Raw genomic sequence first — 57,671 nt, 5'->3', positions numbered from 1 at the left:
AGGTCCGGCAGATCCGGCAGGTCCGAGCCGGACAGCGGGCCGAGGAGCACCACGCCGTCCACAGGACCGTCCTGCTCGGTCAGCAGGTGATCGGCCGGCAGGACCACAGGCTGCGCCCCATGCCGCTCCAGCCGGGCCGCCAGCGCCGTGGCGACGTCGCCGGCGCCGAGCAGCGCGAAGCGGCGGCCGGCGAGGCGGGAAGGCGGCGCCGGGGCGGGAACGCCGTCGAGCGGCACGGTCCCGAGCCGGAACCGCTGCGGGACCCCGCCGGGTGCCGGCGCCGGTACCGGCAGTTGGGGGTCCGCCGCCGGCGGGGCCCCGGCGGCGATCTTCCTGATCAGCCATGCCGCGGTGGCTTCCGCGGTACGGGCCTTGCCGAGCTCTTCCAGTTCCTCGTCGCTGAGGGCCGCCGCGCCGTTGCCGGTTCCCAGGCCCGCGCGCTGGGCGAACTCGCCCGCGATCTCGGCCCGTTTGATGGAGTCGATACCGAGATCGGCGTCCAGATCCAGGCCCGGCGCGATCATGTCGAGCGGGTAGCCGGTGCGCCTGCTGATGACCTCCGACACCAGCTTCAGCGCGTCCGCCTCGGTCAGGGCCGCGGGCGGCGCGGCGGGGGCCGGCGCGGCGGGGGCGGGCGCCACGGCCGCCGGCTGCGGAGGCACGGGAGCCTGAGCCGGATGCAGGGGAGCCAGGGCCGAACGCAGGGGAGCCTGGGCCTGGAGCGTCAGGGGTTCCTGCGGCCGGGCTCCGAAGTACCCCAGCAGCACATCGCGCTGGGCGGCGATCATGTCCCTGCTCGTGCGCAGGAATTCGGAGACCAGCTCGTCCTTGTCCCCTCGTGGATCGCCCTCGTGGTGCGGGGCCGTCACCGCCGGAGCGGCGATGCGCCGGGCCGGTGCCGGCCCGCCGGCCACGGGTTCACCGTCCCGGGTGCGGACCAGGTGGCCGTCGACCGTCCAGCCCGGCCGCTCCTGCGGCAAGGGGTCGGCGTCGACGGCGTCACGGCCGCGGAACATCCAGCCGGTGCGCACCGGCAGCCCGGCGACCGCGAGCGCGGCCAGGGCATCGAGGAATCCGGGCAGCTCGCGCCCGTCCTCCCCGGGCCTTCCCACGCAGGCGACGGCCCGGTGCGGCCGGCCGCCGAGGATCGACCCGACCCGGCCGGTGAGCACCGTGCCCGGCCCGGCCTCGACGAAGATCCTGGCCCCCGCCGCGTACATGGCCTCGATCTGCTCCGTGAAGCGCACCGGCGCACCGATCTGTGCGGCCAGTTCCGCCCGCAGGACGTCCGCCGAAGTGCCGTGCTCGGCGGCCGTCCGGTTGGACCACACGGGGAACTCCGGCGCGCCCAGGGGGCGGCGCTCCAGAGCCTCGGCGAACCGGGCTTCGGCCGCCGACACGAGCGGGCTGTGGAAGGCGCAGGCCACCGGGATACGGGTGGCGGAGCAGCCTGCGGCGCGTGCGGCCTCCACCGCCGCGTCGACCGCGTCCAAGGGCCCGGAGACGACGGTCTGGGCCGGGCCGTTGCGGTTGGCCACGACGACCCGGCCGGACAGGCCCGCTTCGGCGAGAGCGCGTTCGACCTCGGCGGGTCCGGTGGCGACCGCCGCCATGCCGCCCGGCCCGTCCGCGTGCGCTGCGGCGGCCGTGTGGATCGCGTTCGCCCGCTCGGCGCTCAGGTGCAGCAGGGTACGGGCGTCCATGACGCCCGCCGCGCAGAGCGCCACGAGCTCCCCGTAGCTGTGCCCGGCCGCCATGTCGGGCCGGATGCCGGCGGCTTCGAGGAGGGCGTGCGCGGCGAGGCCGACGATGCCCAGCGCCGGCTGGGCGGCCCGGGTGTCGGTGAGGCGGGCCCGGCGCTCTGCTCGCCGCGCGTCGTCGAAGGCGGCCGGGGGGTGGAGGGCGGCGGCGTGTTCCCGGCCGAGGCCGAGGTGGCGCTGGAGCTCGGGGAAGGCGATGAAGAGGTCCGCGAACATGCCGGGGCGCTGACTGCCCTGGCCGGGGAAGAGGAAGGCGACCTTGCCGGGGTCCGTCCCACTCCCCGTCCCCGTCCCCCTCCCCGGTTCTGTCCCCGGTTCCGTCCCCCTCCCCGGTTCCGCGACGTGGACGCCAGGTACGGGGCCGTCCCCGGCTGCCGGGCCGCCGCCGGTCTCCAGAATCCGGCGCAGTTTGCCCGCGAGGTCGCCGAGATCGGCTGCGACCAGGGCGACCTGGACCGGTTCCCGGCCGGCTTCGGCCGTGCGGGAGGCCGTCAGGGCCAGGTCGCGGAGGCGCCGGGGCCGTCCGGCGACGTCGTTGGCCTCGGCCAGTTCCAGCATCTTCCCGGCGACGCGGAGGGCGGCGGGCAGGTCGGTGCCGCGGAAGAGGAAGAGCTCGGCGGGCCAGGCGTCCAGGCCGTGCCGTGGGGGCATGCCCGCTTCGTGGGCGGCGAGCACCGCATGGAAGTTGGTGCCGCCGAAGCCGAAGGCGCTGAGCCCCGCGATCCGCTCGGCGGCCGGGACCGCCCACGGCCTGCCCCGGGTATGGAAGACGAAGGGGCTGTCCCCCTCCCGCCAGGACCGGCCGGGCCGCTCCAGCTGCGCGGTCGGCGGTGTGACGCCCGTGTACAGCGCCAGGGCGGTCTTGACGAGACCGGCCAGCCCCGCGGCGCATTTCGTGTGCCCGATCTGTGCTTTGACGGACCCGAGGGCACAGCTCCCCGGCCGTGCCCCGGCCGCGGTGAACACCTCGTCGAGGGCGGCCATCTCGGTACGGTCGCCGAGGACGGTGCCCGTACCGTGGGCCTCGACCAGCCCGACGTCGGCGGGTGAGACGCCGGCATTCCGGTAGGCCCGCTCCAGGGCGGCGCGCTGGCCCTGCGGAGACGGCGCGGTGAGGCTCCGTGCCCTGCCGTCGCTGGAACTGCCCACCCCCTTGACCACGGCGTAGACGCGGTCGCCGTCCCGTTCGGCGTCGGCCAGCCGCTTGAGCACCACGCAGGCCACGCCCTCGCCGAGGACGGTCCCGTCGGCCGCGGCGTCGAACGGGCGGCACCGTCCTGTCGGCGAGAGCGCCTGCACGGAAGAGAAGAGGGCGTAGTCGGCGATGCTGTTGTGCAGGTCCGCACCGCCGCACAGGACGAGGTCGCTGCTGCCGGTGACCAGTTCCTTGCAGGCGGAGTCGAGAGCGGCGAGGGACGAGGCGCACGCCGCGTCCACGGTGTAGTTCGCCCCGCCCAGGTCGAAGCGGTGGGCGATGCGTCCGGAGACGACGTTGGCCAGGATGCCGGGGAAGGAGTCCTCGGTGGGCGTGGGCAGCTGTTCCGCCAGGCCGGGCGGGACGGTGCCGAAGTATGAGGGCAGGACCGCGCGCAGGGTGTAGGCGTGCGACAGCTCGCCACCGGACTCGGCGCCGAAGACCACGGAGGTCCGGGAGCGGTCGAAGGGCCTGCCACTGCCGTCCCGGCCGCCGTCGCCGTACCCGGCGTCGTCCAGGGCCCGGCGCGCGGCCTCCAGCGCGAGCAGCTGCACTGGCTCGGTGCTGCCCAGGGAAGCGGGCGGAATGCCGTAGCGCAGCGGGTCGAAGGGGATGCGCGGCAGGAATCCGCCCCACTTGGAGACGGTGGCCGCGCCGTGGTGGAGGGCGGGGTCCCAGCGGTCGGCCGGCACCTCGGTGACGGCGTCGGCGCCGCCGAGCACGTTGGCCCAGAACGCGGCCATGTCGGGGGCGCCCGGGAACATGCAGGCCATGCCGACGACGGCGATGTCCAGAGGCCGGGCGACGGCCGCTACCTCGGACGTCTCCCCGGGCGGGCCCTCCTGCGGTACGCGGCGCAGCTCCTCGGCCCGCCGCTCCAGATGGTCCGCGGCCCCTTCGGTCACGGCGCGATGCAGCGCTCCGACGGTGGTGACGCGGGAGCGCAGCGCCGCGACGTCCCCGGCCATGAACAGGCCCTCGTGGAACTGCCGGTCCTCGCCCACGGGCACCAGTTCCCCGCCGGGACTGCGTTCGACACCCCTGCTGGCGAGCCGCAGCCGGCCCACATTGTGCCGTTCAAGGCTTTCCCAGCGCTGCCGTGCCGGCACCCCTTGCGCCTGGAGCTGCTCTTTGAGCGCGCCGAAGTCCTCCGTGACGGGGGTCGTGAGGCACCGGGTGGCATGGCCGGGGGCCGTCTCCAGCAGGGTCGTGCGGTGCGCCGCCAGCATCTGCCGCTGGAAGAGGGGCTGTACGGCACCGCAGGCGACGGCCTCTTCCGTGAACAGGTAGGCCGTCCCCATCAGCAGCCCCACCGCGACGCCGCGCCGGATCAGCGGGGCGGCCAGGGCGGCGACCATCGCGGCGGACCGCTCGTCGTGGATGCCGCCGGCGAAGAACACCTCTATGCGGTCCTCCCGGCTACCGGCACCGGCTGCTTCCTGAGCGTCCCGGCCCCCGTCCCCGGCCAGGAACTCCGCGAGCACCGCGGTCTGCGCCTCCCATAGCGGGAAGCTGTTCCGCGGCCCCACGTGACCGCCGCACTCCGCACCCTCGAAGACGAACCTGCGGGCCCCGGCCCGCAGGAACCGCCGCAGGAGGCCGGGCGAGGGGACGTGCAGGAACGTGGCGATCCCGGCCTCTTCGAGAGCGGCGGCCTGGGCGGGCCGCCCGCCCGCGATGACGGCATGGCTCGGCCGTACCTCACGGATGACGTCGAGTTGAGCGCCCCGGATCTCTTCCGGGGCGAAGCCGAGCACGCCCACGCCCCATGGCCGCCCGGCCAGGACCGCCGCGGTGTCGCGCAACACGGCGCGCGCCCGGTCCGGGGGTGCCAGGGCGAGCGCGATGAAGGGGAGCCCGCCCTCCGCGGCCACGGCAGCGGCGAACGCGGGCTGGTCGCTCACCCTGGTCATCGGGCCCTGCGCGACGGGCAGCCGGACGCCCAGTGCCCGGGCCGATGCCGAACCGGGGCGCAGCCCGGAGGCGGCTGTTCCGTCGTGGAGGCCGTCCTCGAGCGCCTCCGTCAGGCCTCGGACGGTCCGGTCCGCGGTCTGCCAGCGGTCGGCGAAGACGGAGGCCAGGAAGCCGTCCTGACCCACCGGCAGGCGCTCGGCGCCCGGGTCGCGGCGCAGCAGCTCCCGGTGACCGTCGACGACGACGGTCTCCGAACCGTCCATGGCGCGGATCGCGGCCGCCGCCCGCCCGTCGAGGCCGGATTCGGCCAGCAGGGCGAGCTGGCTGTCCAGGACGACTCCGGCCGCCCCTCCGGCGACGGCCGCCGCGGCGGTCCGCGGTCCGATACCGCCGCAGGCCCACACGGGAACGGTCACTTCCGGCTCGCCGAGCACCTGCTGCAGGAGCACGAACGTGCCGACCGGACCGACCCGGCCGCCGCTCTCACCGCCTCGCGCGATGAGACCGTGCGCCCCGGCCTGTACGGCGGCCAGGGCTTCCTCGACGGAGGTGACCTCGACCAGCACCCGGTAGGCACCAGTCGTCTCGCGGACCGGCCAGTCCGCCCCCACGCCGAGCACCACCGTGTGCGGCGCGGCCCCGCCCCCGGCCGGCCCCGGGGCGAGATCGGCGGGCGCGAACCGGCACCCGGCGCCGACCCGTACGCCGTACCGCCGGCCCACGGTCCAGCGGCGAACCTGTTCCAGCTCCTCCCCGGCCCGCCGACCCCCCGTACCGAGGTCGAGCACGCCGAGGCCGCCGGCCCGGGTGAACGCCGCGACGAGCCTGGCGTCGGGCACGCCGAAGGGACTGATCCCGATGAGCACGTCACGGAAGGACGCATCGGACACGGAGACACTCCTCTGCAAGGGGAGACCCGGCACTCCATGACAGCCCCTCTGGGATGTCTGCGACAGAGCGCACGCAGGGGTGCGCACGCGCACAAGAGGGGGCACACGCGAGTGAGCCTTGGCGCCGCTGGTGCTGGAGTCGGTGCGGGCGGGTACCATCGCTCGCCGCCGGCGTCCTCGCGGTACTTGGGCCGCGTATCCCATCCGAAGGCGAAGGCGAAGGCGAAGGCGAATCGGCCGGGCTTCGGGGCCGGACCCGTGCCGTCCCGCCGGTCACCGGGAGCCGAGGCGCGCCGCTAGGCCTGGCCGAGCGGCGCCGTCGACGAGGCCGGCCACGCCGAGGAAGCGTAAGGGCGAACCAGCCGTTCCGGCCCTGCCGATCCTGCCCGGGACGCGTCCCTCACAGGTCGAGGTCGGCGAAGAGGGCGGCGTGGTCGGAGGCCTGGGTGCTCTTGTCCTTCACGCCTTCGAACGGTGTGACTCCTGGGAGTGCGGGGAAGATGCCGCGTCGCTCCAGGCCCACCGAGTGCACCGTGTCCCAGAGTTCCGGCGAGAACATCAGGTAGTCGAATTTATCGGTGAGGCGGCCGTCGTGCACGTGGGTACCGATGCCTCCCCGGTAACTCGGGTGGGTCATCGCGTCCCGCAACCCGGTGGCCAGGAGGAGCGAGAGCGGCGGGCTCTCGAAGCCGTCGTTGAGGTCCCCGGCGACCACCACACGTGCGGAGCGTTCGAGCGCCGCCCGGTAGAGCGCGGCGACCCGTTCGGCCTGACGCAAGCGCTGGTCGAATCCGCCCCCGATCTTGCTCTTGAAGTGATTCCCCAGCAGCCACAGCGGCTCCCCGCGGCCGAGATCGACCTCGAACTCCGGGCAGTCCCGGCTGAAGACCACCCTGGAGTCCTTGGTGTCGGAGAAGTGCGAGCGGAGGGAGACGACGGGACGCCGGCTGAGGATCCCGACGTCGATGCCGCGGCTGTCGTTGCCGTCGATCAGCAGGTTGTACCGATAGGGGCGTGCGCCCAACTCTCCCTGCAAAACCTGCGTGTTGAAGCGGTCCAGGGTGATCCTGTCCTCGATCTCGACCACCAGCAGCACGTCGGCGTCCACCGCGGCGATCACCTTGGCGACGCTCTTGGTGGCCGCCCAGGTGAGGTCGTCACGGGCGAGCTCGGCCCAGCCCACCCAGTCCAGCCGCCCTTTCGCCTTCACCTGGAGCTTCCCGCTCTCCGTCTTGAGCAGCTTCGCTCCGCCGCGCGGCTCGTTCAGCACGATGGTCTTGGTGGTCTTCTTGTCCTCGGAGCCGGCGCCGTGGGCCTGGAGAATGGCGACTATGTCGGCCTTGTCAAGGTCTGTGTACTCAACGTGATCGAGGATCCCGACGAGCTTCCTGAAGGCGTCGAGAACATCCTTGCGCTTCGTGTCGTTCTCGATGCCGAAGGCGGCAGGCCGCCGGAACAGGTTCTCGGCGTTGAAGGTGGCGATGCGGACGCTCATAGCGCCTCCTTCCACACTCACTCCCGATTCTCCGGCGGCACGCCTTGGCTGTCGAGCGGAGAGAGAGCCGCTCCCCGCAGCGCGGCACACGGGACCGCCCGTACATCGGGCCTGACGCCCTCGTGGTGACGCGGTCGGGCCGGCCGGTCCTTCCCCTACACGAGGGAAGTCCCGGCCGGGCACCCGTAACCCGCCGACCGCTGGGCAGTGGTGGGCTGACGGGTGGCGGACGGTGACACGGCGGGGGAGTGGTTGCGCATGCACGGCAAGTACAAGGCGGTCCTTCCTCCGGCGAACGGCTCCGTACCGTCACTGGGCTATGCCCTGTTCGCCACCCGCTGGCTCCAGGCCCCCTTGTACTTCGGGCTCGTGGCCGCTCAGGCCCTCTACGTCTGGGAGTTCTTCGGCGAGCTGCGCAGCCTGATGCACGGTGTGGTCACCGGGGCGTCGGACGAGAACGTGGTGATGCTCGGCGTCCTGAAACTGGTCGACGTCGTCATGATCGCCAACCTGCTGATCATGGTGATCGTCGGTGGTTACGAGACGTTCGTCTCCCGCATCGGGCTCCAGGGCCACAAGGACCAGCCGGAATGGCTCTCGCACGTCAACTCCAACGTGCTCAAGGTCAAACTCGCCATGGCCATCGTGGGCATCTCCTCCATCCACCTGCTGCAGATGTTCGTCAACATCCACCACACCCCACGCCAGGAACTGCAGTGGGGCACGATCATTCACATGGCCTTCATCGTCTCCGCCTGTCTCCTGGCCTACATGGCGGGTCCCATGGAAGCCAAGGCGGTCCTGCTGGAACAGCAAAGCCGCATTCCCGCACAGGAACACCACGACCCGACCGACAGCTCCGCGCACGCTGCTTCCGGTGATCGCCCGGAGTAGCGCCGGTCACCGCACGCATTACCGGCCCGTCGGGCCGGTCCGGTCGGCCGGCTGGTAGGGGCTGTGCATGGTGAGGAAGCGGATGTCGAGGTCGGTCTCCAGGTAGTCCATGCGCCGCTCCCAGAAGGCTTGCATGTGGGGGAGGGCGAGGTGGGCGTCGAGGTCGGCCTGGGAGCGCCAGGCCTCGTAGAAGACGAAGACGCCGGGCTCGTCGCGATCTTCGTGGAAGTGGTACTCCAGGCAGCCGGACTCCTGCCGGGTCGGCTCGACGAACGAGAGCAGTAGCCGCTTCAGCTCCTCGGCGCGTTCGGGCTTGGGGCGAGCGGTGCCGACGAGTGTGAATGGCTGAGACATGCGGGGTTCCCCCTTTGATAGGTACGACCAAGCTCGTACCTGCTGGACGCTACAGAACTTGTAGGTACGATGCAATCCATACCTGAAGGGAGGTGTCCCACATGCCCGACGACGAAGGACACCCGAGCGTCGAGGAGATCGAGCTCGGCCCGGTACTCTCCGCGCTGGCGGATCCCCTGCGCCGCCGAGTGGTGCGTGAGCTGGCGGCCGAACCCGACGGCGCGGCACGGACCTGCAGTTCGTTCGGCCTGCCGGTCTCCAAAGCGACCGTCACGCACCACTTCCGTGCACTGCGCGAGGCCGGGCTGATCCGGCAGGTCGACCGCGGCAACAGCCGGATGGCCAGCCTGCGCCGGGCCGACATCGAGCAGCGGTTTCCCGGACTGCTGGGCATCGTGGCGGCCGAGCCGCAGGAGTGAGCCCAGGAACGGGCGAGTCCTCTTCGCGCCGGCGCCCTGACGCGGGCGCCCTGGCCCGACGAGTGGTGACTCCCGGGTGCAGATCGGCACGGACCGAGAGGCCTGCCACCCGGCGCACCGGGGCTTCTTGGCATCATCTCGGTGTGACCCCAGTTCTTCCCCGCACTGTCCGAGCCGTCGACACGGACCAACTCCTCGATCTGCATCAGGAGGCCGCCACCCTCAGCTTCAGCCAGCGGCTCCCGGTCGCCTGGCTCCGGGCGCACCTCGCCGCAGAGGCGACCCACTACCTGTTCCCCACACTCGTGCAGCATCTCCGCCACCGCCCCGAAGTGCCCGTGCAATGGAGGTGCCAGCTGCTGCTGAGCGTCAGAACCGGCGAACAGATCTGGGGCCTGCTCGACGTCCTTCCCGACACCTTCGACAAACTTCCGGAGACCTTGGACGCCGCCTCCAAGAAGGCCATCGTCAGCCTCATAGGGCGAGCCGAGACCCAGCTGAAGTGGGCAGAGCGGATGACCGAGGCAGCGGCCCCGTGCGCCGGGGCCCGTCAGGACCCGTCAGTACCGTAGTGCGCGGCGGACTTCGGCGGTGACGGTGCCCGACAGGTTCCGGTTGCTGCGGGCGGTGGCGTGGGCGGTGCCGCCCGCGGCGGTCTCGGGGACGTCGAGGACGATCACATCGGCCAGGTTGCCTGACGGGTCGTCGAAGTTGATCAGGATGGTGTAGCGCCTGGCCTTCGAGTCGTGGTTGGTGATGTTCACCGGGACCTCCGTCCGGCCGTCGGAACCGGTTGCGACGGCGCCGAGCGTGACGTCTGCCTGGGCGTTGAGTCCGCCTTTGACGTTCGACAGGGCGGCCTCGGCGGCTGCCGCGGCGGAGGCGGCCACGGAGGCGGCAGCGGATGCCGCCCCACTACTGACGGCGGAGGCGGCAGCGGACGCTTTCGACCGGGCCGCGGACGCCGCCGACGATGCAGCGGAGCCGACGGGCTTGTCCGAGGAGCAGGCGGTCAGTGCGGTCCCGCCGAGCATGACGGCCAGCGCGGCAGAGGCACATCGGTTGACGTGACGTTTCATGGGATCGGTTCTCCTGGCTCGGCGGTGCTACCTGTCCAGGGTCGGCCGGTCCGGTGCGCTGTGTCGGCAGGGCACGCGCGGCACCCGGGTGACGCCGCCGATTCGGCCTGCCTTTCTTCCGCCCACCCCTACTGCAGCGTGTACGCGGCGAGGTCGTCATTGCCGGTTGCGGCGATCCGGCGCAGGCACTCGCCCCGGTCGGCCGACGAGCGGCCCCGCACCCGGCCCTCTGCTTGCTTTCCGATGCTTGTTTTCCGAGCCGCCCGGAGCCTCTAACAGGTGATCTGTGAGTGCTGTGCGGCCGGGTGTCGTGCCTTCGGGGGTTGCGGGGCGTTGTTGGTGTGTGCCGGGGGGACGGCGGCTCGCGTGACGGCGGGGGCGTGCGGTGACGTACGACGCGGGCCGTGCTGCTGTCCACCGGTGTGATCTGTGGTGACTGTCGGGGATCAGGAGCTGTCGTCTCTATGTGGATCGTGCAAGCAGGAGTAGTGGTGCTCTGCCTTACCATCCCTGCCCGGCTCTACTTCGAGCGGCCGACGGACCGGCTACGGCCTGACGCTGCTGCCGTGCTCGCCGGTTTCGGTACAGCTGTTGTGGTGAGCGTGGTCGGCTTGGGCGTGGGAGCAAGCTGGAACCTTGTTTCTCACGCCATGGTCATCTGGGGTTTTGACGTTGCGTACGCAGCCCACTTGATGCGGTGCCTCCGGGCGAATCGTGCAACGTCGGCAAGTGAAAGGGGGCGTTGGGTAAGGCCGGTCCGGTGATCGGCCATGCGGAGAGTCACCGGTGCCGCGCCTGCGGCAGCCCGGCAGCCCGGCAGCCGGGTCCGGCCGGTGGGCAGCCGCAGGCTTGACCTCCGCACCCGGACCCGGACCCGGACCCGGACCGCTCACCACCTGGTGGGATTCCACCGACCGTCGAACATGGGCTGTTCCCCGGCGGGATCGGCCATTGTGATGGTCACAGACCGGGACACCACGCTGAAACGATCTTGCGCTCCCGCTTCAGACCTTGTGAAGGTGCAGGTCGGCAACCGGGTCGGTAAGAGCGATGGCAGATCGCTTCCTCTGACCGGCTGCCCGGGCCCCCGCGACGGCGGCGGCCCGCCCCGCCCTTGAGGAGCAACCTTGTTCGACCTCATCGTCATCATCCGGGTCACCGAGGCCCCTGATATCGCCATAGTTGCCGACGCTTTGAGTCGCATGCGCGCGTTGTGTCTGGCAGAGGACGGTTGCGTCAGCTGGGAGGCCTACCAGTCACACGAGGAACCAAGCAGATTCGTCCTGGTCGAGCACTGGGCCAGCCGCGCCCACTGGGAGGCTCACGATGCCGGTGACGCCATCCAGAAGATCTACATCCCTGAGATCATGCCGCGCATCGAGCGCGAAGTGTATCCAAGCGCTCGCGTTCGCAGCGGGCATGAAGAGGCGACTGCCTGAGCCGGCCTGGACGGATTGTTGAACGCGCAGGGAGCCTCTCCGGCCGGGCCGGCGGCGGCTCCCGAGGCGCCGGTTCGTAGCTTCCAAAATGTCAGTTCATGAAAAGCACCCGGGTGTTCGGCACGAGCTTCCGGTTGACGCTGGTGCTCTGCACGAAAATGGTGAAGTCGTCGTTGTGGTCCGGCTTGATGCGGACTTCCATGTCCGGCAGGCCGAGCAGGGCCCGGGCCTCCGGTCCGGTGTACACCCGGTCCGTCTTCTTCTCCAGCACCGCGATCTGCTTCTTCGCCTGGACCTTTTCCGTCTTGCTCAGCTGATAGAACGCGCAACCGGTACGGTACGTGTGCCCGCTTTCGGTGATCCATTCCCGGATGGCCGCTTCGCGAGTCACCGGGATCAGCTGGTATTCCGACGGGTTCACCGGGGTGAGACCGGCAGCCTTGATGGTCTCCTTATTGACCGCCTCCGCACCCGTGGAGAACACCGCCCGCGTTCCCCGGATGCCCTGGGTGCGGCCGATCATGAATTTCTCGGTGGCCTGCTGGATGACCTGCCCGGCTTCTTCCAGGCCCTGGGTGCTCGTGGCGTCCCAGATGGCGATGTTGTCCTTCGGGAAGCCGTACTGCATGGCCTCGCGCTTGCCCATCTGGTCCGGCACGAGAACGGCCAGCGTCCAGTTGTCATCCTGTGTCGCGATCATCTCGGCCACGGCCTGTACCAGTTCACGCGGATCCTTGGCAGGAGCGCCCGGGCAGCGGTGGCTTGCGTTCTCCTGCCCGTCGGTCAGGATGAACGTCAGGAAGCTGTGGTCGCCGTACAGCTGAGCTGTCTGCGCCAGTTCCTGCTGCGACTTGAGCGCAGCTGCCAGAAGAGCCGTCATTCCATTGACCTGGTACAGCTGCTTCAGGGACGGCATCCGCAGCACGTCCTTGTCGTAAATAACGCACTCCACCGTGTTTGCGAAGACATACACGGTGACGCGGGTTTCCTGGTCCAGTTCCTTCGACCGGCGGGCCAGATAGGCGATCTGCTGGTCGGCGACCTCGACGACCTTGCGGCTCAGGCGCGACATGGACGAACTGGCATCCAGCACGAGAGCAACGTGGTTGATGTAGTTCTGGTTTCCGGACATGGCGGCTCCCCCTTTTGTTGTCTTCCGACTCGGTACTCCGATCCTCGCACCCACCACTGACAATCGACCTCGGCTCCGGGTGGGACGCAGACGGAGGGGGAGGGGGAGGGGGAGGGGGCTGGTCGACGACGGGTTCCCGTCGTGCGGCGTGGTGGCCGGTTCTGATGTGTGGGGATGAGGGGGCGTGCAACCCCTTTGGGGCGTGGAGTGTCTGTGTGGGCACGGAGACGGCCGTCCCGCGCACGTCCATCAACCGGCACCATGCGACTTGCGACTTCTACGGAGGACACAGTGAAACGTGCTGTACGTGCCCGCGTTGCGGGAGCTGCGCTGCTCGTCACCGCCACGACCGCCACCGCGCTGGTGGCGGGCGGCGGGACGTCCGTTGCCGCTCCGGCCCGTGCTGCCGCCGCGTACAACCAGGAGTGCGGTACCGGCTACGCGCAGGTCAACCAGATCCCGATCCCCGGCCGCGGGACGGTCTTCCTGGCCTACAACAAGGCCACCGGGAAGAACTGCGTGATCACCAAGCGGAACAGCTCGGCAGGCTCGCGGCTGTGGGTGGGTTCCTGGCTCCAGCGCAACCAGGAACTGAAGTCGAAGCAGGAGCAGTACGGCTTCTTCACCTCGTACTCGGGTCCGGTCCACCTGGACGCCAAGGGCAAGTGTGTGGACTGGGGCGGCGAGATCGACGGCTATGTCGTGGCCCGCTACAAGACGAACTGCGGCACCCTGGCCTAGGCAGGTAGGCAGGTAGGCAGGTAGGCAGGTAGGCAGGTAGGCAGGTAGGCAGCAGGTCCGCTGATCCGCGGGCCGAGACGGTGAGCGAGCGGTGGGCGGGGTGGGACGTACAGCCCTGGCCGTCGCTCCGCTCATCGCCGCCTGTGGCCGTAACACTTCCGGGGCCCGCCTCCCGGCTCGGCGTTTCAGGGCCACCCCCAGTGACCATCCACGGAGCAGCGTTCCGGGCAGCGTTGCTGCCGGTTGCTGCCGCTGCGCACCGTCAGGGGGCCCGGGTGTGGTGGTCCAGCAGGCGGGTGAGCAGCTGCACGAACTGGTCGCGTTCGGCCGGGTCCAGCGGCGCCAGCAGTTCGTCGTGGAGGTCGTCCAGGACCTTGTCGAGGCGGTGCAGCCGTCGGCGGCCTCGGGCGGAGATCGTGATGATGTTGCGGCGCCGGTCGTCGGGATCCGGGGCCCGCTCGACGAGGTCGCGTTCGGCCAGTTCGTTGAGCACGCCGACCATGTCGCTGCGGTAGATGCCGGTGCGCTCGCTGAGGGTCGCTTGGCTGCCCGGCCCGTAGTCCTGCAGCGAGGCGAGCACGGCGTAGTGCCATTTGCGGGCGTCCGCCTGGGCAGCCAGTCCCTCGGCGATCAGTTTGTCCGACCGAGTGGACAGCTGTGACAGCAGCCGGCTCGCCCGTCGGCGCAGCCTGTCGGGCGTCTTGAGCGCCTCGGGCGCGCTGTCGTCGGGTGTGTCCTCGGTTTCGGCTCCGGTCATGGCGCCCACCCTACCCGTTGCGTTAGTCGGGCTAACGATGTACGTTCGCTCACGCCGATAACGTTAGTGCAACTAACGCTATTTGAGTGCACTTCCTAGCCAGTTGAGTGAACTTCAGAGAAGGAAGAACTTGCCCACCAAGACGCTGCAGATTCCCACCCCGGACGGCCGGGCCGATGCGTTCGCCGCCCTCCCCGACCACGGCGAGCAGCACCGGCACCCGGGTGTGCTGATGTACGCGGATGCCTTCGGTATACGGCCCGTGCTGGAGGAGATGGCCCGCGAACTGGCCGGGCACGGCTACTACGTGCTCGTCCCCAACTTCTTCTACCGGCACGGCCCGGCGCCCCTGATCGAACTTCCCGAGCACATCGGAGAAGAGATCCGGTCCGAGGCCGTCGCCCAGCTGATGCCCTTGATCAAGGCGCACACCGCGGAACGCATCCGGCGCGACGCCGACGCCTACCTCCGCTTCCTCACCAGCCGGCCCGAGGTCAGCGCCGGACCGGTCGCGGTGACCGGTTACTGCATAGGCGGCCTCCTGGCCATGCACACCGCCGCGGCCCACCCCGGCCAGGTGGCCGCCGTCGCCGGATTCCACGGCCCCGTGGGCGCCGACGGGCCCGACAGTCTGCGCCGCCTCCTCTCTACGCTCACCGCCCAGGTCCACCTCGGCCACGCCGAAACCGACATGACGCCCGAGGCCCTCGGCGAGCTCAACCAGGCCCTCGACGCCGCGGGTGTCGTCTACACGTCCGAGATCTACCCCGGCACGGTCCACGGCTTCACCATGTCCGACACCGACGCCTTCGACCCCGCCGCACTGCAGCACCACTGGGACCGCCTGCTCACCCTCCTCGGCCACACCCTTGGGTAACAGCCGAGGCTCCGGGCTCGGACACCACACTTGAACCAGATGGCTCTGGAGTCCCCTCTGCGCCACGTGCTCGCTGAACCTGCCGGGTGGGTGAGGCGGGCTCCTGGCCGGGACGGCGCTGCCCCTCCCGGGAGGTTACGGCGGCCGCGAGGTTACGACCTCCGGGAACCACCGGGCCGCGCTCGCCGCGCCGCGCCGCTCACCGTGTGCCGGGCATTTCACCGGACCGGATGGGATAAAGGGGGCATGGCGAATGCGATCGAGGACGCCGACGTCGAGATCAAGCTCATCATCCCGGGCGAGGCGGCCGAGGCCACGTGCCGGCTGCTCGGGCTTGAGGACGACGAGGGAAAGCGCCTGACCGTCTACTTCTGGGACAAGCCGAGCGAGAACGGCGACGACATCCGTCTCCCCCTGTCGGAGGCCGGCGCCATCATCCGGCTGCGCAAGGCCGTGAAGGGAGACGAAGACGACCTCACGGCCAAGCTCCGGCCCTGCGACGTGGATGCACTGCCTGAGGGCTGGCGTGCGAACCGGGACGGCAAGGATTGGGAATTCAAGATCGAACAGGACTGGACGGGCGACACCCGCGTCTGGGCGGCCTCGCTGAAGGTGGACGGCGCCTTCGAGCGGCCCGTCGCCCATGCCCACGGCGGCGGATCGTCGCAAGGGCCGCGGCTGACCGGGGACCAGCGCGTACTGCTGGCGAGCGCCGGCGCCGGCGACGACGAGCTGGAGGGACTCGTGGCGCTCGGGCCGATCGAGGCCGTGAAGTGGAAGCCCGCACGGCGTGACCTGGTCCATCCGCTCACCGCGGAGCTCTGGAACGCCGGAAACGGCCTGCGCTTCCTGGAGCTGTCTCTCCGGGCACGTCCCGCCGACGCCCCTGCCGCGCAGAACCTGCTGGAACACGCCCTGCTGGAACGGGGCGTGCAGCCGCCCTCGCAGCAGGTGTCCAAGACCCGCACCGTCCTGACCGCCCTCGCCCGCGCGCACCTCGGGCGGTAGTGGCGTATCAGGCACGCACGCGGATCAGACACAGGCGCGGATCAGACACATGCGGATGAGGCGCGCACGTGGTCAGGCACGCACCTTCAGCAAAGCCCCGTCGCAGTGCAGGATCTCCAGACGCCGTCCGGGACGGCTCGTTCCGGGGAAGGTGACGGTGAGTGACCGGCCGTCCGTCGCCGCCTCCCATCGGCCCGCCACGCTGCCGGGAACGTCGCGGCTGCCGATGGGGTGGTCGGTGAACGTTCCGTCGGGGGAGATCTCCATGCCCCTGCGGCCGCGAGCGGGCGGGAAGGGGTAGCCGGCCGGCCGGTAGACCGTTACGCCCTCGCGGTCGTCCTCGTAGGAGTGGACCCAGTGCTGGAACAGTTCGGCAGGCAGTTCGCTCACGCCCCGGCCTTCCTCGTGCATGCACCTTTTGCGGCAATTTGCAACTCAAGATAGCCTAGTAGTGAGTTGTTCACTTCGCGTGAGTCGTTCACCTCGCAGGATGACGACCGCTACTACCGCACACGGTAAAAGCCCACCTGGCCACAGCCGCTTTCGCGCGGCCGAAACCGGAGGTGCAGCGTGTCCGAGAACGACGCTACCAACCTCAGCATTCCACAACGACGGGACTGCGGCACGATGCCGGTGCACCACCGGCTGATGGCCGAGGACCCGGCGTACGCCACCGCGCGTGTCGAGATCGAGAACCAGGCCTTCGCCTATGAGACGGGCGCCGCGTCCACCGCACGCGTCGGCCCGACCCGGATACCGGTCGTGGTGCACGTGCTGTTCAACACCGCAGCGCAGAACATCAGCGATGCCCAGATCACCAGCCAGATCGACGTTCTGAACCAGGATTTCCGAGCTCAGAACCCTGACGTCGCCAAGGTGCCACCGGTCTGGAAGCCGCTCGTGGCCGACGCCCGCATCCAGTTCCACCTGGCCACCGAGGACCCGGAAGGACAGCCCACCGACGGCATCACCCGCACACAGACGCAGACCACACGGTTCAACATACGAACCGATGACGCGAAATCGGCGTCGACCGGCGGCCACGACGCGTGGCCCGCCGACAAGTACCTCAACATCTGGGTCTGCCCGCGCATCTTCAACCCGGCCGACGGCGATGAGATACTCGGCTACGCCCAGTTCCCCGGCGGTGCCCCCGAGACGGACGGAGTGGTCATCGGCCACCGGTTCTTCGGTACGAACGGCACCTCTTCGGCCCCCTTCAACCTCGGGCGCACGACGACCCACGAGGTGGGACACTGGCTCAACCTGAGGCACATATGGGGCGACGACGGCGAGGGCTGCAGCGGCAGCGACTTCGTCGCGGACACCCCCAATGCCGGCGGCCCCAATTTCGGCACGCCGACCTTCCCCAGCCTGACGTGCAGCAACGGGCCGGACGGCGACATGTTCGTCAATTACATGGACTACACCGACGACAAGGGCATGTTCATGTTCACCAAGGGCCAGGCGGCCCGCATGGACGCCGCGCTCGACTCCTTCCGGTCGTCGTTCTGAGGGCTGGTCCCTGACGGCCTGTCGTCGTTCCGGCGACGGAATTCGGCGAGCGGGCGCCCCGAGTGGTCAGCGTCCCCGATTGATCAGCGTCGCAGCTCGCCGAAAGGGCGTGCGGCATCGACCAGGGTCGTCTCCAAGCTCACCGCGCGTCCACCGTGGTCGCCCTGCCGATCAGCAGGATGCCCTGTGGGCGCGCCTCTCCCGGCGGCCGTGGCGCACGGCCGCCGACCGCCCATGACCGTGGCCGACAACCACAACTTTCAGTGATCGCCGGCGGCCGGATAGCTCCTCGCGCCGCCACCATGGTCGGTGTCAGTGGGTCTGGGAGCCGCCCATGAGGCCGGCGGGGATGTCTCGCGGTGACGGGTTGAGAGGGCGTGGGCGATGCGGGCTGTGATGGCGGGGGTGACCGCGGTCATTTCCGGGCGCCAGCCCGGGACGGCGTTCACTTCGCAGATGGTGAAGGTGTCTTCGGAGGTGAACAGCAGGTCCACTCCGGCGATGTCCAGGCCCAGGGCACGCGCTGCGCGCACCGCCAGCTGTTCTGCCTGCGGGTAGCGGCCCGCGCAGAGTGTGGCGGAGCCGCCTTTGGCGATGTTGGCGGTGAGGGTGCCGTTGTGGGAGGCGTGCAGTACGACGCCCACCGGCTCGCCGCCGACCACGATCACGCGCAGGGTGCGGCCGTGGGAGTGAGCGATGTGCTCCTGGAAGAGGAACGGTGCTTCCTGCGTGAGGCTGCCGGCCACCTCACCGAGCAGATGCGGGTCGGGGGCCAGGAAGACCTGCCCGCCCTTGGCGCCGCTGACGGACTTCACCACGCACGGCGTGCCCAGGTGAGGGCTGCGCACGACGCCTTCCAGGGGAGCGGTGGCGTAGGAGACGGTGTCGGGCACCGGCAGCCCGGCCAAGGCGAGTTCCTGCAGTTGCCAGACCTTGTTGCGGGACTTGAGCTGGGCGTCGACCGTGTTGATGAGGGTGCTGCCCATGTGCTCAAGGTGCCGTAACAAGGTCACCTCGCGGTCGTTGCGCATGGGGCCGGCCACCTGGCGAACGCACACCACGCCAGGAGCGGGCAGGTCCGCGCCGCCCAGGGTGCGCAACACCAGCCGGCCGCCTTGGACGCCGAAGAGGAGCTCGTCGGTGTGCCAGACGGCGAAGCGGGAGCCGTAACTCTCGGCAAGGGCTGCTGCCAGTTCGCGAGTGGACCGGCGCAGTACGGCCGGCCGCTGCCGCACCAGCATCCACACGTCGGCGGGTGCCGGGATCGCCGACAGGGCACGGGGTGGTGTGACCACTCTGGCTCCTCACCTCTGTGCAACGTTGCTGCCTGCGGCCTGCTACCCGCTGTCTGCGGGGCATCGAGGGGCCAGTCTCTCAGTTCCGTGATCGGGGTGTCACGGCGGGTAGGACCCGGTGTCGTCCTGCTGGGCAGGATGACACCGAGATGCCGAGGCGCCGGGCGCCGACGGGCTCCTGGCGACCGGCTCCCGAAGCGGCAGGGGGCCGGTCAGGGCCCGCCCCACCACCCGCGCCGGGCAGCTGCTCCCGTCACGCGTCCGCGGGGCGGGCGCCGGGCCGAGCGGTCCCCGTCGTTGCGGCGGATTCCAGGTGTGCCACGAGCGCGTCGGCGACCGGTCCTACGGCGCCCGTGGTGAGCATGTGGCCCATGCCCGGGACCATCATCAGGTGGGCGCCGGCGATCGCCTGGGCGATCAGGCGGCCGTGGCCGGGCTTGACGGGTTCGGCGGTGCCTTCGATGACGAGGGTCGGGGCGGTCACCCGGGGCAGCGCCCCGACCGGCTCGCATGCGAGGTCGGTCATTCCGGCGAGCCGGTGGTTTGCTGCGGTGCGCGGGTCGCGCATGCGGTCGTGGAGCTTTTCTTCGAGGCGGCGCTGGGCGTCCTCGTCGAATTCGGAGGGGCGCTCGGTGCCGTGGAGTATGCGAGCGAGTTCGATCTGGAAGTCGATGGCTTCGGCCCGGGTGGTCGGCGGCGGGCTCACGGCCGCCTGGCGGAAGAACGCGGTGAATTCCGGTGCCGGCTCAGGCAGGCTGCCTTCAGGCTGCGTCTCGCCGGTCAGGGCGCGGACGATGACCTGTCCTTCGTGCTCGCCCAGGGGCGAGGAGCCGATCACGGTGAGGCTGTCGACCCGGTCGGGGTTCTCGACGGCGATCCACTGGGCGAGGAGCCCGCCCGCCGAGTGCCCCACGAGATGCGCGGAGCCGATCTCCAGGGCGTCCATGAGGCCTACGGCGTCCGCTTTGAGGTCGGCCCAGGTGTAGGGGTGCTCGGCGAAGTCGCGGGCGGTGGAGCGGCCCACGTCCCGGTGGTCGTAGCGCACGACGTGGTAGCCGGCTGCGGCGAGGCGGCCGATGAACTCGTCCGGCCAGAGCAGCCCCTGGCTCATCGAGCCGGCTATGAGCAGTACCGCCGGGTGGGAGGGGTCGCCGAACTCCTCCGTCCACAGCTCGATGTCGCCCACCGTGACCATGCGTCCCATCGCTGACATTCCTTGTCCCCGCTTTCGGTACGACGCGCTTGGCGTTCGTGTTCTCGTTTTGTCCGCCTGTCGTTGCGAACAGGCAGAACTCTGCCGTCCCCGGTCCACCGGTGGTATCCGTAGGACCACTGGTGCCGGGCTACTGGCGTTCCACTGGTGCCACTGGTGCCACGGGTGGGGCTACCGGGGCTACAGCCCGCCGCTTCGCCGCTTCGCCGCTTCGCCGCTTCGCCGCTTCGCCGCTCCACCGGGCTACGGGATCCTCCGCGTTCCCACCGGCGAGGTGCCGGTCCGTGGTCTGTCACTGCAGCAGGCGGGCCAGTTCGGTGCGGGAGGTGATGCCGAGCTTGGGGTAGACCTTGTACAGGTGGTACTCGACGGTGCGCGGGCTCAGGAAGAGTCGGGCGGCGACGTCCTTGTTGCTCACTCCTTCGGCGACGAGGCGGGCGATGCGCAGTTCCTGAGGGGTGAGGGTCTGCAGGAGGGCGGGTCCGGCGGGTTCGGTCGTCTCGCCTGCTGCCCGTAGCTCGCCCTGCGCGCGCTGCTCCCAGGGAGCCGCCCCGAGGCGGTGGAAGGTTTCCGCGGCGTCGCGCAGGTGGGGGCGTGCCTCGCTCGCGCGGCGGTCGCGGCGCAGCCGCTCGCCCAGCAGGAGCGCGGTGCGGGCCCGGTCGTAGGCGGTGGCGTCGCGGTCATTGCCTGTGTCGAGGAGCTCGAGTGCGTGCCGCAGGAGGTCGAGGGCGGCGCCGTCGTCAGCAGTGGACAGCGCCTGGCAGCGGGCGAGTACCGCCTGCGCCCGGGGCGAGGCGGCGTGGGCCGACCACTGCTCCAGGAATGCGGTGGCGGTACGGGCGGCTGCGTGGTCCCCGGCGGCCGCGGCGGCCTCGACCCGGTCGGCGGTGGAACCCCACACCACGACGGGGTGCCCCGCGCCCGGCCTGGCCGTGGTCAGCGCGGTGAGCCGTTCGTGGGCGCGGTCGTGGCGGCCGAGGCCGAGGTCGAGCAGGCCCAGTGCGTACGACGCGATCCCGGCGCGCAGACCGAGGCGGTGCGGGATGGCGATGGCCAGGGCCTGCTGCGCGTACGTGCGGCAATCGTCTTCGTGGCCGCGGACGGCGGCGCAGACGGCGAGGTTGGCGAGGTGGGCGGCGGCGGAGTTGTCGAGACCGGCTTCCCGGGCGAGGGCCAGGCCTTCCTGGGACAGGGCGGTGCTGAGCGCGTAGTTGCTGTTCATGCGTTCGGCGGTGGCGGCGTTCTCCAGGACGACGGGCAGGGTGCCCACCATGCCGGAGACCTTGGCGACGCGTCCGGCGCGGGCGCCGTGGCGGGCGGCGGCATCACTCTCGCCGAGCAGGCTGGCTGCGGCCGCTGCCCACAGCAGGCGAGCGGCCTGCCCTCCGTCGCCTCTGCCACTACCGCTGCCACCGCCACTGTGACTGTCCCTGCCGCTGCCTCTGCCGGCGTCGTTGTCGTTGTCGTGGTCCGGGAGGGCGGCCAGGGCGCGGCGCAGCAGACGGGCGCCCTCACCGGTATCCCCGGCGTGCCATGCGCCCATCCCGGTCAGGATGTCGCGCAGGAACGCATCAGCAGCCTCCTCCGGCCCTGTCGCCGCGTCGGGGAGGGCCAGTTCGGATGCCCGGGCACCGATGCGTATGGCGGCGCTGGTGTCGCCGACGTAGGAGGCAGCCTCCGCAGCATCAGCGAGCAGAGCGAGGACGACCCGCCGGGCATCGTCGGCCCATGATGGCTGCGGCGCGCCCGCGGCACCGTGAGAAGCCGCGGCACCCGCGCCCTGGTCTGCAGACCCCGCACCCGCATTCGGGCCTGAAGACCCCGCCGCCTCCGGCCCGCCCCTGGCCGACCCGTCCGCCGACAGCGTGTGCACCGCAGCGCGCTCCGCCGCATCCAGGAAGGCCCGCAGCGCCTCGGCGGCGTTGCCGGAGGACAGTTCGAACCGGCCGCTGAGCTGTGCGATCTCGGCCAGCAGGACGGGCTCCTCGGCGAGTTCCCGGGCCGCCGCGAGGGCGGACTGCGCCCGCCCGGGGTGCCCGCCGAGCCATGCCGCCGCCGCGGTGTCCTTCAGCCGCCGGGCCCTGGCCCGCGCGTCCGGGGTCAGCTCGGCGGCCCACGACAGCATCCGTGCGGCGTCGGCGTAACCGCCGCGCGCGCACGCCCGCTCGCCCGCGGCGGCGAGTTCGGCGGCGATCTCCTCGTCGGGGCCGGTCGCGGCCTCCGCCCGGTGCCGCGCCCCGCGGTCGCGGTCGCCCGCCTCGGACAGCAGCGCGGCGAGGTGGCCGTGCACCGCGCGACGCGTCGCCGGGCCGGCCCCGGCGTGCACGGCGGCACGGATCAGCGGGTGCCGGAAGCGGACTTCGGCAGGCCGGATCTCGACGACACCGGCCGCCTCGGCGACGTACAGCGCATCGGGGGACACCCCGAGCCGCTCCCCGGCCGCCCGGATCAGCCGGACGTCACCGCGCCCCTCCAACGCGGCGGCGAGCAGGACGAGCCGGGTGTCCTCGGGCAGTCGCGCGATCTGCTCCCCGTAGACGCCGGCCATGCCGTCGCCCAGGGGCAGCGGGTCGGGCAGCGGCGCCCGGCCCGTCAGCTGCTCCGCGGTCAGCAGACCGGCCGTCTCCCGCAGGGCCAGCGGATTCCCTCCGGTCGCCGCGGTCAGGACATCCACCACAGCAGGCACAGGCTCGGCCGTCGCACACGCCGCCAGCACTTCGCGCGCACCCTGGGCGTCCAGACCCGTCAGGTCCACGGCGGGCAGGGTGCGCAGCGCCTGCCTGGCCCCGGGGGTGTCACGCGTTCCGATCAGCAGCCCTGCCCCCTCACCCCCGAACCGCCGGGCCGCAAACAGCAGAGCGTCGGCAGAGGCCTGGTCGACCCACTGGAAGTCGTCGACGACACACACCATGCCCCCGGGCGCCGATGCCTCCACCAGGAGGGACAGCACCCCGGCCGCCACCAGGAACCGGTCCTGGGCTGCCGCAGGCTCAGCCAGTCCCAGAGCAGCGTGGACGGCGTCCCGCTGCGCGCCGGGCAGCGCGTCCGCCAGCCCGATCACCGGGCGCAGCAACTGGTGCAACGCGGCGAAGGCCATCCCGGCCTCGGGCTCCGCACCGGTCGCCGACAGCACCCGCGCGGGAGCGGCGCGCCGGGCGGCGTACTGCAAGAGCGTCGATTTCCCGGCCCCGGGCTCACCGCGCAGGACCAGCTCCCGGCCGGCGCCGGAGCGCACCTCCGTCAGGAACGCCTCGATCGCTTCGAGTTCGCCCTCACGCCCGCTGATCCGCTCGACCGCCATGCTGTGCCCGTGCCCCCGTGAACGCCGCAAGGACGGCCCCATGCCGCCCTCCCTTTCGGCGCGGCCGACTGTACATCCCCACCCCCTCAGGTCATTTCCCCAGGTCACACCCCTAGCCCGTCCCCATCCGGGACATCGTCCCCGGGCACGACGGCAACCCGGCCGAGCGAGTGGGCCGTGTTCACCGCCGCCGGCACGACCGTGTGGCGACGTCAGGCGGTCGCCATAGGGCCGACGGTCGCAGGGCCGTGGCGGCGGTGTGCGGCGCCGAGGAAGTTGCGTTCAACCCGGGTTGAGTTGGGAGGGTCACGTCTCACCGGCCGTCCGCGTTCATGGACGCCGATATGTGGAGGTGAAGCGTGAGTGAAGCGTTGCCCATGCCCATTCCGATGCCCACGCCCATGCCCATGCCCATCCCCGTTCCCCTGCCCCTGACCTTGACCGAAGCCGCGCAGGCGTTGCGGGACGGGAGCGTGACCAGCGTCGGGTTGACCGAGGCCGCCGTCGCCGCGGCCGAACGGGCCGACGGGTCGCTCGGGGTGTACGTGACGCGGTTCGTCGAGCAGGCCCGGGCGGCGGCCCGCCGCGCCGACGAGGAATTGGCGCGCGGCATCGACCGCGGGCCGCTGCACGGGATCCCATTCGGAGTCAAGGACACCATCGCGGTGGCGGACGGACCGACCACCGCGCAGAGCCTGGTCCACGACCGGGACTGGTGGGCCGGGAGGGACGCCCCGGTGGTGGCCCGGCTGCGGGCTGCCGGGGCGGTGATCACCGGGAAGACCACCGCGATGGAGTTCGGATGCGGGCTGCCGGAAGAAGACAAGCCCTTCCCGTTGCCGCGCAATCCGTGGCGGACCGAGTCCTGGGCCGGGGGCTCCAGTTCGGGCTCGGCCAGCGGCCTCGCGGCGGGGATGTTCCTGGCCGGGCTCGGCAGCGACACCGGGGGCAGCATCCGGATGCCCGCCGCGTTCTGCGGGGTCAGCGGGCTGATGCCGACGTACGGGCGGGTGCCCGTGGCGGGGTGCGTGCCGCTGGCGTACAGCCTCGACCGGGTCGGCCCGCTCGCCCGGAGCGCCAGGGACTGCGCGGCGGTGCTCGGCGTCATCACCGGAGAGCACGACGGCGTCGGCGCCTCCTTCCACGCCTCCTTCCACGCCTCCTTCGACGACACCGGGTGCGGCGAGGGCCTGGACGGACTGCGGATCGGCGTTGTACGGGAACACCACCTCCCCGCGGACGGCGATTCGTCGCTGCCCGGCGCGTTCGACGAGGCAGTGTCGGTGCTCGCCGGACTCGGCGCCGTCCCGGTGGAGATCCGGCTGCCCTACTGGCACGAGATGATCACCACGACGTTCGTGACCGCGGCCGGCGAGGGTCTCGCCCACCACCGCACCGCCCTGTCACGGCACTGGGACGACTACGGCGTGGCCGCGCGCGGCCTGCTTGCCACGGGCGCCCTGATATCAGCCGCGGACTACGTCCAGGCGCAGCGGGTGCGCACGGTGGCGCAGCGGGCCGTGGACGCGCTGTTCGCGGATGTCGACGTGATCGTGTGCCCGACCGCGTCGGTCGGGGCACCGCCGTTCGCCGCCCTGGCCGACGAGGCGGGGCACCAGGACCACGCGGGTGTGTTCGGGCAGATCTACACCCCGTACTGGAATCCCTTGACCAACCCCGTCCTCGCGGTGCCGATGGGCCGCACGGCGACGGGTCTGCCCCTGTCGATGCAGATCGCAGGCCCGGTGGCGGGCGAGGCGGCGATCCTGCGGGTCGGGGACGCCTTCCAGCAGCACACCGACTGGCACCGTCGCATCCCTGATCTGTCCGCGACCGTGGCCGTGTCCGTGTCCGTGTCCGTGGCCGCGGCACCGCATGCACGTGCCGCCGCGGGATGCGGGGAGCACCATCTGCGTGAAGGAACCGCCACACAGCCCGATGCGGCTGTCCGGGTGCGGAGCCTGCTGGCCGCAGCCGGGCTGCCCGCAGGCGAGCGGGAGATCACCGGATTCGAGGCTGCGTACACCGCCCAGCGCCCTGCTGTCGACGGCCTGTTCGACGTCCCGGCGGCGGGCGACGCCCGGCCCGTGCTGCGCCCGGACATCAGCGTCCGGCCGGACGACGAGGAGCCCGCATGAGTACGCGACCGGAGTTGGAGCCCGCCGTGGAGCCCACCGTGGAAGCAGGCAGGGAAGCAGGAACGGAAGCAGGAACGGACCGGCCCGCGGAGCGGCGTACCCGTCGTGTCGGCAGTACCCTCTGTACCCACGGAGGCGAACGGCTGGTGATGGGCCTGGCCTGTACTGGTTCGTTCGTCGTCATCCTGGACGCCACCATCGTGTCGGTGACGCTGCCCGCCATCCGGACCGCGCTCGGCTTCTCACCGGCAGCCCTGCCTTGGGTGGTCAACGCCTACACCCTCGCCTTCGCGGGCTTCCTGCTGCTCGGCGGCCGGTGCGCGGACGTGTTCGGCCACCGGGCGACGCTGCTGACCGGGGCGGCACTCTTCACTGCCGGCATGGTCGCCTGCGGCTTCGCGGTGACAGCGGAGGCGCTGCTGGCCGCGCGGGCCGTGCAGGGGCTCGGTGGGGCCCTGCTGATGCCGGTGACGCTGTCGCTGCTGACCACGACGTTCACCGAACCGGACCGACGCGCACGGGTACTGAGCCTGTGGAGCGCGGTCGGAGCGGCCGGTGCCGCGTCCGGGCCGGTGGTCGGCGGCGTCCTCATCCAGTGGGCCGGGTGGCGCTGGGTGTTCTTCGTGACCGTCCCGATCGGGGTGCTGTGCCTGGTCGGCGCCGCGCGCGGGCTGCCGCGGCACGACCGCTCCGGCCGGCCGCCCCTCGACGTCGTGGGGGCCGGACTGGCCACGGCCGGGCTGACGGGCGTGGTGTATGCGGTGATGCGTGCCGCCGTCGCGGGATGGACGAGCCCGCAGGCCACGGGCCCGATGGCCGGCGGGGTCGTGCTGCTGGGGATTCTTGTGCTGCATCAGGCGCGGTGGGCCCGGCAGCCGCTGCTCGCGCTCGACCTCTTCCGGCTTCGCGCGGTGAGCAGCGGCAACGTGGTGATGCTGCTGCTCGGCCTGGGTTTCTTCGCCAGCCCCATCCTGTTGTCGCTGTATCTTCAGGACGTGCACGGCTGGTCGCCGCTGCGCGCCGGGCTCGGCTACCTGCCGGTCGGGGCGGCGATGTTCGCCGGCGCCCGGGCGGCCGGGGCGCTGACGCTACGGTTCGGGCCGCGCCGGACCGCCGTGGTGTGCTGCCTGTTGGGCGCGGCAGGCTTCGCGGGTGTGGCGGCGTCGCTGGGCGCGGACGGCTCTTCCTGCCTGCTGACGGTGGTGGTCTCCGGCGTGGTGTTCGGGTTCGGAACGGCCGCCGCGTTCACCCCGATCACGGTGGCGGCGACCGGCGGCGTCCCACCGGCGCGCAGCGGTCTGGCCGCGGGGGTGCTGAACACGGTCCGGCAGACCAGTGGGGCCGTCGGGCTGGCCGTGACCAGCACGGTCTCGGCCACGACGGCGGACGCATGGGCGGCCGCGCATCCCGGGCGTGGTGGCGCGCACGGGGCGGCCGCGCTGGCGCACGGTTATGGCGTCGCGTTCCTTGTCTGTGCCGGGTGCGTGGCTGCTGCCGCGCTCGTGGCGGCTCTGGCCATGCCGCGGTCCGGCAGCGTATGAGCCGCTCCGGCACCGTGCCCTGCTCCGGGTGACCACCGGCACCGCGCTATCAGGCCTCGCCACGTGAGCGGTCAGGGTCAGGGGGACACGGGGACGGTCGCCCGGAAGTCCGGGCATTTCTCCAGGTCGTCGCCGTGTGCGCAGGTGAGGAGGTGGCCGAGATAGGCGCGCGCGGCATTGAGGCGGGCGATGTGCGCGTCGAGGGCGGCGATATGGCCGTGGACGGTCTCCTGCCAGTCGGCACCGTCGCCGGTGTCGTCGGTGACGCCGGTGTCGCCGGTGCCGGTGGCGTCACGGTGCAGGAGGCCGGCGATCTCCTCGATGGACATCAGGCCGGTCTCCCGCCACAACTTGATCAGTGCCACGCGGTAGACCTGCTCGGTGTCGAAGTACCGTCGCCCGGAACGCCGGTGCGGCTCCACCAGACCGCGCCGCTCCCAGTAGTGCAATGTCGAGAGCGGCAGTTCGAACCGGTCCGCGACGTCTCGTATCGGAGTCAGGTCGTCCATGACCCCATGATCTCGCAAGGACCTCGACAGACCGTCGTCCCGTACCTATGGCCACTTGTGTCCCAGCCGTACCGAATGACGGACTCCGCCCCTACCGTGTCTGATCATGAATACCTCGCGAAGAGCGGTCATACGCGGCATGGCGGCGATACCCCTGGCTGCTGCCACCGGCGGTCTGCTGCCCTCCACAGCGCACGCGGCGTCCGACGGCTTCCCCCTGGCGATGCGGCTCAGCCCCTCGCAGAACCATCGCTACTGGGGCACCGCAGCCGAGACTCTGAGCCGCCGCTTACCCGCCGCGGACCTGGTCAAGGACGTGCTGCGCCAGGCGACACGCACCGGTGGCTCCGTGGGCAACTGGCGTGACGGGCCCGGCACGGGCGTGGAGCCGACCGGCTTCGACTACGGCTTCTCCTGGGACCCGGACACCAAGGACCCGCACGGCCAGCTGGACGGCAAGACCACCCAGTGGTACCCCCAGGGAATCAGCACCAGCGTCGACGGTTACGGCGGCACCGTGGACGGCCGGAAAGTCGTCGCCGTCAGCTGGTACGGCTACGAGAACTACGAGAAGCGCGGCGCCCGGATCAGCTTCGTCGACGTGACCGGTGACCCGCAGAAGCCGCGCTACGAACACGTGCTGCTGGTGGAGCCCATCCAGGAGGAGGGCTCGGACACCGCCACCTTCCAGCCGGTGATCATGCACGCGGGCGGCGTGGCCTGGGTCGGGAACTTCCTCTACGTCGCCAACCTGCCCGGCCGGCTCGCTCCCTTCAAACAGGGCGGGCTGAGCGCCTTCGACCTCTCCCGGATGGTCAAGGTGGACGGCGCGGACAAGGCCAAGGCCTTCGGCTACGACTACATCCTCCCGCTGCACCACGTGTACGAGAACCGGGGCAGCGGCAAGCTGCGGCACTCGCAGCTGTCACTGGACCGCACGCGCCCCAACGAACCCCACTCCCTCGTCGTCAGCGAATTCCTGGACAACGGCGACCGGGGCAGGGTCGTGCGCTGGGACCTGGCGCCGACCGGCTATCTGGTCGACGGGCTGTCCGAGGAGGACTGGCTGTCCAAGACCTACGTCCAAGGGGCGGTCGCCGTGGGCAAGGACGCGTACTACGCCGCCAACGACCGCGGCACGCAGGGCCCCGCAGCCAGCGAAGCGGTCGGGGCACTCGCCCCGAAGGCGGGGCAACTGTGGCTGCACAAGGGCCGTAGCGGCGACCCGAAACTCCACGGAACACTCGCCATCGGACCCGAAGACCTCAGCTACGACGCCGACCGCCTCTGGAGCGTGGCGGAGCACCCCGACCTGCGGCGCGTCTACCGGATCCAACTCCGCCGCTGATCGCACGCCGCCGCGCGCCGGGCCACCCGGCGAGGCCCTGCGCTGCGCCAGGAACTGTGCTGCACCAGGAACTGTGCTGCACCAGGTACCGCGCAGGGCCGAGGACGGCCTTCGGTGAGATCCCGTCCGAGGCGTGCTCGGCGCCGACGGAGGCCCGTGAGGCGGGAGATGCCTGCCCTGCCCTGCTGGCCAGGTCAGCGGTCGGGCGGGACAGGGCAGGGCAGGACAGGGGACGGACAAGGTAGGACGGGTGTGCGGTGCCGATGTCGGCGTCAGCCGAGCGCCTCGCGGGTCAGCGCTGCCACCTGTTCCAGGGTCGGCTCGCCCGCGATGCGGGTCAGTTGCGCCACGAATGCCTTTTCCTGTTCCGGGGCCAGCAACTCCTGGCAGACGGCCCCGGCCATGGCGAGCAGCGAGAGCGAATCACCGCCGAAGCGGTGGAAGTCGGCCTGGGCGTCCAGCCGGGAGCGTTCCACCCCGAGGGTGCGTGCCCAGATGTCCGCCACTGCCTCCTCGACCGGATCCGTCGGCTCCGCCGCTTCGGCCCCGCGCTTGTCCGGGCGGTCCGCACTGTCCGCACTGTCCGCTGCGCCGTCGAACGGGTCCGGCAGCGCCTTCGTGTCCACCTTGCCGCTCACTGTGTAGGGCAGTTGCGGCACCACCATGGTGGCGGCCGGGACCATGTAGGAGGGCAGCAGTTCGGCCAGGTGCCCGGTCAGCTCCGCTTCCGTCACGGGGGAGGAGGTCAGCACGTAGCCGTACAGGGCTTTGCCCGGATGGCCGGGCCTGGTCCTGGTGGCCACGACGGCCCGTTCCACCGCAGGGTGCTGCTCCAGCGCCCGGGCCACCTCGGCGGGTTCGACCCGATGCCCGCGTACCTTGACCTGGTCGTCGATGCGTCCCACGTACTCGATCTCGCCCGACGGCAGGAGCCGGGCGAGGTCGCCGGTGCGGTAGACGCGGCTCTCGTCGGCGAGGTGGACGAACCGCTCCCGGTCGAGATCGGGGCGGCCCAGGTAACCGCGGGCGAGCTGCGCCCCGCCCAGGTACATCTCGCCGGTCTCGCCGGGGGCGACGAACCGGCGCTCGGAGTCCAGCAGGAATACGGTCGTGTTGTCCGCGGGGAGACCGATCGGTACCACGGCGCCGGTGCCGTCCACCACGGGGTCGAAGGTGTGGGCGGTGCACCCGATGGTGGCCTCGGTCGGGCCGTAGAGGTTGATGATGCGGCAGTCACGCCCGAACATCTCCTGGGCCCGTGCGGCCACCTCCACCCGCAGCTGCTCACCGACCACGACCACCGTCCGGTATCCGGTGGGCGACAGGTCGAGCCGTCCGATCAGGTCGAGGTGGGCCGGGGTGAGGTTCAGCGTGTTGGCGCCCGAGTGCTGCAGCAGCTCCCGCAGTGAGAGGTGGTTGGGGTCGTCCGGCATCAGCACCACGCGACCGCCGGCCAGCAGCGGCAGGAAGACGGACGTGCCCGAGACGTCGAAGGAGGGTGAGGTGAGCAGAGGCATCCGGGTGTCCCTGTCCACGTCGAACGCGCGGGTCGCCCAGTGGACGTAGTTGAGCAGGTTCCGGTGCTCGATCTGCACACCCTTCGGCCGGCCGGTGGAGCCCGAGGTGTAGATGACGTAGGCCAGGTCCTCGGGACTGACGGCGGCGTCCTCGTGCGGTGCGGAAGCGGGAACGGGGCCCGGAACGAGGTCCGGATCAAGGTCGTGAGCGTGATCGTGATCGGGGCCAAGGCCGGGGTGGGGGCCGGGGCCGGACTGGGGATCGCTGACCACGAGGTCGTCCAGAATCAGCGCCTTACGGTTCGATCGGACGCATTCGCGCAGGTCATAGGGCCGTTCCACCAGGCAGAAGGTGACGTCGGCGTCGTCCAGCAGGTCGGTGAGGCGGGCGTCCGGGTGCCGGACGTCCAGCGGGAGGTAGCACGCCCCTGTCCGGAGCACGCCCCACAGCCCGGCCAGTGCGGCCACGGTACGGCCCGCCAGCAGCCCCACTACACTGCCGGCCCCGACGCCTTGACGGCGCAGTTCGGCGGCGACGGAATCCGCTCGGATGCTCAACTCCCGGTAACTTACGTCGCCTTCGGGGCCGCTGACCGCGATGCGGTCCGGCGTGCGCTCGACCTGCGCACGGAAGAGTTCGATGACCGAGTGGCCGGACGGCAGCGGGCGTTCGGTGCGGTTGCCTTCCCACTGCCGGTACTTTCCAGGGGACAGGGCCTCCTCGATGGTGTCCAGCACGGCGTCCGCGCGCTCCGCCATGCCGGGGCCGTCATGCCAGGCCACGGTCAGCTCCGTGTGCCCGCCGGTTTCCACCAGGTTGACCTCCAGCGGGCTGCCCGGGCTGGTGGTGCCCAGCGTGTAGACCGTGCGGGCGTGGAACTCCCCGGCACTGTAGTCGGCCAGGTCGACGCTGCCCATGTGGGAGAGGTAGGCCAGGCTGTTGTAGCGGTTCTTCCGGGTCGCGAAGTGGTCGATGCCGGTGTTGACGGCCCGCAGCAGCGGCAGCGGCATGCGCAGCGTCGACTTGGCGAACGGCGGGGCCAGTTCGGCGCTTTCGGCAAGGGCGGTGAGTATCCGCTGGTGCACCTCCTGCCAGGTGTCACCGGCGCTGACGTCCAGCCGCAGCGCGCGGACGAGCGAGGCGGTGGAGCGCGGTTCCGGGAGGTGGCGGCGCAGGTCGACCGGTACGAAGAACCGTCCGTGCCCGGAGCCGTACGTGTCGGCCAGCGCCGCGGCGATCCTGGCCGTCGCCGCCGGGTGGCGACCGTCCACGGTGCGGCGGCGCCGGAGCAGGCCGGACGAGGTCGCGGCGCGACGGCCGAGCAGCGACGGCCACTCCATCTTGGGGGTGGGCAGGGCCGGCGGCAGGCCGCCGGGCCGGACGATCCGCTCGATCAGCTCCTCGTCGTTGAGCCGGGACGGTGCGCCGAGCGGATCCTCACCGCGCAACACCCGGAACACGTCCGCGGCCCAGAGCAGCAGGCCGCGCCCGTCGGTGACGCCGTGGAAGGCACGGAACACCACGGTGGAAGGCGTTCCGGGGATCAGTACCACCTCGCATGTGGCACCGGAGCCGTCCAGCGTGCGGTGCAGGTAGGGCGCGCCGAGTCGGCCGTGGTCGCCAGGCGTACGGTCATGCTCGTCGGGCGTGCCGGCGACCACGGTGACGGTGGGAGGCGTTCCGCTGTCCACCCATCGACGGCCCTGGCGTATCAGCCGCATCCCGGGCGACGCTGCGGCGGCGACCGTCACTGCCTTGGCGAGGGCTTCGGCCGACAGGTCCCCGTCGCCTTCCACTACGTGGACCACGCAGTGCCCCGGTCTCATGCCCAGGAACACCCACTCCATAGGAGATACGGCGCGGGTGTAGGGCCGGGAGCCGGCGGGGCCGGTGTGAGGGGTGACGTCGAGCGGCCCGGATGCGGACCCGCTGTTGCGTTGATTTCTCAAGATTGATCGCAATCGTTGTGGCGTTATGTCGACTCTCGCCGTGTGAGTCGGCCGGCCTACCGGCTGGCTTTCCGGCCGGCTCTCCAGCGGACTCTCCGCCCGGCGAGTTCCGCACCGGTGGTGCGGCAGGTGGTGGGGCCGTGATTTCGGCGCGGTTCACCGCGCATGGTGCGGGGCCGGAGGCAGGCCGCCGGGCCGGGCCTTGCCGTGGAATGCCCCCCGGGTTCTTCGGCCGACCTCTGTGGCCACCGCCCTGACGGACCGAAAGGCCGCCCGTCCGCCCCGGTGCGAGCCGTCAGCTCTGGCCGGCGCTCCGGCCGTTACTTCGACCCCTGCTCCGGCCCTGGGTCGGCACGGCCGCCAGGACGGTGGCCTCCCCGGGCTCGGCGCCGATGCCGGCGACGTCTTGGGCGTCGGTTTCAGCCCGTTCCGGCCTCGCCTCGGGGGGCGGGGGAGGAGGCGTGCTTGCCGGGAGGTGACGCATCAGGCGGCCCCCCAGCAGCGCCGCGCCGACCATGAAGACCAGGCCGACCAGCGCCGCCAGGTGCATCCCGTCCGCGAACGCCGCCCGGGAGGTGGCGGCCAGCTCGTTCCTGGCCAGGTCCGGCAGTCGTGCTGCGACGGCGACCGCGCCGCCGAGCGTGTCACGCGCGGCGTCCGCCGCCTCCCTCGGCAGTCCGGACGGCATCGAGTCGGTCAACTGCGACCGGTAGACCGCCGCGCCGACCGCGCCGAGCACGGCGATCCCCAGCGAACTGCCCAGCTCGGTGGCGGTCTCCGAGGTCGCGGCGGCCGCTCCGGCCCGCTCGGCCGGAGCGGCCGAGATCGCCAGGTCGGCGGTGAGCGTCATGGTCCCGACGGTGCCCGCGCACAGCACACCGGCCGCGGTGAGCACCAGCGCCACCGGGGAGTCGGGCCCCACCAGGGTCATCAGCCCGAAGCCGAGAGCACCCACCAGCAGTCCGCCGGACATCTGATGGGCGGGGCGGACCCTGCCGGAGAGCACCGAGGACAGGCCGACCGCTACCCCCACCCCGGCACTCGGCACCAGAGACCAGAGCGAGGCCGCGAGCGGGCTCATGCCCTTGATCAGCTGCAGGTACTGCGAGGTGAAGAGGGTGAAACCCATCATGGCGAACATGGCGACCGTATTGACGGTGAGCGCACCGCTGAAGGTCCTGATCCTGAAGAGGCCCAGGTCGATGAGCGGATGCGCCGCCGTGCGCTGGCGGTGGACGAAGAGGAGACCCAGCACCAGGCCGACGGCCAGGACCAGTGCCGGAGCCGGGCTCCATCCCTCGATCGCCAGTGTCTTGACGCCGTAGACGACCGGCAGGACCGTCGCCAGCGAGAGCCCGGCGCCCAGCAGGTCGAAGCGGCCGTCGCGGGGGGCGCGGTACTCGGGGAGCAGGAACGGGCCCGCGAGCATCAGCAGCGCCATGACCGGTATGGAGAGCAGGAAGGTCGATCCCCACCAGAAGTGGTTCAGCAGCAGCCCGCCGGCCACCGGCCCCAGCGTGGCACCGGCGGTGCTCGCGGCGGTCCAGGCGGTGATGGCGGTCTGCCGTTGCCTGGGGTCGTGGAACATGTTGCGGATCAGGGCGAGCGTGGAGGGCATCAGGGTGGCACCGGTGATGCCCAGCAACGCGCGGGCCGCGATCAGCTGCGTAACCCCGTGGGAGTACGCGCCCAGCAGGGAGGCCGCGGCGAACCCGGCCGCGCCGCAGAGCAGGAGCCTTCGGCGGCCGATGCGGTCTCCGAAGGCCCCCATCGGGATCAGCAGCCCGGCCAGCAGGAACGAGTAGCTGTCCATGATCCACAGCTGCTGGGTGCCGCTGGGCTGCAGGTCGCTACTGATGAACGGCACGGCGAAGAACAGCACACCCATGTCCATCGAGAGGACCAGGGTGGGAAGCAGGAGGACGAAGAGCCCCGTCCAGGTACGACGATCGGCGAGGCCGTTTGGGGCGGCGGTCATGGAGGCGACGGTACGTATGTTCCATATGGCTGCCTAGGAAGAACGTCCAACTCCGGGGCGTAGGACCGTCGTTTAGGGGGGTTTAGGGGGGCCGGTCACGGCTTGACGCGTTCGTGCGGCTACGCAGCGTTGGCCCACTGGCTGGTTCTGTCTTGCCATCTGTTCACCGATGGCCGGGCTCCTTGGTTCAGAACGGCGGGTTGATCGCTGAGGAGTGGTTCACAGATGCCTCCTCCACTCCGAGCTTGTCCAGCCGCGACCGGATCGCGCTCGGCTGACGCGCGAACCGCTCAGCGAGAGCCTCGATGCTGTCGCCGGCGGCATGTCTTTCCAGGAGGAGTTCTTCGTCTTCCGGTGACCATCGTTGATAGGCGTTCGCGTATTGCTTCCTGATCTCCTCGACCGCATATGCGCGCGGATCCGGTGAGGAGGCCGAGGGAAGCTCAACTGCACTGAGGTGGTCGGCCGGGAAGGTGCCAACTTCGGTTCCCTCGAGCCAGAGCGTGACCGCGCCTTCGGTGAAGGTCAGTACGTCTGCCCTGAGTTCCACGACCTTGCGCATGACATTCGGGTCCGCCGGGTCGAGCACGAAATCAGTGAAAGTTAAACGGACTTGATGGTTGGGTATGGCGTTGGCGGTCATGAGTCGATCATGCCCAGCGTGCGGCAGCAGAACAAGCGCAATGCGGGTTGCGGGTTGCCGGTTGCGGGGGAGGGAGGGTCCCGCGATCAGATGTGGAGTTCAGACGGGAAGCCGGTCCAGCGCAGTCCTGCGGGTAGGTGTCGCATGTCGTTGTAGAACAGCATGGAGAGCGGCTTGCCGGGGACGTAGCGGATGAGGGTCAGAGCTGCGTTGCCGTGGTTGAGGCCCATCCAGCGCCACTCGGGCGCGTCGAGGGCGGCTCGGATCAGCCGGCCGATGAGGAAGATGTGTGTGACGACCAGTTCATGACGGGGGCGATCTCCGTCGACCGGACAACCGGGACCCGGGCAGCGATGCACAGTCCCCCGAAAGGGTTAATGTGAAGGTTAAATCCATTCCCTAGGTGAGGGTAAAGGTTGGTAGTGTCCGCCCTGGAGGATGGAGGGACATGGCAACCGAGGAAGAGCTGTTCGCGTCCGTGGACGCCCTGCTGGCGGAGGAGCCGCAGCTGCCGCCCCCGGCGGAGCGGGCCCGGCTGCGCGAGGCCGCCGGTATCACCCAGGCCCGCCTTGCGCAGGCTCTGCGGTCGACGACGCAGACGGTGAAGAACTGGGAGAACGGCCGGAGCGAGCCGAAGCCGCCGCGTCTGGAGGCGTACCAGCGGCTGCTTCAGGGCTGGGCGGAGAAGTACCCGAAGCACGGCACCGTCCCGGCCTCGACCCCTGCCTCTGTGCCTGCCCCGGCGGTTGCACCGGACCCGCAGCCGGTCCCCGGGACGTCCACTGCCCTGGCTACCACCGCTACCCCTGCTGCCCCCGAGACGGAGACAGCACCACATCCTCCCGCCACCGCCATTGCCACCGCCACTGCCACCCGCGCGGCCGCGCCGGAGCCGGAACGCCCGGCACCCGCCCGCCCGGAGACGTCGCGCCGTCCGGTGCGGAAGCCTGCTGCCCAGGCCGCCGGCACCGACCCGCGTTTCCCGCACGGCCCCCTCGCCGTACTGGACGGCGACGGCCGAGCCTACGGCCTGGACGGCCTCGTGCTGGACTGCCCGGCAACCACCATCCCGCAGCTGGTGGAGTGGACACTGACCGAGTCCGGTCTCGGGGCCCCGCGCCTGCACCGCAACGGCAAGGACGCCGACCCACTGATCGTCCTCACCGCGGCCGCCACCGTGAAACTCGGGCTCCCGGAGCGCCTGGAGGGCCCCGAGCAGCGCCGCTCCCTACGCCTGGACGACGACCATCCCGTGGTCAAGCAGATCACGAAGGCGAAGTGGAAGCTCACGCAGCGCGGGTTCGGTCCGTGGGCCCGGATCTACCGTCCCGCCCAGGCCGGGCAGCGGCAGTGCGTGCAGCTCGCCGTCCTCTCCTGGGACGCACTCGACGCCCGGTCGTGGCCGGGCGTCGCGCAGATGGAACCGGCCGGCATCGCCCGAGTCCTCGGCGTCTACGCGAACCGGGTCATCACCCCGCGCGGCAGCACGGCCGTCTCCGGCCTGGAGCTCATGACGGCGCTGCGCCCGCCGACCCGGGCCGTGCAGGACCGCAGCACCGGCAACTGGGTAGCGGGCCACAACCCCGGCAGTCTCGGGACCGAGCCGGTGGACCCGGCGCCGCCGGAGGCCACCCCCGAGCACCCCGTCGTCGTGGGCAGCGGCTGGACCGGTGGATTCCTGGACGAAGAGGCGTACCAGTGGGTGCGCAACATCGATCTGCTCTCGGATGAGGAGTGCCTGCTGCCCTTCGCGGTCGGCCTGGACCTGAACACGGCCTTCCTCGCCGCGGCCGCCCGGCTCACCGTGGGCCTGTCCGGCCCCGAGCACTTCGCAAGCCCGCCCTTCAACCCGAAGATCCCCGGATCCTGGCTGGTGGACCTGTCCCGCATCGAGCTGGACCCCCGTCTGCCCAGCCCGTTCACGCCGACCGGGGAACGCCCGACGGGCCCGGCCTGGTACCAGACGCACACCGTCGCCTACGCCCATGAGCTGGGCTGCAACGTCGCCCCGATCGAGGCGTACCTGCGGCGCGAGACCGGCGCGTACCTCGACCCTTGGCACGACCGCCTCAAGACCGCCTACGTCGACACCCTCGCCGATCTCGGCGTCACCAAGGACCTGGACGACCACGCCTTCCTCGCCGCGATGGAGCAGCACAAGCAACTCGACCCTGGACTGGCGGCTGTCCTCAGCGCCATCAAGGCCACGATCAAGGGTGGCGTGGGCAAGCTGCGCGAGCGCCCCCAGGGCCGTCACTACAGGGACGGCGAGCGGTGGCCGGCGCTGGAGCGCCCGACCTGGCGCCCCGACATCCGCGCCGCCGTCATCAGCAAAGCGCGGGTGAACATGCACCGCAAGCTGCTCAACATGGCCCGGATGACGGGCCTGTACCCGCTTGCCGTCCTGTCCGACTGCGTGGTCTACCCGAGCCCCGGTCGCTCGCCGCTGGACTTCCTGCCGTACAGCGCCTCCGGTAAGCCGCAGCCCGGTGCGTTCCGCCTCGGGCCGACCCCGGGGCTGGCGAAGGTGGAGGGCGTGCAGGAGATGTCCTGGGCGGTCGACCTGATGGAGCAGGGCTACAACCCGGCCCGTCACATCAAGGGCGACGGCCACGACGCATCGCTGGACGAGGGGGAGTAGGCCGTGGGAGATATCGATGAGGCCATCGACCGCGCCGACCAGGAGGCGTTCACCCGCGAACCGCCCAAGTCCGTCCAGGCGCGTGTGAACTTCCTGATCAGACAGCTCAAGACGACCAAGGCCGTCGCCCGGGAGCTAGGGGTCACCCAGCGGTCGGTGGAGCGCTACCGCACCGGCGAGCGCAAGAATCCGCCGAAGCCCATCGCCGACCGCATGGACGCGGCCGTCCGCGCCCGCTGGCAGCCGCAGGTACGCAAACGGCGCCGCCGCCAAGCCGCCACCGCCACCGGCATCACAGTCGAGACCCGGGCGCAGTTCGGCTATACCGCACCGATCGGCACAACCGACGACGGCCGTTTCCGCCGCCTGACGGTCCACCTCCCCCCGGCCTACGCGCAGCGCCTGTTCGACGCCAAGCAGCAAGGAGCCGGCGACCAGCAGTTGCGCGAGATCGTCGCCGAGGGACTGCAAGAGGTGTACTTCAAAGACGGCGGTCGCCGCGCCGGCAACCTTGAAGTCGCGTTCACGAATATCGACTATTTCGACGTCTCGTTCTGACCGGCACGGCTCGCCCGTCCCGAGCACCTGATCCGGCGAGCTGTGCCACAGTGCCCCGACAGGACGAGCGCGCGTTCGCGGTCGCTCAGTCGAGACAGAACTCGTTGCCCTCGATGTCCTGCATCACCAGGCACGACTCGTTGTAGTCATCGGCAACCAGCAGTTGTACGCGTACCGCGCCGAGCGCGACCAGCCGTGCGCATTCGGCCTCAAGCGCGGCGAGGCGCTCCTCACCCACGAGCCCGGTGCCGACCCGCACGTCAAGGTGCACCCGATTCTTGACGACCTTCCCTTCGGGAACGCGCTGGAAGTACAGTCGCGGGCCCACACCCGAGGGATCGATGCATGCGAACCCTGAACCCTGACGCTCGGGCGGCAGTGCGCGATTGAAATCGTCCCAGGTGGCGTACCCCTCCGGGGGCGGCGGTACGACGTACCCCAACACCTCGCACCAGAAACGAGCGACGCGCTCAGGTTCTGCGCAGTCGAAGGTGACTTGGAACTGCTTGATCGATGCCATCGGCCCACCATAGTGGCGCGTGCTGTTCACCGGGACCCCTGTGTGTCATCGCCGCAGGGGAAAACCGGTCACACGTCGCCGAGGAACCCGGGATCAGACGGCCCCACCTGCCGGGCGAAGTCCGCGGCGACTCCGATGACCTCGCGCATCGGCACAGGGCGCCGGCTCGTCGCCGCGAGATCGCCGTGGGCCTCCTCGGACCACAGGAACGGATACACGGAGATGCCCTGTGAGAAGGCCAGCGCTGTGGCCTCCTCACGCCAGCCGGGCCATCGCAGCCCGTCGTAGAACGTCTCCAACCGACCCGAGAGCAGCCAGGAGACCCAGCTGGAGTGACCCATTCCCAGTGCTTCCCACGCCAGGGTGTCGGGAGCGAAGTACGTCATCTGTCCAGGCTCCCCAGGGCGACCCGTAGCCGCCGGATCGCCACCGTTCAGCGCGAAGACTCCACCGACGACGTCCTGGCCGACGACGAGACCCGTCGCGGGATGCCATGCGGGATCGAAGTCCGCGGGGAAGCGGTTGACCTGCGCCAGGCTCGGAAGCCCCCCGCCCGCGAACGGACTCCCGCCTCCGCCGAACACTCGCACCCACCCGTTGTCCACGAGCAGTCCGCCGGTATTCAAGGCCAGAGCCCCCAGCACCGAACGCGCCGTGACCTGCAGCTGCAGAAGGCAGCGACGACTTTCGTCAATGTCGGCGGGCAGTACCTGAACAGGCACGGAGCTCACCGAAAGCATCTCCTGAAGCTCCGGCCACGCCGGATCATCTACGTTGACCAACTCATCGATCTCTCGCACCCGAGGATGGTCGCACCCTTTCTCGTCCCCCCATCATGGGGGGCTTCCAGGGTCTTACTTGTCCATGTTCAGCCCGATCGCCACCATCACGCCGAGTATCACGATGAGGAGACCCACGATCCAGGCCAGGCAGCCGGCGGTCGTCTTCACCGTCTTTCGTGCTTCCGCCCGACGGCCCAGTTCCTCCGGTGTCGCGGCCGGCCCGAAGGCCCGCCACAGGGCGCGGACGGACCAGAAGGGGCTCATCACGATTCCGTAGACCAGCAGGCAGAGGTAGTAGAGCAACTCCAGGAACTGGGCGACGAACGCAACGGCCGCCAGAAAGGGAAGCAGCAGGAGGCCGATCAGCAGGCCCTTGTCGTCGAGGACACTGCCGAGCTGCGGCTTGGGTATGCGACGCCGGGGTCGGCGTAGACCAGCCCTTCCATCAGTTGCTGAGGGAATGTCCGTGGTTGGCGCGGTTGGTGCGGTTGGCGCGGTGGCTGGTGGTGCCGGGTACATGTGCTGCTGATCCATAGCGGGCGAGCCTACCCGGCCGTCAGCTCCTCTCCGTGACCATCAGAAGGATCCTCGGGGCAGCTCTGACATGCCTGGTCCCGGTGGCGGTGGTCTCGGCGCCTGGTGGGCGCTTGGGGTGTGCCGATGCCGACCGGGGACCTGGAGGCGCTCGTGGCAGTCAGCCATGATCGGACGCAGACCCGGTGGGCGAGAATGTGGCGGGCGAGAATGTGGCGGGCGTCGCAAAGGCTGGGCGAGGTGATCACTGGTTATGTTCCAGGACAACCCCGCGGAGCTCGGCTGCGGAGTCGGCGGCGAGCCGATAGATGCCCTGGAGGCTCGCCGACCTCATGAGTCGCCCTTCATCGACATGCTTGAGCTTGCGCTCGCCGCGGCGCGAGGTGAAGGTCAGACGCTCCAGGACGTCGGCAGGGACGACTGTGCTGAACGTCAGGGGAGAGCCTGGCGGACCGAGAAGCACCTCCGTCACACAGCCGGCCTTCAGGGGCCTCCAGTCCAGAAGCTTCGTGTAGTCGTCATCGTGGAGCTCTGACCCGGCATGCTCGTACGGGATGATCCGCGACACTTCCATCGCTCCCAGAACGTGGAGACGCGTGCGGAAAGCCCGGACGGGATAGATCGTGTCACCGGGCTGAACACCTGCGCGCTGGAAGCTGGGGAGCGACTGGTGCGGACCGCCGAACAACATCGTCAGACGCCGGCCGGCATACCCGGATCGCTCAAGCTCTCGGCAGAGATCGTTGGTCCACAGAGCCGTGTAGGAGTTTGGCATGGCAGAACCGTAGACGTCCCCACTGACAGTGACCCCAGTGTCCGTGAGGGCGAGGGAGGAGCAACCTTCAGAGGAAACCCGTCATCTCGGTAACCACGCAACGACCAGCGGCCACAGCGGCAGGTGTCGCCTGCCGGGTCCGCGCAGTGGGCGCATCGAAGCCATGCCTCTGCCTGAGGCCTCAGACCTCAGACCTCAGACCTCAGGCCTCAGGCCTCAGGCCTCACGTAATCTCTTCCCGTGTCCGCACCCCATCTCCATCGTGTCGCCGTCCTTGTGCTCGAGGGTGCGAAGCCGCTCGATGTCGGAATTCCCGCGCAGGTTTTCACGACCCGCGCCAGCATGCCGTACGAGGTGCGGGTGTGCGGGGCGACACCCGGTCCCGTGGCCGGCGGCGACGGCCTCGCGTACTACGTCGCCCACGGTCTCGACGCGCTCGCGTGGGCCGACATCGTCTTCGTCCCCGGCTACCGCTTCCCGGACCGTGACGACCCGCCGCAGGCCGTCGTCGACGCACTGATCGCCGCCCACGACCGGGGCGCGCGGCTCGCCGCCATCTCGACGGGCGCCTTCGCGCTCGCCGCCACGGGCCTGCTCGACGGCAGGCGCGCCACGACGCACTGGCACTACACGCGGGCACTCATGGCCAGGCATCCGCTGGTCCAGGTCGACGAGAACGTGCTGTTCGTCGACGAGGGCAGTGTGCTCACCTCCGCCGGCGCCGCCTCCGGCATCGACCTGTGCCTGCACATCCTGCGCGGCGACCTCGGTGTGGCCGCGTCCAATCACGCGGCCCGGCGTCTGGTTGCGGCCCCCTATCGCAGCGGAGGCCAGGCCCAGTACGTGCCGCGCAGCGTTCCCGAACCGCTGGGCGAGCGGTTCGCCGCCACCCGCGAGTGGGCGCTGCACCGACTCGGCGAGCCCCTCACCCTGGACGTACTGGCGCGGCAGGCCGGGGTCTCGCCACGCACGTTCTCCCGGCGCTTCGTCGAGGAGACCGGCTACACGCCGATGCAGTGGGTGATGCGCGCCCGCATCGACCTGGCCCGCGAACTGCTCGAGCGCTCGCAGCGCAGCGTCGAACAGATCGCCGCCGACATCGGGCTCGGCACCGGCGCGAACCTGCGCCTGCACTTCCAGCGCATCCTCGGCACCACACCGAGCGAGTACCGGCGCACCTTCACCCGGGGCGAGTAACTCGCCCGGCACCGCGTGGCGAGATCCTTTTGAACCGTGGCGATACCGCCACTGTCAGCGGCGCCGGCCGCGGACGAGCATGGTGGCGAAGGGAAGGGACATCACTCATGACTCGCATCGCCATCAACGGATTCGGCCGCATCGGACGCAATGTGCTGCGCGCACTGCTGGAGCGCGACAGCGCCCTCGAGATCGTCGCCGTCAACGACCTGACGGAGCCCGCCACTCTCGCCCGGCTGCTCGCCTACGACAGCACGGCCGGCCGGCTCGGGCGCCCGGTGACCGTCGACGGGGACACCCTTGTCGTCGACGGCCGCCGGATCACGGTGCTGGCCGAGCGCGAACCGGCTCAGCTGCCGTGGGCCGAACTCGGCATCGACGTCGTCCTGGAAGCCACCGGCCGCTTCACCTCGGCCAAGGCCGCCCGGGCCCACCTCGACGCGGGCGCGAAGAAGGTACTCGTCAGCGCGCCGTCGGACGGCGCCGACGTCACGCTCGCGTTCGGGGTCAACACCGACGCGTACGACCCGGCCGTGCACACGATCGTCTCGAACGCCTCCTGCACCACCAACGCGCTCGCGCCGCTGGCCGCGGTCCTCGACGAACTCGCCGGTATCGAGCACGGGTTCATGACGACGGTGCACGCCTACACGCAGGAGCAGAACCTGCAGGACGGTCCGCACCGCGACGCCCGTCGCGCCCGGGCCGCCGGCGTCAACATCGTGCCGACCACGACCGGCGCCGCCAAGGCGATCGGCCTGGTGCTGCCGAACCTCGACGGCAAGCTGTCGGGCGACTCGATCCGCGTACCGGTGCCGGTGGGCTCGATCGTCGAACTCAACACGACCGTCGCCCGCGACGTGACGCGCGAGGACGTGCTGGAGGCGTACCGCGCCGCAGCGGAGGGACCGCTCGCCGGCGTCCTCGAGTACTCGGACGACCCGCTCGTGTCGTCCGACATCACGGGCAATCCCGCCTCGTCGATCTTCGACTCGGCCCTCACCCGCGTCGAAGGCCGCCACATCAAGGTGGTCGCGTGGTACGACAACGAGTGGGGCTTCTCGAACCGCGTGATCGACACACTCGAGCTCCTCGCCGCTCACTGACCGGGCGCCGGGGGGCGGTTCCCCGCCTCCGGCGACCGTATCGGCCGGCACTTCCTTTAAGTGACCAGTTCGGTCATCTTGGGCAGGACATCGCGCGGGGTGCCGGGAAACGGCGGCCGGGCGCAACCAGGGGCAAATCGTTTGCCGACTGTGTTGAGCTCTGGCCGGGATGCCGCTACCGAGGGCGGTGGACGACGGTCGGCTGCTATTGGCCGTGGACGTCTCGCCATAGCCAGCGTCATCGTCATCGTCAACGCGCTGTGCCGCTCAGTTGCCCCCAGCGACATCGCCGCGGGATACACGGCAACGGGGCGCGGCCGCTACCCCTTGGAGTAGCGGCCGCGTCCGGATGCTTGTCAACGGCAGGTTGTGCTGCGGCGGTTTGTGCGCCGCAATGGTCGATTAGTCGATTAGTACGTGACCTTGTAGAAGTTGCCGTCCTGCTGCTTGGGGACCTTCGGGTGGAGCGTGGTGATGACACCCCGGTTGGCCTCATCGCAGTGACGGTTGCGGAACAGCCGCACGTCGACGATGCCCTTCCACCAGTGGCCGCGGACATAGGTGTCGGCGTCCGGGGTCTGCCAGCACAGGCCGACGGCCTGGCCGTTCTGATTGCTTCCGTAGATCCAGATGGAAGCGACCTTGTGCTTGGTGTCCTTGAAGTGGATCTGCTGCCCGTTGGAGCCTGCAGCGGCGGTGCCGCTCGTCGCCAGCAGGCCCGCTGTGGCCAGGGCGATGGAGGCCGCGCCGGTCGCGGCCATACGTCGCATACGCATTGGTCCCCCCAAGTGTGTGCTCGGTGGATTACACATGGTGATCGATCGCCGGGAGTAATCTTGATCTGGAGGTCAGGTCGCGTCAATGTGCCCGTAGTGTGGCGCAGGCCACGTTGTGAACAGGGATGCCCGGGCGGCTTACCCGACCCGCATGCGTCCAGCCAGCGACGGCTGGCCGACGCAGTTTTTGACCACGTGGCGCATGTGCGTGGTGGTCACAGGCCGGCGTCCCCGCAACACCAGAGGGCACCGCGTCGGCTCAACGAAATCTGTCGCCTCGACTGATCCAGCGAAAGGAACTGCCCGATGAAGGTCCTCGGTTCCCACGAAGAGACCTGGCTGGCAACCCCTGGTTCCGTGGGCAGCATCCGCGACGTCGTGACGGATGCGCCCAGCCCCGACGAGCAGCGGATCGCGGTCTACCTGCAAGGCGGGCACGTTCTCTTCGCGTCCATGGGCGTGGTGGACGACGTGCTGGGGTCGGGCGAGAACATCGTCGGTGGTAGTTCCCTGTTCACCGACGGTGAATGGGTATGGCGAGGAGATCTATCCTTCTACGTGACCACGTATCACCTCGCTCTGCCGGACGAGTTCGTCGGCCGGGCCCGTACAGCGGGCTTCGAGGTGCCCGCAGTCGGGCAGCAGCGCCTCATGGAGCTGACGGACGCGGTGCGGGCGCTCCGGTCGACGACGTAGGCGCGGCAGATGCGATGCGATGCGGTGCAGTGCCCCTCTGAATTCGGCTATGGATTCAGAGGGAGCGCTTCTGCGGACAACGCCACTCCCGGGCCGTCAGGAACACGCCCAGCGAACCGGTCGTTCGCCCGAGCGTGGCGGCCCGGGAGGCCGGTTGTCCGGTTGTTCTTTGGGCAGAAGGCAGCGTTGAAGAGGCGGACCCGTCCGCCCGCCGGACCGCGTTGTTGCCGCGGCGACCGGGTGTTCAGTGACCTAGCGCGGCGCGCAGCGTGATCCCGTGGCGGATGCGCAGACGGCGCACTTCCCAGACCGACAGCGTGGTCACGGACAGCGGGCCGCCGAGCATGAACGTGTACAGCACTTCCGGAGGCGCGGCGACGTCGGGGCCGTTGAACATCTGGAACGCGAAGAGCGACCAGACCAGCAGCGGTGAGATGAGCGCCGGGAGCAGCGGGTGCACGTCCCTGGCCAGGAAGCATGCGAAGACGCAGACGTAGGTGGCGAGGAGCGTGTAGACGCTCGAGCCGAGGAGCACGGCGAGGGCCGCGAGCCAGCCGATGGCCAGGGTCAGGAAGGCCAGCACGGTGCAGATGATTCCGGGGCCGGCGACAGCCGAGAAGAGGTCCTTGAGGTCCTCGCCGTCGATGAGGTCACCCTTGAGGGTCTCGACGGATAGCCAGATGCAGAGGGGGCCCGCGGCCAGCAGGAGGGCGGCTGAGATCGGCCCGCGCAGGCGCCCGGCGAAGTCACGCCGCCTGTCAGGGGTGCTCGCGATGAGGAAGGCGGTGATGCCGATGATGCTTCCCACCGCCAGGATTCCGCAGGAGAAGGCCAGTTCGAGGAGCTTGCCGAGGACGAACTCCTGCCCGCCACCGTTCAGCGGATAGGCCGCGACCAGCCAGACTGCGGCGGCCAGGCCGAGTACCGTACGCGCGAGCTGCATCCCGAAGATGAGCTTGTCCTCTACGTGGTCGGCCGTGGGGGTATGCGCGCGACCCCCTGCCCAGGAGCGGAGGAACGCCTTCAGTGCACCGCCGGGGGCCGCACCGTTGCCGTATGTCGTTCTGGACCCGCTCACTTACTGTCTCCCCGTGACGCGTGCGTTCCCTGCGTTCCGTGGGTCACGCGCATGCCGCCACGAACGTCGAACACTTTATCGGTTCGCGTCAGGGGTCCTGCGCTGTAAGGATCCCGGGCAAGGCTTCCGAGATAGGCGAGCGCTCCCAGGGATCGCGCAGACTCCTCGGGGTGGGTGCAGTCACGATCACGCACGCCACCGAAGTCGTAGGAGAAGGCCTTCTCCATTCGCGAGCGCGTGGCAGGGTCCGAAGGGCCGCCTCTGGAGGCCAGTGGGCTGACGACAAGGGGTTGACGCGCTGACGTACGACGAAGGACGAGCTTCGGGGGACGGTCTCGACAGCAGCTGCAGGGCTCTGCCGCCATGGGGCGCCAGGGTGAACGTGCCTCGGACGTACGTACCGTCGGCCGTTCCTGCCATGCCGCAGCCTCGGCTGGCGCAGCGCGCCGTAGCGGGCCGTAGCGTGCAGGCCAGGCACCGGCCGGCTCGTGGCGCCGGTGCCGAGTACCGGCTTTCCCCGACTGGGGGAGAAGAGGAGGATCGGGCCTGCCTGCTGTTCACCGCGGCCTGGTGCCAGGTTGACGCTCGCACACGGATCGGGTTCGTTCGCCTTCACGCCCCCTGGCCATAGCCGCATCGGACGACCCCGTTTCCTCCTGCATCCGTTGGGGTCAGTGGGCGGGCTTGTCGGCGGGCTGTCCGGTGGTGGGTCGTTGTTCGAGGGTGATGTCCACGCCGCGGGCACTGTGGTGGAAGGCCGGGGAGAAGCCGGCGCGGGTGAGGGCCTGCTCCTGGGACGCGGCGGCGTGGGCGGCGGCCTCGCGGGCACCCGAGGAGAGGTGGTTGCAGGTGATGTGCCACACGCGGGACGCGTGGGCCAGACGCTGTTGCAGAACAGCCGGGTCGGCGGGCAGGTTGTCCAGGGCGCCGAGGCCGGCGGCCGTCCGCGCCGTGCCCAGGTCGGCGCGGCCTGTGAACGCCTCTTTGAAGGCCGTGGCGATCAGACCGCACCGGGCGCCGCTGAAGAGCACCGCATCGCCGGGAGCGTCATGGATGCGCAGGGTCCTGATCACGGCGCGGGTGTCCCATTGGCGGCTGTCCTCCTGGCGGATCGCGAGGTGCGACGCGGCGAGGGGGACGGCCGACAGGAGCACGAGCAGCAACTGCCGGCGCGGGCGGACGTCGGTGGCGGCTGTCGCGAGTAGCAGGGCGAGGGCCGGCAGGCAGAACAGCAGGTAGCGGTAGGCGAAGAGGGGGTGGCCGAGGGAGACGGCCATGAGAAGCAGCGGGGGGACGGCCAGCCAGGGCACGCCGACGGCGAGAGCCAGGGGAGGGGCCTTGCGTCGGCGCACCACGAGGACGGTCAGGGTGGTGAGAGCGGTGAAGGTGAGCAGGAGCTTCAGTGCGGTGGGCAGGGTGTCCTGGCCGGGGGTGAGGAGCCAGGTGAAGTAGCTGAGCGGCGTACCGACGGTGACCGGCGCGGCTTCACCTACGGCGGAGCTCTGGGCGGAGCCGAGAATCAGCAGCGGGACGACGGCGGTGATGCCCGCGGCCTGCGCTGGCAGCAGGCGCACGACGACGCGGCGGCCGGGACGACGCAGGGCCACGGTGACCGCGTGGGCGGCCACCAGCAGCAGTCCCATCACGTTGAACCAGCCCAGCAGAGCCATCAGCACGGCGTAGCAAGCCAGCCACCGACTGCGGGCACGGCTGGACAGGGCCTTCACCAGGGCGCCCGTGGCCAGCGTACGAGCTGTAACCCGGTTTGCGCGACCGTCCAACCCCGGCTTCGCCGAAGGAAGATGGGCATCGAGGCGCCCTGCGGCCCTTTGCGCCGCGACGTGCAATCGGCCGGTTCCAGGACCTGGGTCGGCTGTCATGCTGGGAGCCGGGCATGCCTGTCCGATGGAGCTCGCCCTGGTGAAGTAGGTCGGGTAGCCGGGGTACGGCAACGTGACCCGGCTACCCGACCTACGCCAAAGCCCTACGATCAGGACTTGAAGGCCCATCTTTGGATGTCGGTGTGGTTGCAGGCGCTGGTGTGCGGCGCACGGGTAGCCGGGTCCATCGTGAGGCACTTCTTGGTGCCCCAGTTCTTCACGGAGCCGTCGCTGTAGCGGGTCCATTTCGTATGGTTGCCATTGCAGAGGAAAGACCCGAATCCTCCCTCCCAGTCCCCGAGGCACTGGCGACTGTCAGCGACGTTCTTGAGGGTGTTGTCCGATCCGAGGGCCCAATGATGAGCCATGGCGTGCGGGTTACAGGGCCCTGCCAGTACACGCTCATCTCTGCGGTAGAGGCAGTATTTGCTCTCGTAGTTCTGGATCCGGACGGACGGGACTTCCGCTTGGGCGCGCCGCGTCTGCGCCACGTCCGTGTTCGGTGTCGCACCGGCAGGCGTGGGGGACAGGCCTGTGAGGAGGGCTGTTGCAGCCACTGCTCCGAGCAACGTGTGCTTTGTTCTTGCGCCCCGGCGGGGCCGTGCGGCATGGGTGAACATCTTTGATGCCTCCTGGTGGGAGGGGGAGGGAGTGCGATTGATTCCCGCGGTGACGTTCGGGCAGCAGGTGCGGAGCGGCCTGGCGGAACATGTGCAAGGCGCGGCGCGGGTATCCGGTGTCGAAGGGCCGGGACGGGCCTGTTGCTGCATCCGGTGGGCCGCTTCCGCGGCAATGCCAATTTCGCAGCGGCCTCGGCCTCGGCGCCTGTCCGGCACTTGCCGCCCGACGCCGGTCAGACGGCGCGGGCGATGCAGATGCGGGCGTTCAAACGCGGTCCCGCTTCGTAGAACATGTAATCCCTGCCGCCTTCACTGCCGAACGACGGCGCGGCCACGCGGCCCCGGTCCGAGGCGATCGGCGAGTGGAACACGCCGAGATGGTTCTCACGGTCGAAGGCGCTGCCGACTTCGGTGATTCGCATGCGGCCGTCGTTGCCGTGATAGGCCACATAGGTGGTGCCGTTCCGCTTGACCAGACTCGGCCCGGCGATGTCGGTGACACCGTCCGGCTCAGGGTTGACCAGCGGTGTGGGGCTGAATTGCCAATCGTCCCAGCCGTTGGGCGACCAGCCGTAGAAGATCCGCCTGCCCTTGCGTACGCCCATGAAGACCATGACGTACTTGTTGTTGCGTCCCGGCAGGGCGTGCTCGAAGACGCGGGCATAGGAGGTCTCCGAGGTGCCGGGCACCAGGCGGGTGCTCAGGATCGGGGTTTCGTCGGTGAAGTGGAGACCGTCCTGGGAGCGGGCCACGCGCGTCACGGTGTTCTCGCCGTGGAAGTAACAGAGGAACTGCCGGGTGGCCGCGTCCCAGATCACGTGGGGGGACGAGACGTGGCTGACCGTGGTACCCGGCAGGTGGTTGTCAATGAGCGGATTACCCTCGTACTGGGTGAAGGGGCCTTCCAGCGAATCGGCGAATGCCACGCTGATGCCGCCCGGGTTCTCATGCGGCGCGTAGTACAGGTAGTAGCGGGACCTCGCTCCGCTGATCTTGTCGTATACCCCGCGGATGCAGGGGAAGATGACCTCCCCCGTGGGTCTCAGCGGGCCCACCAGCGCGTCCCTCAGGTAGCGGTACGTCGGCATCCCGGCCGGTCCCGCCGCGAGCGCCGGCCCCGCGTCGGCGAGCACACCACCCCCCGTACCCGCGGTGATTCCGGCCGCCACCGCTGCAGCCGCCGCACCGCGACCGGGCCGGCCGACAAGACGGTCGGAAGCGCAGCAAGAGCAGCCGACCGCGAAGGCCGGACCCTGAAGGCCGATCTGGTCGAGTTGCCCGCAGGTTCAGGGAAGGACCGCCGTAAAGGCCCGGACCGGCCGCTGACTGCGCCGGGCAGGCCCAGGCGTAACGGGGGGCTGCTTGCGCACCCATTGAGGTGAGGCCGGCCCCGGCCCATGTTGCGGGGACTCCGACGTCACCCGAACGCGTTCTTCCTGCCGCAACTTCCGTGCGCACTACCGAGGATTGCTGAAGCCTCCTTCCCGGTGAGCTCAAGCTCCTGCTTGGTCTTTATCGCCTGGTCGACCAGGGCCTGCCCACTGGCCACGCAGAGCGCGTTGCCGTGAGCGACGAGTACGTCGTCGCTGATGTGGTCCAGATCCGGGTAGTGCTCCCGGATCGTCTTGAGGTAGAGCTTGGCCGACAGGCCTGTCAGCCCGCGCACTTCCGAGGGAGCCGCCGGCGGACTCTTGGAGGGCGCGGCCGAGGCGGACGCGGGCGCAGTAGCCGGTGTCGCCGAGGCGCTCGACCCACTGTCACCAGACGGGCCGCAAGCCGAGGCGCCGAAAGCGGCGACCGTAAGACAGACGGCGAGCAGAGGCAGACGCTTGTGCATGAATCTCCTGGTACGCGAGTGAACTGAGAGATTCTCCCCCATTCCCGGCGTGCTCCACGAATGCATTTCCTCGCGGACGGGTGGGCCCGGGGTACCAGCCGCCTACCCGGCCGCCTACCCGGTCGTCGGTCGGGTGGAGGCAGGTTCGGGCCTGGAGGGGCAGTTCCTCACGCAGGTCGAGATGGGCGGCCGACGTTCCAGGCCGCTTCGATCATCCGGAAGATCTCCTCCACCGCGGACTGCGGATCGGTCGCCTCGCGGGCAAGTGAATAGGCGTCGATTACGAACCTCGCGATCGTCCGGCAAGTCGTTGTGGCCGGCGGGAGGCCGAGATCGGCGGCGATGGCCGCTGCCAGCGACTCCGCATGGCGGAGCCGCATCGACTCCTCGTACTCCCGCAGGGCAGGCGATGCCTCGATCATGCGCCGGATCGGGGCGGCGCTGTCCGCCGTGCAATGTCGCACCAGGGCCTGGATCTCGCGGCGCAGTGCGGGGATGAGCGGCTCGTGCTGCGCCCGGTCGGTGACCGCCTGCGTGAGGCGTTGCTCGAAGTCGTCGTCCTGCTCGAAGACCAGGGCCTCTTTCGAGGCGAAGTGGGAGAAGAGCGTGGTGACGGCTACGTCGGCCTCGGCGGCCACGTCACGGATGCCCACCGCGTCGTACCCGCGTTCCAGGAAGAGCTGCAGGGCGGCGTCGGCGATCTTCTGGCGGGTCGCGGCCTTCTTACGTTCACGGCGTCCGAGCGGCACGGTCATGCCTTGACACTATCAAATCCAAAGCCACAACCGTTTCTAAACACTAACTGTTAGTGCTATGGTGCGGCAGCATGAAGAGAGTGAGCTTCGCCGAGTTCGGCGGCCCGGATGTTCTGCAGCTCGTGGACGCCGAGGAGCCCCACGCGGGCCCCGGTCAGATACGCGTCGCCGTGCGGGCGGCAGGTGTGAACCCCATCGACTGGAGGATCCGTGAAGGCCAGTTCCAGAAGGTCCGTCCGGTCGAGTTGCCCGCCGGTGTCGGGCAAGACGCCTCCGGCGTGGTGGACGAGGTCGGCGAGGGCGTCGACGGGGTCGAGGTCGGCGACCGCGTGTTCGGGCGAGGCTCGTGCACTTACGCCGAGTTCGCCGTGCTGTCGGCCTGGGCCCGTATGCCGGAGGGGCTGACGTTCGAGGAGGCGGCCGGATATCCCTCCGTGGTGGAAACCGCGCTGCGCATCCTCCGCGAGGTCGGTGTGCGGCCCGGGCAGACGCTGCTGGTCAGCGGTGCGGCCGGGGGAGTGGGGTCGGCGGTGCTGCAGATCGCCCGCGACCGCGGCATCACGGTGATCGGCACGGCCGGGGCCGCGAACCAGGACTATCTGCGGAGCCTGGGCGCCCTCGCCACAACATACGGCGAGGGCTGGGTCGAGCGGGTGCGGCAGCTCGGCCGAGTCGGCCGAGTCGGCCGAGTCGACCGGGGCGGCCGGGGCGGCCGGGGCGACCACGTCAACACGGCCGACGCGGCCGACGCGGCTCTTGATCTGGCCGGCTCGGGCGTGATCCGCGAGCTCATCGAGCTGACCGGGGACCCGCGCAAGGTGATCTCCATCGCCGATCTCACTGCGCCGCAGCTCGGTGCCCGGTACTCCGGCGTGACCGGGAACGTCCCGGAAGCCCTCGCCGAGGCGGCCGGCCTCATCTCGCGGGGGAAACTCCACATCCCGGTCGCCAAGTCGTACGCGCTCGCGGAGGCCGCCGTGGCGCACATCGACAGCAGGGCCGGTCACACGCGCGGGCGCCGGGTCGTGGTCGTCTGAGCCGTTACTGCGCAAGGGCGCGGCCCGGCAAGCCGCATTCCCCCCAGAGAAACCCGGCCGGAGCCTTGCCCGCCCGGCACGTCTGCGACAGCAAGGAGCCCTCATGCGCACCCCCGTCACGATCATCGGCGCCGGCCTCGGCGGTCTCGTCCTGGCACGCGTCTTACACCTCCACGGCATCCCGGTCACGGTCTACGAGGCGGAGCCCTCCCCGGCGGCGCGCTCGCAGGGCGGGATGCTCGACATCCACGACCACAGCGGCCAACCGGCACTCCAGGCGGCCGGCCTGATGGACGAGTTCCGCGGCATCGTCCTGGAGGGCCGCCAAGCGATACGGCTCGTCGACCGGAACGGAACCGTCCTGTATGACAAGGCCGACGACGGCACGGGCAAAAGCCCCGAGGTACAGCGCGGTGAACTGCGGCAGATCCTGCTCGACGCGCTCCCCGCCGGCACCGTCCGATGGGGCCACAAGGCCACCGGTATCCGCGCCCTTGCCGCGGGCCACCACGAAGTGACCTTCGCAGGCGACACCACCACCACCGTCCTTACGAGCCTGCTGGTCGGAGCCGACGGCGCGTGGTCACGAGTCCGCCCGCTGCTCTCCGACGCCACACCCGAATACATAGGCCGGTTCTTCGCCGAGACCTGGGTGCACGACGCCGACACCCGACACCCGGCCACCGCGAAAGCGGTCGGCGGCGGAACGCTCGTCGGGCTCGACCCGGACGGGAACGGGAAATGGTTCGTGGCTCACCGGGAGAAGGACGGGACTCTGCACGCCCACTTCACACTGGCCGAACCGCAGAACCGGTTTGACACCACCGACACCACAGACGCCACTGGCACCACCGATCTCGCCGATCTCACCGATTCCGCCGCGGCTGCCGCGCGGATCGCGGAGGAGTACGACGGCTGGGCACCGGAACTCACCGCCCTGATCACCGCCGGCGAGACCGCACCGGTCCTGCGCCCCCTCCACGCCCTGCCGGCCGGGCACCGCTGGGACCGGGTGCCGGGGGCGACCCTGCTCGGCGACGCTGCCCACCTCACGGCCCCCAACGGCGAAGGCGCCAACCTGGCAATGCAGGACGGCGCCGAACTCGGCAAGGCCCTTGCCGCACACGCACACGCACACGCGCACCCCGACGACATCGAGACCGCCCTCACCGCGTACGAGCAAGCACTGTTCCCCCGCGCCGCCGCTGCCGCCGCGAGAGCCCCTCACAACCCCACTCCCCAAGAGTTGGTCGACTTCTTCACTCAGGGCGAGCGGACCGGGTGAGCCACTCGTCGTACGCCCGCAAGCCGCGCTCGACGCGGTCGGCGGACGGTTCCCCGGCGATCACGTGCAGGACGGCGCGGGCCTGGTTGAGCCTGTCGGCCCGCTACGGGACCGCTGCCGGGGGCTCTCGGCGGAGGAGAGGGGGACGACCGAGTTATCTGCGGTTTGCGGTGTCGGAGGGAAGTTCGGCGAAGCGGTCGCGGTAGTCGCCGGCGAAGCGGCCGAGGTGGGCGATGCCCCACCGGTAGGCGACCGTGCCGATGGGGTCGCCGGAGGCGAGGATGTCGTCCCGGATCCGGTCGAGTCGCAGGTTGCGGACGTAGGACATAGGCGGGAGGCCGAACCGGTCGCGGAATGCGGAGGTGAGGGTCCGTGGGCTGCAGCCTGCGGCACCGGCGATGCGGTCGAGGCTGAGGCGCTCTGCGAGGTTCGCTTCGACGAACGCGAGGGCTGCCCGCAAATGGCGTGGGTGGCCGGGTTGCGGACCGTCGTGGAGCTCGCCGGTGTGGGAGTGCGGCTGGGCCAGGAGCAGGGCGGTGACGAGGCAACGCAGCTGGCTGCGCTGCAACTCCGCGTGCTGGAACAGAGGGTCCGGCGAGTCCATCTGTTCGAGGAGGGAACGGGCCAGCAGCTGCACCGTCCGGCCCTTGGGGCCGGCCAGGTCGAGGGCGAAATCGAAGCGGACGGTGGACACCGGCGGATGCCCGGTCAGCGTGGCGAATTCCTGGTCGACCAGGGCGGCGCCGATGCGCAGGCCCAGGAACCGTGTCCTGCGGCTGGGCAGGGGCCGCAGTTCCTGGGTGTCTCCAGGGTTGGCGATGCCCGCCGTCGCCTCGTCGAGGGTTGCCCGCAGGTCGCCGCGCGATGCCGAGACGGCACCGGAGAGGCCGATGTTGACGAAGTAGCAGCCGCGGTTGCGGCCCTTGGCCGAGGTGACGCGTACATCGAGTGGTGAGGCGAAATAGCCCACCGCGAAGTCGTGTGCGGCGACGCCGCGCAGTTCGTGGTCGCCGCCGCGTGGTTCGTCCAGGGGTGATGTGGCGATGGAGCCGCCGAACAGGCGGGTGGCGGCGTTCAGCAGGTCGGCGGGGTTCCTGGACCTGGTGATGAGGTGGTTGCGCAGCGGTGTCGGCACGATGACGAGGTCACCTCCCTACGGGCCCATTGTCAGCCATGGCCACGGCTGACAATGGCCATGGCAGTTGGCGTGTTGTGTCGCGGGCGCACGCATCGGGCTGTACGCGGCGGTGCCGCGGCTTTCTTCTGCGGGGGTCATCTGTGGGTTTCTTCTGCGGGCTGCCGCGCCGGGCGAGGTGTCGGCCGGTCGGCGTGCCCTTCCCAGGAGGCCCCCGGTCGGCGACGAGCCGGGTGCGTACAGGTTTCACGCGGCCTGCTGCTCACATCGGCGGGGCCGTGAACAGCCCCGGGTCGGCGTCGTTGTGGGACTCGGCGGCGATGAACTCGTCCATCTCCTCGGCCGTACCCCACTGATCCGCGTTGGAGGGATCGCGCAGGTCGAAGATGCGAGGGTGCCAGGTGTCCTCGTCCAGGATCTCCAGCTCGGTGGTGTACTCGACGGTGTTGCCGGCCCGGTCGAGGAAGTAGCTGAAGCAGTTGTCACCGGCCCGGTGCCGCCCCGGTCCCCACAGCCGCTCGATGCCCAGGCGCCGCATCCGGCCCGTGCCGCGCATGAACTCGTCGATTCCGCGCATCTCGAAGGAGGCGTGGTGGAAGGCCGCGTGCGGCCCGCGCACGATGCCGAAGCTGTGGTGAAAGGTGTTGCACCGCAGAAACCACATGATCTCGCCACGGTCGCGCAGACACATCGTGTCCGAGAGACGGAACCCCAGATGCTTGATGTACCAGGCGACCGTGGCCTCGGGGGTGGGAGAGTTCATCAGCACGTGGGAGAGGCGTACGGGGACCGGCTCGCGGGCCTCGATCTTGCGGTGCCGGCGGACGGAGACGTCGGCGGAGACCTCGACCACGCGGCCCTCGTTGTCGAAGAAGCGGACCGCGTAGCCGCCCCCGGGGGTGTCCAGCATTCCCGGCTCGTGGACCAGTCGCACGCCCTGAGTGATCAGCTGTGCTGCCAGGGCGTCGACGTCGTCAGCGCGGGCGGCGCCGAAGGCGATGAGGTCGGTGCGCTTGTGGGCGTCCTCGCGTAACCGCACCACGTACTGCTCCGGGGACCCTTCGGCCGCCAGGAAGGAGACACCGGTGTCACCGGCGGTCTCCGTCAGTCCCCACGACTCGGTGTAGAACCGGCGCTGCTCGGCGAAGTTGGGCATGGCGATATCGATGTGCCGCAGGTGGGTGATCAGACTGCTGTTGCTCATGGTGCACTCCCTCAAGCGGAGCAGCGGCGCAGCGGCGCAGCTACGTTGGTCGGCTCAGTCGTTCGGTCAGCCAGTCGAGGACGGTGGGCAGTACGGGCCCACGCCCATGCGGCCTCCGGGGAACGTCCAGGTCGTCTTGGGGCCTCGTCCTCCAGGGCCAGGCGGAGATCGGCCGAGGCGTTCTGCTGGTCGTCCTTGGGCCCGGCGCGCCCGGGTCGCGAAGTCTTCCGCCCTCGCCGGCCAGTGCCCGGCCCAGGACCGGGGACGGGAAGCGTTTTCGATGCGCCGCGCGGCGTCGGTCGTCGTGACCGATGGAGCTGAAAGGGGTTCCTACGCTGCTCCAGATGCTCGCGCAGCCACTGCTGCGCCTCAGGCAAGGTCCGTGTCCGACAAGTTGCAGCAGGCATCTGTCTCACCTGTCTCATCTGTCTCTCCTCGTCCGTCGCGCGGACGGCAGGCGCCAGGCCGCCCTTCGCGCGGGGTGGTTACGCGGGCTCGGCCATGAGCCAGTGGCAGGAATCGACCAGCGCATACGCCTCGTGGTGGCGCTGCGCCTGCTCCAGGCCGGCGATCACCATCGAGGTCTCCACGAGCGTCCTGCACCTCTGCGTGCGCCGGCTGACGAACGCTTGGAGCCCCGCGCCGACAGACTCGTGTCGCCCGATTTCCCGGGCCAGCACGAGCCCGTCCTCCACGGCCAGGGCAGTGCCACTGGCCATCTGCGGTGCGGGCGCATGCGCGGCATCACCGATGACCACGCCGTTGCCCCGGCTCCAGGCGCCCTTCAGGAGCGCCGTCAGCACCGGGCGGCGCACCACCGAATCCGACTCGGCTATCAGAGAGCGGAACTCCGCCACTCGCCCCGGGAAGACCTTCAGCAACTGTTGCAGGCGCGGGGCGAGTTCGGCATCGGACAGGATGCTCTGCCCGACTCTGTTCTCCGTCAGGAACACGTACGCCTGCCTGCCCGAGAGGGGCACGAGGCCGGCCGTGTCGGTCTTCCCGGCGAACTGATGGATCCCGGTGGCCCACGACGGGCGGGGCACCAGAGCCCGCCAGACCATCTGCCCGTGGAATTCGAGCGAGGCCTCAAGCCCCAGCAGGCCCCGCACCGACGAACGGATCCCGTCCGCACCCACCAGCAGCGCGACTCTGCGCACCGTCCCGTCCGACAACCGCACGCGGACCAGTTCCCCCTCCTGGTCCACCGCGGCAACCGTCACTTGGTGGCGTACCGCTACGCCGCACCGCTCGGCCTCCGCGTACAGGATGCGGTGCAGTACGGGACGCGCGATACCGACCACCGCCGGCCGCCGCGCACCGAGCAGGCGCGGCAACCGGACCTCGTCCACGGGCTCGCCGTTCACGTCCACGTGCGTGATCGTGTCCATGCCGTAGCCCTCGGCCAGACATGCGCCCGCAAGCCCGAGCTCGTCCAGCGCGCGCAGCGAAGGACCGGTCAGGCACAACCCCCATCCGGAAGGCGCCTCCGCCGGGCCGGCCTCGGCGATCTCGACCTGCCATCCGCCGCGCGCCAGGGCAGCGGCCGCTGTCAGACCCGCCACGCCCGCACCCACGATCACGGCCGTCCGCGCACCGCGATAGCTTCCCATGTACGCCTCCAGAGCGCCGATTTCTCCGAAACCGTAGAGGGCGTCGGCGCTCCGCCATATCCGAATCCGGCAGCGGCTATCCGCTGTCGGCAAGAGGCCATCCGAGAAGAGCACCGGAGCCGAACCTGCACTAAATGATGTCCCGTAAGGGGTCTTTTGGGCAGGCTGAAGTGCCTCTTGCACTCTCCGGGTTATCCCGCGAGGGCGAGGTTGTGGAGTCGGGCGATGCCGAGGATGGCCTGGTGGACACCGTCGCCGCGCAGGCGGCAGTCGCGGAGGATCTTGAAGGTCTTCATCCGGGAGAAGGCGTGCTCGACGCGGGCTCTGGCCCGGCGGTGAACCGTGTTGTCCGCTTCCTGCTCAGGCGTGAGCGGGCAGTTCGGCCGGGGCCAGTGCGGGATGAGAGCGGCGGTGCCGCGGTATCCGCCGTCACCCAGGACCGGGGCGTTCTTCACCGCCCGGTCCACTGTGGATTCCCGGTAGGCACGGGCATCGTGGCGGTTACCCGGCAGTGGCCGCCCCGCCGCCACGACCAGTCGGGTGTTCGCATCGATGACGACCTGGTGGTTGGTGGAGTACCTGTAGTTCTTGCTGGACGCGGCGATGCTGCGGTCGCGGGTGGGGACCAGGGTGCCGTCCACGATCAGCACCGTCCCGGCAGAGGGTGCCGGCGCCGGACCGGTGTCAGCGCGAGAAGCGGGGCGATGTCGTCGATGATCCTGTCCGCAGCCGACTTCGAC

The 57,671-nt window shown here is 70.3% G+C and carries 46 protein-coding genes and 3 pseudogenes (1 of these 49 running past the window's edge); 18 read left to right on the top strand and 31 right to left on the bottom strand.

Annotated features, from left to right (window positions below; translation table 11 throughout):
* Together NQU55_RS24420 and NQU55_RS24415 are read right to left on the bottom strand one after the other, a co-directional pair.
* A protein-coding gene (locus tag NQU55_RS24420; RefSeq protein WP_256791130.1) for a type I polyketide synthase crosses the window boundary here: on the bottom strand, positions 1-5,759 show its 5' portion. It extends 1,210 nt beyond the left edge of the window; the window shows 5,759 of its 6,969 coding nt (coding positions 1-5,759); its start codon is at positions 5,757-5,759; its stop codon lies off the left edge, out of view.
* A 400-nt stretch (positions 5,760-6,159) separates the two neighbouring features.
* On the bottom strand, positions 6,160-7,254 hold the full coding sequence (locus tag NQU55_RS24415; RefSeq protein WP_168095988.1) for an endonuclease/exonuclease/phosphatase family protein: 1,095 nt from the start codon (positions 7,252-7,254) through the stop codon (positions 6,160-6,162).
* Positions 7,255-7,512: 258 nt separating this feature from the next.
* Between NQU55_RS24415 and NQU55_RS24410 the strand changes: the two genes are divergently transcribed.
* On the top strand, positions 7,513-8,148 hold the full coding sequence (locus NQU55_RS24410) for a TIGR00645 family protein (protein WP_168095989.1): 636 nt from the start codon (positions 7,513-7,515) through the stop codon (positions 8,146-8,148).
* Between the two features lie 18 nt (positions 8,149-8,166).
* Here the strand turns inward: NQU55_RS24410 and NQU55_RS24405 are convergent, their stop codons facing one another.
* Positions 8,167-8,502 carry a putative quinol monooxygenase gene (locus NQU55_RS24405; protein WP_256791128.1) on the bottom strand — a complete coding sequence of 112 codons (336 nt, stop codon included), beginning with the start codon at positions 8,500-8,502 and terminating at the stop codon, positions 8,167-8,169.
* 101 nt (positions 8,503-8,603) lie between these two features.
* Here NQU55_RS24405 and NQU55_RS24400 point away from each other — a divergent pair, with 101 nt between their 5' ends.
* Positions 8,604-8,921: an ArsR/SmtB family transcription factor gene (locus NQU55_RS24400; protein WP_256791126.1), complete on the top strand. Its 318-nt coding sequence runs from the start codon at positions 8,604-8,606 to the stop codon at positions 8,919-8,921.
* A gap of 143 nt (positions 8,922-9,064) precedes the next feature.
* Positions 9,065-9,493 (top strand): hypothetical protein, encoded by a 429-nt coding sequence (locus tag NQU55_RS24395; protein ID WP_168096597.1) that lies wholly within the window; start codon positions 9,065-9,067, stop codon positions 9,491-9,493.
* Here the strand turns inward: NQU55_RS24395 and NQU55_RS24390 are convergent.
* Positions 9,482-10,000, bottom strand: a complete 519-nt coding sequence (locus NQU55_RS24390; RefSeq protein WP_168096596.1) for a hypothetical protein — start codon at positions 9,998-10,000, stop codon at positions 9,482-9,484. The two genes, NQU55_RS24395 and NQU55_RS24390, sit on opposite strands and share 12 nt — an antisense overlap.
* Before the next feature lie 1,127 nt (positions 10,001-11,127).
* Here NQU55_RS24390 and NQU55_RS24385 point away from each other — a divergent pair.
* Positions 11,128-11,439, top strand: coding sequence for a putative quinol monooxygenase (locus NQU55_RS24385; RefSeq protein WP_168096595.1), 312 nt, complete (start codon positions 11,128-11,130; stop codon positions 11,437-11,439).
* 91 nt (positions 11,440-11,530) lie between these two features.
* On the opposite strand, the gene NQU55_RS24380 is transcribed toward NQU55_RS24385, so the two are convergent.
* Positions 11,531-12,571, bottom strand: a complete 1,041-nt coding sequence (locus NQU55_RS24380; RefSeq protein WP_256791124.1) for a vWA domain-containing protein — start codon at positions 12,569-12,571, stop codon at positions 11,531-11,533.
* A gap of 291 nt (positions 12,572-12,862) precedes the next feature.
* Here NQU55_RS24380 and NQU55_RS24375 point away from each other — a divergent pair, with 291 nt between their 5' ends.
* A complete protein-coding gene (locus tag NQU55_RS24375) occupies positions 12,863-13,312 on the top strand; it encodes a spore-associated protein A (protein WP_256791123.1) in 450 nt (149 codons plus the stop codon).
* A gap of 262 nt (positions 13,313-13,574) precedes the next feature.
* Here NQU55_RS24375 and NQU55_RS24370 read toward each other — a convergent pair whose 3' ends face one another.
* Entirely contained in the window at positions 13,575-14,069 is a 495-nt protein-coding gene (locus NQU55_RS24370) for a MarR family winged helix-turn-helix transcriptional regulator (protein WP_168096603.1), read from the bottom strand.
* Positions 14,070-14,199: 130 nt separating this feature from the next.
* Here NQU55_RS24370 and NQU55_RS24365 point away from each other — a divergent pair, with 130 nt between their 5' ends.
* Together NQU55_RS24365 and NQU55_RS24360 are read left to right on the top strand one after the other, a co-directional pair.
* Complete coding sequence (locus tag NQU55_RS24365) at positions 14,200-14,946, top strand: dienelactone hydrolase family protein (protein ID WP_168096604.1); 747 nt, start codon at positions 14,200-14,202, stop codon at positions 14,944-14,946.
* Positions 14,947-15,192: 246 nt separating this feature from the next.
* A complete protein-coding gene (locus NQU55_RS24360) occupies positions 15,193-15,954 on the top strand; it encodes a hypothetical protein (RefSeq protein ID WP_168096605.1) in 762 nt (253 codons plus the stop codon).
* A 72-nt stretch (positions 15,955-16,026) separates the two neighbouring features.
* Here the strand turns inward: NQU55_RS24360 and NQU55_RS24355 are convergent, their stop codons facing one another.
* A complete protein-coding gene (locus tag NQU55_RS24355; protein WP_168096606.1) occupies positions 16,027-16,344 on the bottom strand; it encodes a hypothetical protein in 318 nt (105 codons plus the stop codon).
* A 180-nt stretch (positions 16,345-16,524) separates the two neighbouring features.
* Here NQU55_RS24355 and NQU55_RS24350 point away from each other — a divergent pair, with 180 nt between their 5' ends.
* The gene (locus NQU55_RS24350) at positions 16,525-17,469 is read left to right on the top strand and encodes a zinc metalloprotease (protein WP_256791121.1); all 945 of its coding nucleotides are present in this window, start codon (positions 16,525-16,527) and stop codon (positions 17,467-17,469) included.
* A gap of 260 nt (positions 17,470-17,729) precedes the next feature.
* On the opposite strand, the gene NQU55_RS24345 is transcribed toward NQU55_RS24350, so the two are convergent.
* The 3 genes from NQU55_RS24345 to NQU55_RS24335 all read right to left on the bottom strand — a co-directional run bounded on the left by NQU55_RS24345 (position 17,730) and on the right by NQU55_RS24335 (position 23,278).
* Positions 17,730-18,764, bottom strand: a complete 1,035-nt coding sequence (locus tag NQU55_RS24345; protein WP_256791118.1) for a RimK family alpha-L-glutamate ligase — start codon at positions 18,762-18,764, stop codon at positions 17,730-17,732.
* A gap of 253 nt (positions 18,765-19,017) precedes the next feature.
* On the bottom strand, positions 19,018-19,968 hold the full coding sequence (locus NQU55_RS24340) for an alpha/beta fold hydrolase (RefSeq protein WP_240977006.1): 951 nt from the start codon (positions 19,966-19,968) through the stop codon (positions 19,018-19,020).
* Positions 19,969-20,269: 301 nt separating this feature from the next.
* Entirely contained in the window at positions 20,270-23,278 is a 3,009-nt protein-coding gene (locus NQU55_RS24335; RefSeq protein ID WP_256791117.1) for an AAA family ATPase, read from the bottom strand.
* 377 nt (positions 23,279-23,655) lie between these two features.
* On the opposite strand from NQU55_RS24335, the gene NQU55_RS24330 reads away from it, so the two are divergent.
* Together NQU55_RS24330 and NQU55_RS24325 are read left to right on the top strand one after the other, a co-directional pair.
* Positions 23,656-25,416, top strand: coding sequence for an amidase (locus tag NQU55_RS24330; protein ID WP_256791115.1), 1,761 nt, complete (start codon positions 23,656-23,658; stop codon positions 25,414-25,416).
* The gene (locus tag NQU55_RS24325; RefSeq protein WP_206329579.1) at positions 25,413-26,957 is read left to right on the top strand and encodes a DHA2 family efflux MFS transporter permease subunit; all 1,545 of its coding nucleotides are present in this window, start codon (positions 25,413-25,415) and stop codon (positions 26,955-26,957) included. The genes NQU55_RS24330 and NQU55_RS24325 overlap by 4 nt, the downstream gene beginning before the upstream one ends.
* 77 nt (positions 26,958-27,034) lie before the next feature.
* Here NQU55_RS24325 and NQU55_RS24320 read toward each other — a convergent pair whose 3' ends face one another.
* Positions 27,035-27,466, bottom strand: coding sequence for a helix-turn-helix domain-containing protein (locus NQU55_RS24320; protein ID WP_168094016.1), 432 nt, complete (start codon positions 27,464-27,466; stop codon positions 27,035-27,037).
* A gap of 139 nt (positions 27,467-27,605) precedes the next feature.
* Here NQU55_RS24320 and NQU55_RS24315 point away from each other — a divergent pair, with 139 nt between their 5' ends.
* A complete protein-coding gene (locus tag NQU55_RS24315) occupies positions 27,606-28,814 on the top strand; it encodes a hypothetical protein (RefSeq protein ID WP_168094017.1) in 1,209 nt (402 codons plus the stop codon).
* A 272-nt stretch (positions 28,815-29,086) separates the two neighbouring features.
* Here NQU55_RS24315 and NQU55_RS37275 read toward each other — a convergent pair whose 3' ends face one another.
* The 5 genes and pseudogenes from NQU55_RS37275 to NQU55_RS24295 form a co-directional block, all read right to left on the bottom strand.
* Entirely contained in the window at positions 29,087-29,662 is a 576-nt protein-coding gene (locus NQU55_RS37275; RefSeq protein ID WP_443744704.1) for an acyl carrier protein, read from the bottom strand.
* A 12-nt stretch (positions 29,663-29,674) separates the two neighbouring features.
* Positions 29,675-31,090: pseudogene (locus NQU55_RS37270) on the bottom strand (amino acid adenylation domain-containing protein); the annotation flags it as partial.
* Positions 31,091-32,576: 1,486 nt separating this feature from the next.
* Positions 32,577-34,259: an MFS transporter gene (locus NQU55_RS24305; RefSeq protein WP_256791114.1), complete on the bottom strand. Its 1,683-nt coding sequence runs from the start codon at positions 34,257-34,259 to the stop codon at positions 32,577-32,579.
* Positions 34,260-34,446: 187 nt separating this feature from the next.
* Positions 34,447-34,902, bottom strand: coding sequence for a hypothetical protein (locus NQU55_RS24300; RefSeq protein ID WP_168095801.1), 456 nt, complete (start codon positions 34,900-34,902; stop codon positions 34,447-34,449).
* Between the two features lie 86 nt (positions 34,903-34,988).
* A pseudogene (locus NQU55_RS24295) lies at positions 34,989-35,234 on the bottom strand (histidine phosphatase family protein); the annotation flags it as partial.
* Between the two features lie 116 nt (positions 35,235-35,350).
* Here NQU55_RS24295 and tap point away from each other — a divergent pair.
* Complete coding sequence (gene tap, locus NQU55_RS24290) at positions 35,351-37,543, top strand: telomere-associated protein Tap (RefSeq protein WP_168095802.1); 2,193 nt, start codon at positions 35,351-35,353, stop codon at positions 37,541-37,543.
* A gap of 3 nt (positions 37,544-37,546) precedes the next feature.
* Positions 37,547-38,101, top strand: a complete 555-nt coding sequence (tpg, locus tag NQU55_RS24285; protein ID WP_168095803.1) for a telomere-protecting terminal protein Tpg — start codon at positions 37,547-37,549, stop codon at positions 38,099-38,101.
* 85 nt (positions 38,102-38,186) lie between these two features.
* Here the strand turns inward: tpg and NQU55_RS24280 are convergent, their stop codons facing one another.
* From NQU55_RS24280 to NQU55_RS24265, 4 genes are all read right to left on the bottom strand, one after another.
* Positions 38,187-38,621: a VOC family protein gene (locus NQU55_RS24280; RefSeq protein ID WP_168095804.1), complete on the bottom strand. Its 435-nt coding sequence runs from the start codon at positions 38,619-38,621 to the stop codon at positions 38,187-38,189.
* 68 nt (positions 38,622-38,689) lie between these two features.
* Positions 38,690-39,421, bottom strand: a complete 732-nt coding sequence (locus NQU55_RS24275; protein WP_256791113.1) for a DUF2625 family protein — start codon at positions 39,419-39,421, stop codon at positions 38,690-38,692.
* 54 nt (positions 39,422-39,475) lie between these two features.
* Positions 39,476-39,937, bottom strand: coding sequence for a hypothetical protein (locus NQU55_RS24270; protein ID WP_256791112.1), 462 nt, complete (start codon positions 39,935-39,937; stop codon positions 39,476-39,478).
* A gap of 244 nt (positions 39,938-40,181) precedes the next feature.
* The gene (locus NQU55_RS24265) at positions 40,182-40,712 is read right to left on the bottom strand and encodes a hypothetical protein (RefSeq protein ID WP_240976405.1); all 531 of its coding nucleotides are present in this window, start codon (positions 40,710-40,712) and stop codon (positions 40,182-40,184) included.
* Positions 40,713-40,952: 240 nt separating this feature from the next.
* Here NQU55_RS24265 and NQU55_RS24260 point away from each other — a divergent pair, with 240 nt between their 5' ends.
* Both NQU55_RS24260 and gap read left to right on the top strand, forming a co-directional pair.
* A complete protein-coding gene (locus tag NQU55_RS24260) occupies positions 40,953-41,909 on the top strand; it encodes a GlxA family transcriptional regulator (protein ID WP_168093263.1) in 957 nt (318 codons plus the stop codon).
* A 107-nt stretch (positions 41,910-42,016) separates the two neighbouring features.
* Positions 42,017-43,015 carry a type I glyceraldehyde-3-phosphate dehydrogenase gene (gene gap / locus NQU55_RS24255; protein ID WP_256791111.1) on the top strand — a complete coding sequence of 333 codons (999 nt, stop codon included), beginning with the start codon at positions 42,017-42,019 and terminating at the stop codon, positions 43,013-43,015.
* Between the two features lie 410 nt (positions 43,016-43,425).
* Here the strand turns inward: gap and NQU55_RS24250 are convergent, their stop codons facing one another.
* Positions 43,426-43,785: a hypothetical protein gene (locus NQU55_RS24250; protein ID WP_256791109.1), complete on the bottom strand. Its 360-nt coding sequence runs from the start codon at positions 43,783-43,785 to the stop codon at positions 43,426-43,428.
* 312 nt (positions 43,786-44,097) lie between these two features.
* Here NQU55_RS24250 and NQU55_RS24245 point away from each other — a divergent pair, with 312 nt between their 5' ends.
* Positions 44,098-44,487, top strand: a complete 390-nt coding sequence (locus tag NQU55_RS24245) for a hypothetical protein (RefSeq protein WP_256791108.1) — start codon at positions 44,098-44,100, stop codon at positions 44,485-44,487.
* A gap of 244 nt (positions 44,488-44,731) precedes the next feature.
* Here the strand turns inward: NQU55_RS24245 and NQU55_RS24240 are convergent, their stop codons facing one another.
* The 6 genes from NQU55_RS24240 to NQU55_RS24220 form a co-directional block, all read right to left on the bottom strand.
* Positions 44,732-45,565: a hypothetical protein gene (locus NQU55_RS24240; RefSeq protein ID WP_256791107.1), complete on the bottom strand. Its 834-nt coding sequence runs from the start codon at positions 45,563-45,565 to the stop codon at positions 44,732-44,734.
* 671 nt (positions 45,566-46,236) lie between these two features.
* Positions 46,237-47,235, bottom strand: coding sequence for a hypothetical protein (locus NQU55_RS24235; protein ID WP_240977068.1), 999 nt, complete (start codon positions 47,233-47,235; stop codon positions 46,237-46,239).
* 320 nt (positions 47,236-47,555) lie between these two features.
* On the bottom strand, positions 47,556-48,065 hold the full coding sequence (locus NQU55_RS37170; RefSeq protein ID WP_372504795.1) for a ricin-type beta-trefoil lectin domain protein: 510 nt from the start codon (positions 48,063-48,065) through the stop codon (positions 47,556-47,558).
* Between the two features lie 233 nt (positions 48,066-48,298).
* Positions 48,299-49,198, bottom strand: coding sequence for a glycoside hydrolase family protein (locus NQU55_RS24230; protein ID WP_256791106.1), 900 nt, complete (start codon positions 49,196-49,198; stop codon positions 48,299-48,301).
* A 284-nt stretch (positions 49,199-49,482) separates the two neighbouring features.
* Complete coding sequence (locus NQU55_RS24225; RefSeq protein WP_256791105.1) at positions 49,483-49,902, bottom strand: hypothetical protein; 420 nt, start codon at positions 49,900-49,902, stop codon at positions 49,483-49,485.
* 167 nt (positions 49,903-50,069) lie between these two features.
* The gene (locus NQU55_RS24220; RefSeq protein WP_168096940.1) at positions 50,070-50,657 is read right to left on the bottom strand and encodes a TetR/AcrR family transcriptional regulator; all 588 of its coding nucleotides are present in this window, start codon (positions 50,655-50,657) and stop codon (positions 50,070-50,072) included.
* Between the two features lie 71 nt (positions 50,658-50,728).
* Here NQU55_RS24220 and NQU55_RS24215 point away from each other — a divergent pair, with 71 nt between their 5' ends.
* Complete coding sequence (locus NQU55_RS24215) at positions 50,729-51,694, top strand: NADP-dependent oxidoreductase (RefSeq protein WP_256791103.1); 966 nt, start codon at positions 50,729-50,731, stop codon at positions 51,692-51,694.
* A 103-nt stretch (positions 51,695-51,797) separates the two neighbouring features.
* Positions 51,798-52,979, top strand: a complete 1,182-nt coding sequence (locus NQU55_RS24210; protein ID WP_168094097.1) for an FAD-dependent oxidoreductase — start codon at positions 51,798-51,800, stop codon at positions 52,977-52,979.
* 154 nt (positions 52,980-53,133) lie between these two features.
* Here the strand turns inward: NQU55_RS24210 and NQU55_RS24205 are convergent, their stop codons facing one another.
* The 4 genes and pseudogenes from NQU55_RS24205 to NQU55_RS24190 form a co-directional block, all read right to left on the bottom strand.
* Positions 53,134-54,114, bottom strand: coding sequence for a helix-turn-helix transcriptional regulator (locus tag NQU55_RS24205; RefSeq protein ID WP_168094098.1), 981 nt, complete (start codon positions 54,112-54,114; stop codon positions 53,134-53,136).
* Between the two features lie 262 nt (positions 54,115-54,376).
* Positions 54,377-55,318 carry a VOC family protein gene (locus NQU55_RS24200; RefSeq protein ID WP_168094099.1) on the bottom strand — a complete coding sequence of 314 codons (942 nt, stop codon included), beginning with the start codon at positions 55,316-55,318 and terminating at the stop codon, positions 54,377-54,379.
* A 485-nt stretch (positions 55,319-55,803) separates the two neighbouring features.
* Entirely contained in the window at positions 55,804-56,931 is a 1,128-nt protein-coding gene (locus tag NQU55_RS24195; protein WP_206329597.1) for an FAD-dependent monooxygenase, read from the bottom strand.
* A 191-nt stretch (positions 56,932-57,122) separates the two neighbouring features.
* A pseudogene (locus tag NQU55_RS24190) lies at positions 57,123-57,671 on the bottom strand (transposase); the annotation flags it as partial.

Origin of the sequence: Streptomyces telluris, from assembly GCF_024519335.1 — a bacterium.
Taxonomy (GTDB): domain Bacteria; phylum Actinomycetota; class Actinomycetes; order Streptomycetales; family Streptomycetaceae; genus Streptomyces; species Streptomyces telluris.
The sequence above is the reverse complement of the archived record's forward strand: the minus strand, read 5'-3'. Positions and strand labels throughout refer to the sequence as shown.

What these genes read in the sequence shown, in the direction of transcription:
- NQU55_RS24415 (WP_168095988.1), bottom strand. Translation starts at nt 7,254, where the DNA reads ATGAGCGTCCGCATCGCCACCTTCAACGCCGAGAACCTGTTCCGGCGG.
- NQU55_RS24410 (WP_168095989.1), top strand. Translation starts at nt 7,513, where the DNA reads ATGCACGGCAAGTACAAGGCGGTCCTTCCTCCGGCGAACGGCTCCGTA.
- NQU55_RS24405 (WP_256791128.1), bottom strand. Translation starts at nt 8,502, where the DNA reads ATGTCTCAGCCATTCACACTCGTCGGCACCGCTCGCCCCAAGCCCGAA.
- NQU55_RS24400 (WP_256791126.1), top strand. Translation starts at nt 8,604, where the DNA reads ATGCCCGACGACGAAGGACACCCGAGCGTCGAGGAGATCGAGCTCGGC.
- NQU55_RS24390 (WP_168096596.1), bottom strand. Translation starts at nt 10,000, where the DNA reads ATGAAACGTCACGTCAACCGATGTGCCTCTGCCGCGCTGGCCGTCATG.
- NQU55_RS24380 (WP_256791124.1), bottom strand. Translation starts at nt 12,571, where the DNA reads ATGTCCGGAAACCAGAACTACATCAACCACGTTGCTCTCGTGCTGGAT.
- NQU55_RS24370 (WP_168096603.1), bottom strand. Translation starts at nt 14,069, where the DNA reads ATGACCGGAGCCGAAACCGAGGACACACCCGACGACAGCGCGCCCGAG.
- NQU55_RS24360 (WP_168096605.1), top strand. Translation starts at nt 15,193, where the DNA reads ATGGCGAATGCGATCGAGGACGCCGACGTCGAGATCAAGCTCATCATC.
- NQU55_RS24340 (WP_240977006.1), bottom strand. Translation starts at nt 19,968, where the DNA reads ATGGGACGCATGGTCACGGTGGGCGACATCGAGCTGTGGACGGAGGAG.
- NQU55_RS24335 (WP_256791117.1), bottom strand. Translation starts at nt 23,278, where the DNA reads ATGGCGGTCGAGCGGATCAGCGGGCGTGAGGGCGAACTCGAAGCGATC.
- NQU55_RS24330 (WP_256791115.1), top strand. Translation starts at nt 23,656, where the DNA reads ATGCCCATTCCGATGCCCACGCCCATGCCCATGCCCATCCCCGTTCCC.
- NQU55_RS24325 (WP_206329579.1), top strand. Translation starts at nt 25,413, where the DNA reads ATGAGTACGCGACCGGAGTTGGAGCCCGCCGTGGAGCCCACCGTGGAA.
- NQU55_RS24320 (WP_168094016.1), bottom strand. Translation starts at nt 27,466, where the DNA reads ATGGACGACCTGACTCCGATACGAGACGTCGCGGACCGGTTCGAACTG.
- NQU55_RS24315 (WP_168094017.1), top strand. Translation starts at nt 27,606, where the DNA reads ATGGCGGCGATACCCCTGGCTGCTGCCACCGGCGGTCTGCTGCCCTCC.
- NQU55_RS24305 (WP_256791114.1), bottom strand. Translation starts at nt 34,259, where the DNA reads ATGACCGCCGCCCCAAACGGCCTCGCCGATCGTCGTACCTGGACGGGG.
- NQU55_RS24300 (WP_168095801.1), bottom strand. Translation starts at nt 34,902, where the DNA reads ATGACCGCCAACGCCATACCCAACCATCAAGTCCGTTTAACTTTCACT.
- tap (WP_168095802.1), top strand. Translation starts at nt 35,351, where the DNA reads ATGGCAACCGAGGAAGAGCTGTTCGCGTCCGTGGACGCCCTGCTGGCG.
- NQU55_RS24280 (WP_168095804.1), bottom strand. Translation starts at nt 38,621, where the DNA reads ATGGCATCGATCAAGCAGTTCCAAGTCACCTTCGACTGCGCAGAACCT.
- NQU55_RS24270 (WP_256791112.1), bottom strand. Translation starts at nt 39,937, where the DNA reads ATGGATCAGCAGCACATGTACCCGGCACCACCAGCCACCGCGCCAACC.
- NQU55_RS24265 (WP_240976405.1), bottom strand. Translation starts at nt 40,712, where the DNA reads ATGCCAAACTCCTACACGGCTCTGTGGACCAACGATCTCTGCCGAGAG.
- gap (WP_256791111.1), top strand. Translation starts at nt 42,017, where the DNA reads ATGACTCGCATCGCCATCAACGGATTCGGCCGCATCGGACGCAATGTG.
- NQU55_RS24250 (WP_256791109.1), bottom strand. Translation starts at nt 43,785, where the DNA reads ATGCGACGTATGGCCGCGACCGGCGCGGCCTCCATCGCCCTGGCCACA.
- NQU55_RS24245 (WP_256791108.1), top strand. Translation starts at nt 44,098, where the DNA reads ATGAAGGTCCTCGGTTCCCACGAAGAGACCTGGCTGGCAACCCCTGGT.
- NQU55_RS24235 (WP_240977068.1), bottom strand. Translation starts at nt 47,235, where the DNA reads ATGGCTCTGCTGGGCTGGTTCAACGTGATGGGACTGCTGCTGGTGGCC.
- NQU55_RS37170 (WP_372504795.1), bottom strand. Translation starts at nt 48,065, where the DNA reads ATGTTCACCCATGCCGCACGGCCCCGCCGGGGCGCAAGAACAAAGCAC.
- NQU55_RS24225 (WP_256791105.1), bottom strand. Translation starts at nt 49,902, where the DNA reads ATGCACAAGCGTCTGCCTCTGCTCGCCGTCTGTCTTACGGTCGCCGCT.
- NQU55_RS24220 (WP_168096940.1), bottom strand. Translation starts at nt 50,657, where the DNA reads ATGACCGTGCCGCTCGGACGCCGTGAACGTAAGAAGGCCGCGACCCGC.
- NQU55_RS24215 (WP_256791103.1), top strand. Translation starts at nt 50,729, where the DNA reads ATGAAGAGAGTGAGCTTCGCCGAGTTCGGCGGCCCGGATGTTCTGCAG.
- NQU55_RS24210 (WP_168094097.1), top strand. Translation starts at nt 51,798, where the DNA reads ATGCGCACCCCCGTCACGATCATCGGCGCCGGCCTCGGCGGTCTCGTC.
- NQU55_RS24200 (WP_168094099.1), bottom strand. Translation starts at nt 55,318, where the DNA reads ATGAGCAACAGCAGTCTGATCACCCACCTGCGGCACATCGATATCGCC.
- NQU55_RS24195 (WP_206329597.1), bottom strand. Translation starts at nt 56,931, where the DNA reads ATGGGAAGCTATCGCGGTGCGCGGACGGCCGTGATCGTGGGTGCGGGC.